This is a genomic window from Caulobacter sp. UNC279MFTsu5.1, assembly GCF_900114015.1.
In the GTDB taxonomy this organism is placed as follows: Bacteria; Pseudomonadota; Alphaproteobacteria; order Caulobacterales; family Caulobacteraceae; genus Caulobacter.
Genome location: NZ_FORN01000041.1, coordinates 1 through 53,829, shown reverse-complemented (window position 1 = coordinate 53,829; position 53,829 = coordinate 1). Strand labels below are relative to the sequence as shown.

The 53,829-nt window shown below is 69.9% G+C and carries 60 protein-coding genes and 1 tRNA gene; 29 read left to right on the top strand and 32 right to left on the bottom strand.

Going from position 1 to position 53,829, the window contains the following annotated elements; all coding sequences use genetic code 11:
- Positions 1-317 precede the first annotated feature (317 nt).
- Both BM066_RS19755 and BM066_RS26100 read right to left on the bottom strand, forming a co-directional pair.
- On the bottom strand, positions 318-1,769 hold the full coding sequence (locus BM066_RS19755) for an alpha/beta hydrolase (RefSeq protein ID WP_089930044.1): 1,452 nt from the start codon (positions 1,767-1,769) through the stop codon (positions 318-320).
- A 72-nt stretch (positions 1,770-1,841) separates the two neighbouring features.
- Complete coding sequence (locus BM066_RS26100; protein ID WP_143093770.1) at positions 1,842-2,114, bottom strand: hypothetical protein; 273 nt, start codon at positions 2,112-2,114, stop codon at positions 1,842-1,844.
- Here BM066_RS26100 and BM066_RS19750 point away from each other — a divergent pair.
- Genes BM066_RS19750 through BM066_RS19740 form a run of 3 tightly spaced genes read left to right on the top strand, consistent with a single transcriptional unit; the run spans position 2,113 to position 4,317 of the window.
- A complete protein-coding gene (locus BM066_RS19750) occupies positions 2,113-3,327 on the top strand; it encodes an acyltransferase family protein (protein WP_089930043.1) in 1,215 nt (404 codons plus the stop codon). The genes BM066_RS26100 and BM066_RS19750 overlap by 2 nt on opposite strands.
- A gap of 35 nt (positions 3,328-3,362) precedes the next feature.
- Positions 3,363-3,995 carry a hypothetical protein gene (locus tag BM066_RS19745; RefSeq protein WP_089930042.1) on the top strand — a complete coding sequence of 211 codons (633 nt, stop codon included), beginning with the start codon at positions 3,363-3,365 and terminating at the stop codon, positions 3,993-3,995.
- A gap of 7 nt (positions 3,996-4,002) precedes the next feature.
- Positions 4,003-4,317 (top strand): winged helix-turn-helix domain-containing protein, encoded by a 315-nt coding sequence (locus tag BM066_RS19740; RefSeq protein WP_089930041.1) that lies wholly within the window; start codon positions 4,003-4,005, stop codon positions 4,315-4,317.
- On the opposite strand, the gene gluQRS is transcribed toward BM066_RS19740, so the two are convergent.
- Together gluQRS and BM066_RS19730 are read right to left on the bottom strand one after the other, a co-directional pair.
- Entirely contained in the window at positions 4,314-5,153 is an 840-nt protein-coding gene (gluQRS, locus tag BM066_RS19735) for a tRNA glutamyl-Q(34) synthetase GluQRS (RefSeq protein WP_089930040.1), read from the bottom strand. The two genes, BM066_RS19740 and gluQRS, sit on opposite strands and share 4 nt — an antisense overlap.
- 6 nt (positions 5,154-5,159) lie before the next feature.
- Complete coding sequence (locus tag BM066_RS19730) at positions 5,160-5,783, bottom strand: TetR/AcrR family transcriptional regulator (protein WP_089930039.1); 624 nt, start codon at positions 5,781-5,783, stop codon at positions 5,160-5,162.
- Between the two features lie 169 nt (positions 5,784-5,952).
- On the opposite strand from BM066_RS19730, the gene BM066_RS27120 reads away from it, so the two are divergent.
- The gene (locus BM066_RS27120) at positions 5,953-6,075 is read left to right on the top strand and encodes a hypothetical protein (protein WP_255367661.1); all 123 of its coding nucleotides are present in this window, start codon (positions 5,953-5,955) and stop codon (positions 6,073-6,075) included.
- 237 nt (positions 6,076-6,312) lie between these two features.
- Positions 6,313-6,792 (top strand): transcription elongation factor GreA, encoded by a 480-nt coding sequence (greA, locus tag BM066_RS19725; RefSeq protein ID WP_089930038.1) that lies wholly within the window; start codon positions 6,313-6,315, stop codon positions 6,790-6,792.
- Here the strand turns inward: greA and BM066_RS19720 are convergent.
- Positions 6,789-7,634 carry a TolB family protein gene (locus BM066_RS19720; RefSeq protein WP_177218509.1) on the bottom strand — a complete coding sequence of 282 codons (846 nt, stop codon included), beginning with the start codon at positions 7,632-7,634 and terminating at the stop codon, positions 6,789-6,791. The genes greA and BM066_RS19720 overlap by 4 nt on opposite strands.
- Before the next feature lie 240 nt (positions 7,635-7,874).
- Between BM066_RS19720 and BM066_RS19715 the strand changes: the two genes are divergently transcribed.
- The 3 genes from BM066_RS19715 to BM066_RS19710 all read left to right on the top strand — a co-directional run bounded on the left by BM066_RS19715 (position 7,875) and on the right by BM066_RS19710 (position 9,051).
- A complete protein-coding gene (locus BM066_RS19715; protein WP_089930049.1) occupies positions 7,875-8,438 on the top strand; it encodes an HNH endonuclease in 564 nt (187 codons plus the stop codon).
- Between the two features lie 113 nt (positions 8,439-8,551).
- Complete coding sequence (locus BM066_RS26555) at positions 8,552-8,707, top strand: hypothetical protein (protein ID WP_177218508.1); 156 nt, start codon at positions 8,552-8,554, stop codon at positions 8,705-8,707.
- Positions 8,708-8,766: 59 nt separating this feature from the next.
- Positions 8,767-9,051 (top strand): hypothetical protein, encoded by a 285-nt coding sequence (locus BM066_RS19710; RefSeq protein ID WP_255367660.1) that lies wholly within the window; start codon positions 8,767-8,769, stop codon positions 9,049-9,051.
- Between the two features lie 10 nt (positions 9,052-9,061).
- Here BM066_RS19710 and BM066_RS19705 read toward each other — a convergent pair whose 3' ends face one another.
- The 5 genes from BM066_RS19705 to BM066_RS19685 form a co-directional block, all read right to left on the bottom strand.
- Positions 9,062-9,595 carry a VanZ family protein gene (locus tag BM066_RS19705; protein WP_089930036.1) on the bottom strand — a complete coding sequence of 178 codons (534 nt, stop codon included), beginning with the start codon at positions 9,593-9,595 and terminating at the stop codon, positions 9,062-9,064.
- Between the two features lie 332 nt (positions 9,596-9,927).
- Entirely contained in the window at positions 9,928-11,706 is a 1,779-nt protein-coding gene (locus BM066_RS19700) for a M1 family metallopeptidase (protein WP_089930035.1), read from the bottom strand.
- A gap of 113 nt (positions 11,707-11,819) precedes the next feature.
- Entirely contained in the window at positions 11,820-12,380 is a 561-nt protein-coding gene (locus BM066_RS19695; RefSeq protein WP_089930034.1) for a demethoxyubiquinone hydroxylase family protein, read from the bottom strand.
- Between the two features lies 1 nt (position 12,381).
- On the bottom strand, positions 12,382-12,969 hold the full coding sequence (locus BM066_RS19690) for a disulfide bond formation protein B (protein ID WP_369823255.1): 588 nt from the start codon (positions 12,967-12,969) through the stop codon (positions 12,382-12,384).
- On the bottom strand, positions 12,966-13,571 hold the full coding sequence (locus tag BM066_RS19685; RefSeq protein WP_089930033.1) for a YqaA family protein: 606 nt from the start codon (positions 13,569-13,571) through the stop codon (positions 12,966-12,968). Before BM066_RS19685 ends, BM066_RS19690 begins: the two co-directional genes overlap by 4 nt.
- 161 nt (positions 13,572-13,732) lie before the next feature.
- Here BM066_RS19685 and BM066_RS19680 point away from each other — a divergent pair, with 161 nt between their 5' ends.
- Both BM066_RS19680 and BM066_RS19675 read left to right on the top strand, forming a co-directional pair.
- Complete coding sequence (locus BM066_RS19680) at positions 13,733-13,984, top strand: DUF3297 family protein (RefSeq protein WP_018112969.1); 252 nt, start codon at positions 13,733-13,735, stop codon at positions 13,982-13,984.
- A 5-nt stretch (positions 13,985-13,989) separates the two neighbouring features.
- Positions 13,990-14,412, top strand: a complete 423-nt coding sequence (locus BM066_RS19675; RefSeq protein ID WP_018112968.1) for a hypothetical protein — start codon at positions 13,990-13,992, stop codon at positions 14,410-14,412.
- Here the strand turns inward: BM066_RS19675 and BM066_RS19670 are convergent.
- Positions 14,409-14,591, bottom strand: coding sequence for a DUF3606 domain-containing protein (locus BM066_RS19670; protein ID WP_018112967.1), 183 nt, complete (start codon positions 14,589-14,591; stop codon positions 14,409-14,411). The two genes, BM066_RS19675 and BM066_RS19670, sit on opposite strands and share 4 nt — an antisense overlap.
- Positions 14,592-14,698: 107 nt before the next feature.
- Between BM066_RS19670 and BM066_RS19665 the strand changes: the two genes are divergently transcribed.
- From BM066_RS19665 to BM066_RS19655, 3 genes are all read left to right on the top strand, one after another.
- Positions 14,699-14,950 carry a hypothetical protein gene (locus BM066_RS19665; protein WP_089930046.1) on the top strand — a complete coding sequence of 84 codons (252 nt, stop codon included), beginning with the start codon at positions 14,699-14,701 and terminating at the stop codon, positions 14,948-14,950.
- A 67-nt stretch (positions 14,951-15,017) separates the two neighbouring features.
- A complete protein-coding gene (locus BM066_RS19660) occupies positions 15,018-15,782 on the top strand; it encodes a hypothetical protein (RefSeq protein ID WP_018112963.1) in 765 nt (254 codons plus the stop codon).
- A gap of 199 nt (positions 15,783-15,981) precedes the next feature.
- Positions 15,982-16,491, top strand: a complete 510-nt coding sequence (locus BM066_RS19655; RefSeq protein ID WP_018112964.1) for a MarR family winged helix-turn-helix transcriptional regulator — start codon at positions 15,982-15,984, stop codon at positions 16,489-16,491.
- Here BM066_RS19655 and BM066_RS19650 read toward each other — a convergent pair.
- Positions 16,488-17,486 carry a P1 family peptidase gene (locus tag BM066_RS19650; protein ID WP_089930032.1) on the bottom strand — a complete coding sequence of 333 codons (999 nt, stop codon included), beginning with the start codon at positions 17,484-17,486 and terminating at the stop codon, positions 16,488-16,490. The genes BM066_RS19655 and BM066_RS19650 overlap by 4 nt on opposite strands.
- 148 nt (positions 17,487-17,634) lie before the next feature.
- Here BM066_RS19650 and BM066_RS19645 point away from each other — a divergent pair.
- Positions 17,635-17,719, top strand: a tRNA-Leu gene (locus BM066_RS19645).
- A 246-nt stretch (positions 17,720-17,965) separates the two neighbouring features.
- Here the strand turns inward: BM066_RS19645 and BM066_RS19640 are convergent.
- From BM066_RS19640 to kduI, 4 genes are read right to left on the bottom strand one after another with little or no spacing between them, the layout of a single operon-like run.
- Positions 17,966-18,910 carry a DUF4861 family protein gene (locus BM066_RS19640; protein WP_089930031.1) on the bottom strand — a complete coding sequence of 315 codons (945 nt, stop codon included), beginning with the start codon at positions 18,908-18,910 and terminating at the stop codon, positions 17,966-17,968.
- Between the two features lie 28 nt (positions 18,911-18,938).
- The gene (locus BM066_RS19635) at positions 18,939-19,700 is read right to left on the bottom strand and encodes a FadR/GntR family transcriptional regulator (protein ID WP_089930030.1); all 762 of its coding nucleotides are present in this window, start codon (positions 19,698-19,700) and stop codon (positions 18,939-18,941) included.
- 40 nt (positions 19,701-19,740) lie between these two features.
- Positions 19,741-20,928: a glycoside hydrolase family 88/105 protein gene (locus BM066_RS19630; protein ID WP_089930029.1), complete on the bottom strand. Its 1,188-nt coding sequence runs from the start codon at positions 20,926-20,928 to the stop codon at positions 19,741-19,743.
- Positions 20,929-20,975: 47 nt separating this feature from the next.
- Entirely contained in the window at positions 20,976-21,830 is an 855-nt protein-coding gene (kduI, locus tag BM066_RS19625) for a 5-dehydro-4-deoxy-D-glucuronate isomerase (RefSeq protein WP_255367659.1), read from the bottom strand.
- 286 nt (positions 21,831-22,116) lie between these two features.
- Between kduI and BM066_RS19620 the strand changes: the two genes are divergently transcribed.
- Positions 22,117-24,510 (top strand): TonB-dependent receptor, encoded by a 2,394-nt coding sequence (locus tag BM066_RS19620; RefSeq protein WP_255367658.1) that lies wholly within the window; start codon positions 22,117-22,119, stop codon positions 24,508-24,510.
- A 156-nt stretch (positions 24,511-24,666) separates the two neighbouring features.
- On the top strand, positions 24,667-26,904 hold the full coding sequence (locus tag BM066_RS19615; protein ID WP_089930027.1) for a transglycosylase domain-containing protein: 2,238 nt from the start codon (positions 24,667-24,669) through the stop codon (positions 26,902-26,904).
- Between the two features lie 152 nt (positions 26,905-27,056).
- Here the strand turns inward: BM066_RS19615 and BM066_RS19610 are convergent, their stop codons facing one another.
- The 4 genes from BM066_RS19610 to BM066_RS19595 form a co-directional block, all read right to left on the bottom strand.
- Positions 27,057-27,830 (bottom strand): FadR/GntR family transcriptional regulator, encoded by a 774-nt coding sequence (locus tag BM066_RS19610; protein ID WP_089930026.1) that lies wholly within the window; start codon positions 27,828-27,830, stop codon positions 27,057-27,059.
- A gap of 68 nt (positions 27,831-27,898) precedes the next feature.
- Complete coding sequence (locus tag BM066_RS19605) at positions 27,899-29,473, bottom strand: DHA2 family efflux MFS transporter permease subunit (protein ID WP_089930025.1); 1,575 nt, start codon at positions 29,471-29,473, stop codon at positions 27,899-27,901.
- Between the two features lie 30 nt (positions 29,474-29,503).
- On the bottom strand, positions 29,504-30,634 hold the full coding sequence (locus tag BM066_RS19600; protein ID WP_089930024.1) for an HlyD/EmrA/EmrK family protein: 1,131 nt from the start codon (positions 30,632-30,634) through the stop codon (positions 29,504-29,506).
- A gap of 59 nt (positions 30,635-30,693) precedes the next feature.
- Positions 30,694-32,163 carry an efflux transporter outer membrane subunit gene (locus BM066_RS19595; RefSeq protein ID WP_177218506.1) on the bottom strand — a complete coding sequence of 490 codons (1,470 nt, stop codon included), beginning with the start codon at positions 32,161-32,163 and terminating at the stop codon, positions 30,694-30,696.
- Positions 32,164-32,265: 102 nt separating this feature from the next.
- Between BM066_RS19595 and BM066_RS19590 the strand changes: the two genes are divergently transcribed.
- The 3 genes from BM066_RS19590 to BM066_RS19580 all read left to right on the top strand — a co-directional run bounded on the left by BM066_RS19590 (position 32,266) and on the right by BM066_RS19580 (position 34,046).
- A complete protein-coding gene (locus tag BM066_RS19590; protein ID WP_255367657.1) occupies positions 32,266-32,889 on the top strand; it encodes a TetR/AcrR family transcriptional regulator in 624 nt (207 codons plus the stop codon).
- A 92-nt stretch (positions 32,890-32,981) separates the two neighbouring features.
- Positions 32,982-33,611, top strand: coding sequence for a uracil phosphoribosyltransferase (upp, locus tag BM066_RS19585; protein WP_089930022.1), 630 nt, complete (start codon positions 32,982-32,984; stop codon positions 33,609-33,611).
- A 54-nt stretch (positions 33,612-33,665) separates the two neighbouring features.
- Positions 33,666-34,046: a response regulator transcription factor gene (locus BM066_RS19580; protein ID WP_089930021.1), complete on the top strand. Its 381-nt coding sequence runs from the start codon at positions 33,666-33,668 to the stop codon at positions 34,044-34,046.
- A gap of 13 nt (positions 34,047-34,059) precedes the next feature.
- Here the strand turns inward: BM066_RS19580 and BM066_RS19575 are convergent, their stop codons facing one another.
- Both BM066_RS19575 and BM066_RS19570 read right to left on the bottom strand, forming a co-directional pair.
- Positions 34,060-34,419, bottom strand: a complete 360-nt coding sequence (locus BM066_RS19575; protein ID WP_089930020.1) for a DUF2200 domain-containing protein — start codon at positions 34,417-34,419, stop codon at positions 34,060-34,062.
- Positions 34,416-35,060: a glutathione S-transferase family protein gene (locus BM066_RS19570; protein WP_089930019.1), complete on the bottom strand. Its 645-nt coding sequence runs from the start codon at positions 35,058-35,060 to the stop codon at positions 34,416-34,418. Before BM066_RS19570 ends, BM066_RS19575 begins: the two co-directional genes overlap by 4 nt.
- A gap of 204 nt (positions 35,061-35,264) precedes the next feature.
- Here BM066_RS19570 and BM066_RS19565 point away from each other — a divergent pair, with 204 nt between their 5' ends.
- A complete protein-coding gene (locus tag BM066_RS19565; protein WP_089930018.1) occupies positions 35,265-36,119 on the top strand; it encodes an alpha/beta fold hydrolase in 855 nt (284 codons plus the stop codon).
- On the opposite strand, the gene BM066_RS19560 is transcribed toward BM066_RS19565, so the two are convergent.
- From BM066_RS19560 to BM066_RS19550, 3 genes are all read right to left on the bottom strand, one after another.
- A complete protein-coding gene (locus BM066_RS19560) occupies positions 36,116-37,246 on the bottom strand; it encodes an HPP family protein (protein WP_089930017.1) in 1,131 nt (376 codons plus the stop codon). The genes BM066_RS19565 and BM066_RS19560 overlap by 4 nt on opposite strands.
- A 951-nt stretch (positions 37,247-38,197) precedes the next feature.
- Positions 38,198-39,154, bottom strand: a complete 957-nt coding sequence (locus tag BM066_RS19555; protein ID WP_089930045.1) for a KpsF/GutQ family sugar-phosphate isomerase — start codon at positions 39,152-39,154, stop codon at positions 38,198-38,200.
- Between the two features lie 8 nt (positions 39,155-39,162).
- On the bottom strand, positions 39,163-39,405 hold the full coding sequence (locus BM066_RS19550; protein ID WP_089930016.1) for a hypothetical protein: 243 nt from the start codon (positions 39,403-39,405) through the stop codon (positions 39,163-39,165).
- A 122-nt stretch (positions 39,406-39,527) separates the two neighbouring features.
- Here BM066_RS19550 and gpmA point away from each other — a divergent pair, with 122 nt between their 5' ends.
- The 3 genes from gpmA (at position 39,528) to BM066_RS19535 (ending at position 43,030) form a co-directional block, all read left to right on the top strand.
- A complete protein-coding gene (gpmA, locus tag BM066_RS19545) occupies positions 39,528-40,241 on the top strand; it encodes a 2,3-diphosphoglycerate-dependent phosphoglycerate mutase (RefSeq protein WP_089930015.1) in 714 nt (237 codons plus the stop codon).
- Positions 40,242-40,363: 122 nt separating this feature from the next.
- Positions 40,364-41,623 carry a pentapeptide repeat-containing protein gene (locus BM066_RS19540; protein WP_089930014.1) on the top strand — a complete coding sequence of 420 codons (1,260 nt, stop codon included), beginning with the start codon at positions 40,364-40,366 and terminating at the stop codon, positions 41,621-41,623.
- A gap of 144 nt (positions 41,624-41,767) precedes the next feature.
- Complete coding sequence (locus tag BM066_RS19535; RefSeq protein ID WP_089930013.1) at positions 41,768-43,030, top strand: pentapeptide repeat-containing protein; 1,263 nt, start codon at positions 41,768-41,770, stop codon at positions 43,028-43,030.
- Between the two features lie 90 nt (positions 43,031-43,120).
- On the opposite strand, the gene BM066_RS19530 is transcribed toward BM066_RS19535, so the two are convergent.
- Positions 43,121-43,585 (bottom strand): Hsp20 family protein, encoded by a 465-nt coding sequence (locus tag BM066_RS19530; protein WP_089930012.1) that lies wholly within the window; start codon positions 43,583-43,585, stop codon positions 43,121-43,123.
- Between the two features lie 241 nt (positions 43,586-43,826).
- Here BM066_RS19530 and BM066_RS19525 point away from each other — a divergent pair, with 241 nt between their 5' ends.
- The 5 genes from BM066_RS19525 (at position 43,827) to BM066_RS19505 (ending at position 47,664) form a co-directional block, all read left to right on the top strand.
- Complete coding sequence (locus BM066_RS19525) at positions 43,827-44,672, top strand: class I SAM-dependent methyltransferase (RefSeq protein ID WP_089930011.1); 846 nt, start codon at positions 43,827-43,829, stop codon at positions 44,670-44,672.
- 89 nt (positions 44,673-44,761) lie between these two features.
- The gene (locus BM066_RS19520; protein ID WP_089930010.1) at positions 44,762-45,652 is read left to right on the top strand and encodes a class I SAM-dependent methyltransferase; all 891 of its coding nucleotides are present in this window, start codon (positions 44,762-44,764) and stop codon (positions 45,650-45,652) included.
- An 8-nt stretch (positions 45,653-45,660) separates the two neighbouring features.
- Positions 45,661-46,317 (top strand): DUF2987 domain-containing protein, encoded by a 657-nt coding sequence (locus BM066_RS19515; RefSeq protein ID WP_089930009.1) that lies wholly within the window; start codon positions 45,661-45,663, stop codon positions 46,315-46,317.
- Positions 46,318-46,407: 90 nt separating this feature from the next.
- Positions 46,408-46,716, top strand: coding sequence for an SCP2 sterol-binding domain-containing protein (locus tag BM066_RS19510; RefSeq protein WP_089930008.1), 309 nt, complete (start codon positions 46,408-46,410; stop codon positions 46,714-46,716).
- Between the two features lie 3 nt (positions 46,717-46,719).
- Positions 46,720-47,664 carry an alpha/beta fold hydrolase gene (locus BM066_RS19505; protein ID WP_089930007.1) on the top strand — a complete coding sequence of 315 codons (945 nt, stop codon included), beginning with the start codon at positions 46,720-46,722 and terminating at the stop codon, positions 47,662-47,664.
- A gap of 4 nt (positions 47,665-47,668) precedes the next feature.
- Here the strand turns inward: BM066_RS19505 and hisN are convergent, their stop codons facing one another.
- Positions 47,669-48,505: a histidinol-phosphatase gene (hisN, locus tag BM066_RS19500; protein ID WP_018061377.1), complete on the bottom strand. Its 837-nt coding sequence runs from the start codon at positions 48,503-48,505 to the stop codon at positions 47,669-47,671.
- A 54-nt stretch (positions 48,506-48,559) separates the two neighbouring features.
- Positions 48,560-48,943 carry a helix-turn-helix domain-containing protein gene (locus BM066_RS19495; protein ID WP_018061378.1) on the bottom strand — a complete coding sequence of 128 codons (384 nt, stop codon included), beginning with the start codon at positions 48,941-48,943 and terminating at the stop codon, positions 48,560-48,562.
- A gap of 138 nt (positions 48,944-49,081) precedes the next feature.
- Here BM066_RS19495 and BM066_RS19490 point away from each other — a divergent pair, with 138 nt between their 5' ends.
- Positions 49,082-50,008 (top strand): lysophospholipid acyltransferase family protein, encoded by a 927-nt coding sequence (locus tag BM066_RS19490; RefSeq protein ID WP_026176445.1) that lies wholly within the window; start codon positions 49,082-49,084, stop codon positions 50,006-50,008.
- Here the strand turns inward: BM066_RS19490 and BM066_RS19485 are convergent.
- The 4 genes from BM066_RS19485 to xseA all read right to left on the bottom strand — a co-directional run bounded on the left by BM066_RS19485 (position 50,005) and on the right by xseA (position 53,376).
- Entirely contained in the window at positions 50,005-50,508 is a 504-nt protein-coding gene (locus BM066_RS19485; protein ID WP_018061380.1) for a response regulator, read from the bottom strand. The genes BM066_RS19490 and BM066_RS19485 overlap by 4 nt on opposite strands.
- Positions 50,509-50,609: 101 nt before the next feature.
- Positions 50,610-51,362: a M23 family metallopeptidase gene (locus BM066_RS19480; protein ID WP_018061381.1), complete on the bottom strand. Its 753-nt coding sequence runs from the start codon at positions 51,360-51,362 to the stop codon at positions 50,610-50,612.
- A gap of 95 nt (positions 51,363-51,457) precedes the next feature.
- The gene (locus tag BM066_RS19475; RefSeq protein ID WP_018061382.1) at positions 51,458-51,679 is read right to left on the bottom strand and encodes a DUF2093 domain-containing protein; all 222 of its coding nucleotides are present in this window, start codon (positions 51,677-51,679) and stop codon (positions 51,458-51,460) included.
- A gap of 110 nt (positions 51,680-51,789) precedes the next feature.
- Entirely contained in the window at positions 51,790-53,376 is a 1,587-nt protein-coding gene (gene xseA, locus BM066_RS19470) for an exodeoxyribonuclease VII large subunit (RefSeq protein WP_018061383.1), read from the bottom strand.
- Between the last annotated feature and the right edge of the window lie 453 nt (positions 53,377-53,829).

Here is a 53,829-nt window from a genome sequence, read left to right as displayed (position 1 = left end):
GCGGCGAGGCTCGAACAGGGCTCAGCGTCGCGGGCTTCCGGATAACGACCGCGCGGAGCGATCGGGCTTCGTCGAAACGGTATTCTTTTTCCAAACTTCGGACGTCGTCCGGCGCTCCGCGACCCTTTCCATACGCTCAGCGGGTTTCCGCGTGAGGATGAGAAGCCGTGCCGGTGAACACTTGCCCCCACCTGACCGCTTCGCGGTCTGTCCGCCCCCAGAGGGGGCGGAGCCTCGGCGCTCTTTCCCCTCCGGGGGAAGACGACCGCGAAGCGGTCCGTAGGGGCCAAGCGGGCGGTGCGCCGACTACGAGTTCCCTAATCGAGGTCAAACACGAACTGGTCGTGCTCGGGATGCAGGCAGCTCTGGTCGATTGGGGCTGTCGGGTCGGCCAGGAAGCCGCGGATCATCCTGCGGGCGCAGGCGCTGCCGCGCGACACGCCGTGGGTGGTGTTGGGGATGATGGTCAGCTGGCCCTTGGGGAAGCGGCCGACCGCCGCCTTGGCCACGGCCGGCGGGCAGCCGGGGTCGATCTCGGCGGCCAGGAACAGGGTGGGGATCGGGCTGGAGACCGGCTGGGCCTCGACCGGGTCGGGCCGGCCGACGTCATAGGCCTTGCAGACCTGGAAGTAGCGGCCGAACGAGTTTTCCAGCAGGCGCGTGACCGGATCGCGCTGGGCGCCCTTGCGCATGGCCGCCTCGCTCTCGAACGGGAACTCCTCCTTGCACAGATGGGTCAGGTGCTGGGCCTCGTTGTAGCCGCTGCGGCCCTGCATCTGCTCGGCCAGGGCGGTCATGTCGCCGGCCGCGAACCTGGCGACCGTGGCGGGCAGCGCCCGGGCGTCGGGGCCGCTATAGGCCGCGTCCATCAGGAAGCCGCCCAGGTCGTCGGCGCTATAGACCTTGCCGCCGATCGTCTGCGGGCCGCTCAGCAGCCTGGTCGCCACCGCGTCGAGGTCGGCGCCCGGATGCGGATACTTGGCGTTGCAGGCGGCGTCCTCGGCGCAGCGCTTGAAGATCACCTTGACCGCGTCCGACACCATTTCCGGCCCGCCCTCGGCCCACTTGGCCTCCGGGGTCCAGGGCGAGTCGAGCACCACGGCCCGTACGCCGGACGGGTCGTGCTTGACGACGGCCAGGGCGATGCGCGTGCCGTACGAGACGCCGAACAGGTCGACCTGCTTCAGGCCCAGGGTCTTGCGCAGGTCCTGGAGGTCCTTGACCACCTCCTCGGCGTTGTAGCGCGACAGGTCGACGCCAGAGGCCTTCAGGCGTTGGGCGCAGGCGATCAGCTGCTGGGCGGCCGCGTCGTTCAGCGGCCCGGCGTCGTTGAGGGCCACCTCGCCGCAGTCGAGGATCGGCGAGGCCACCCCGCCGCCGCGCTGGTCGAAATAGATCCAGTCCTGGTCGACGGCGATCAGCTCTCGGCCGGACACGCCGCGCAGGGAACGGCCGATGTTCTCGACCACCCCGCCGCCGGGGCCGCCGTGCAGGAAGATCACCGGAACCGCGCCGGGCTTGGGGGCGCTGGCCTTGACGATGGTCACCGGCAGGGCGACGCGCCGCGTGCTCGGCCCGCCCCGGGTCTCGTCGACGACCAGGGTCCCGCACTGGATCTTGTTGGCCACGCCCGAATAGTCGCCGGCGCACGGGCCAGGCGTGAACTTCGGCTCGGCCGCGTGGGCGGCGCCGGCGGACAGGGCGCCGGCGGACAGGGCGAAGGCGGCGAACGCGCCGGAAAGGGCGGCGCCCCAGATCATCTTGCGCATGTGAGTCCCGTGGTGCTGAGGCCCCGCAGTGAGCATGGCGGCGGGGAGGGGGCAAGGGGACGATCGGGGATCCTAGGTCACGACGACATACTGCTCGATCGCGATGGACAGGATCGCGGACGGCGCGGCGGGCCGGCGTTCGCCTCGCCCGACGATGGTCAATCGCGTCGATCCGGCAAGATCGATGACATAGCAGAGCGAGCCTTCCGTCGCCGGACAAGCTTCGACGTTGCTTATCCCGGAGAGATCGCCGCCTTGGTTCACCGTCAGGCGTCTTCTCATCAACAAGTTTACAAAACAAACAAGTTGATACATGGTCCGTCCGTCGCAACGGAGCCCGGCCATGCACGCGCCTCTGAAACCCGTCGAAACCACCCCGGCGGACGCCTCGGCCCGGAACGCGCCGGTCGGCGCCCTGCGCGCCTTCCTGACCCTGCTGGTCGTCGCCCACCACGCGGCGCTGACCTACCACCCCTACGCGCCGCCGCCGAAGGCCTTCGCCGCCCCGCCGATCCTGTGGACGGCCTTTCCGGTCGTGGACCCGCAGAGGTTCGGGGGCTTTGGCCTGCTGACCCTGGTCAACGACCTGTTCTTCATGTCGCTGATGTTCCTGGTCTCGGGCCTGTTCGTCGCCGAAAGCCTGAAGGCCAAGGGGCCGGGCGGCTACCTGAAGGGCCGGGCGTTGCGGCTGGGCGTTCCGTTCGTGATCGGGGCCGGGCTGCTGGCGCCGCTGGCCTACTTTCCCGCCTGGTTGCAGTCGGGCGGCGCGCCGTCGTTGCCGGCCTATGCTCAAGCCTGGACCCGCCTGCCGTTCTGGCCCAGCGGCCCGGCCTGGTTCCTGTGGGTGCTGCTGGCCTTCGGCGCGATCGCCGGGGCGCTGGACAAGCTGTTTCCCCGTCTGATCCCGACGCTGGGCCGCTGGACGCAGGGCGCGGCCCGACGGCCCGGCCGCGCCCTCCTGGTCCTCGTCGCGGCCAGCGCCCTGGCCTATGTGCCGCTGAACGTGGTCTTGCCCTTCGGCCACTGGACCACGGCGGGGCCGTTCCTGGTCCAGACCGGCCGTATCGGCCACTACCTGGTCTATTTCCTGGCCGGCCTGGCGTTCGGGGCGGCGGGCGTGGGCCGGGGCCTGACCGACCCGCAGGGCGCGTTGTCGCGCCGCTGGTGGGCCTGGCAGATCCCGCCCGTTCCGGCGGTGATCGCGGCGGTCGCCGTCTTCATCGTCGCCTTCTCGCCCAACCCGCCGCCCAAGCCGGTGCTGGACCTGGTCGGCGGCCTGGCCTTCGTTCTGGCCTGCGCGGCCCTGTCGTTCGCGGTGCTGGCGGTCTTCCTGCGCTTCGTCCGGAGGACAGGCCCGGTCGGAGCCAGCCTGCAGGCCAACGCCTACGGCATGTACCTGACCCATTACGTCTTCACCGCCTGGCTCTCCTGGCTGCTGCTGCCGCAGGCCTGGGGTGGGCTGGCCAAGGGGCTGGCGGTGTTCGCCGGGGCGGTGGCGCTCAGCTGGCTGACGACCATGGCGCTGCGCCGTACGCCGCTGTTGGGGCGAATCCTGTGACCGGCCATGATGCGATGCTGAAGGGGGCCTTGCCCATGAACGACGAGATCAAGTCGGTCCAGGACGACCTGGCGTTCCTGAGGACCGTGGCCGAGGGCCGGCCGGGCGGCGGGATGGGCGTCGCCGGCAGCGCGCTCTACGGCTCGGCCGGGGTGCTCTACGGGATCCAGTGCTTGAGCTACTACCTGCAGGAGGCCGGGATCGTCCGCCTATCGCCGACCGCCAACATCATCATGGCCTGGGCGCCGACCTTGATATTCCTGGTGCTGATGACGATCGTGATCATCATCGACCGCAAACGGCCGGCGGTCGGGGTGACCAGCCGAGCCGTCAATTCCGCCTTCGCGGGAGCGGGGATCGCGAACCTGGCCCTGGTCCTGGTCTTCGCCAGCGCCGCCGAGCGCCACCATGACTTCCACTACTGGCTGTTCCACCCGGCTGTGGTCTTCGTGCTGCAGGGCGCGGTCTGGTACGTAATCTTCATGCTGCGCCAGCGGCTGTGGACGGCGCTGGTGGCCTCTGGCTGGCTTGTTTCGGGCGTGGCGTTGGGCATGCTGATCGAGCGCGCGGACCTGTATCTGCTGATCGCCACCGCCAGTCTCTTCCTGCTGATGGCGGTCCCGGGCTTCGGGATGATGCGCCAGGCCCTGCGGGTCCGGCCGGCCTGAGGCGAGCGTGACCGGCAAGTTCGACATCAGCGGATTGGACGACGTCATCCACGGCCGCGTGCGGCTGGGGATCGTCGCCTACCTGGCCAGCGCCGAGGTGGCGGACTTCACTGAGCTGAAGGACCTGCTGGAGGTGACCCAGGGCAACCTGTCGGTCCATCTGCGCAAGCTGGAGGACGCCGGCTATGTGGCGATCGACAAGAGCTTCGTCGGCCGCAAGCCCCTGACCCGCGTCCGCCTGACCGAGGAGGGCCGCGCGGCGTTCGGGGCCTATCTGAAGGCGATGGGGCGGTTGGTGGAGCAGGCCGGCGGTGGCGGCTAGAGCCCCATCTCCGCCCGCAGCTGGGCCGGCGTCACGCCCGCCGCCCGCAGCTCGCGCAAGGTCTGGGCCTTGTCGCGCTTAGCGTAGCGCTTGCCGTCGGGGCCGACCAGCAGGCGATGGTGGCGGTAGGTCGGGGTGGGCAGGTCCAGCAGGGCCTGCAGCAGGCGCTGGATGTGGGCGGCCTCGAACAGATCCCGGCCGCGGACCACGTGGGTGATCCCCTGCAGGGCGTCGTCCAGCACCACCGCCAGGTGATAGGCCACCCCGACGTCCTTGCGGGCCAGGACGATGTCGCCGGCGGTCTCGGGGCGGGCGGGGATCAGGCCGGTCTCGCCCTCGGGGCCGGCGCCCTCCTCGACGAAGGCCAGGCGGTCGAAGCCGCCCAGCGCCCCGCGGGCCGCGTCCAGCGACAGCCGCCAGGCGAAGGCCTCGCCCCGCCCCAGCCGCGCGGCCTCCTCGTCGGGCGACAGGGGGCCGCCGACGAAGGGCCGGGCCGGCTCGTGCGGCGCGCGGCCGATGTCCAGCTCCTTGCGGGTGCGGAAGCAGCGATAGACCAGGCCCTTGTCGCGCAAGGCGTCGATGGCCCGGTGATAGTCGGCCAGGTGCTCGGACTGACGGCGCACGGGCTGTTCCCAGGAAAGGCCCAGCCAGGCCAGGTCCTCCAGGATCGAGGCCTCGAACTCGGGACGGCTGCGGGTGGCGTCGATGTCCTCGATCCGCAGCACGAACCGGCCGCCGGCGGCCTGGGCGGCGTCGAAGGCGGTCAGGGCCGAGAACGCGTGGCCGCGATGCAGATGGCCGGTCGGGGAGGGGGCGAAGCGGGTGGCGAAGCGCAAGCGGACCTAGGCCTGATCGAGCTTGGCGAACATGCCCAGGTGTTCGAACACGCCGCGCAGGAAGGCCTCCTCGCCGCCCAGGGCTTCCTTCAGCGGGTCGAACTGCTTGAAGCTGATCATCTCGGCAAGGCCGTGGCCCGCGCACCAGGCGGCGATGGTCGCCAGCTCCAGGTCGATCGGCGAGGCCGTCCCGCCGCTGCGCTCGTCGATGGTGTTGCGCACCTGGCAGTAGGCGCCTTCTTCCTTCATCTGTTCGGGCAGGGCGTCCTTGTCGCGCGAGCAGTCGTACATCACCCGATAGAGGGCGGGATTGTCGCGGGCGAAACGGACATAGGCCACGCCCAGGCCGGTCATCCGCTCCTGGCTGTCGGCCGCTTTCAGGCGCGCCTCGGTCAGGGCCGCGTCCAGGGCCGCCCAGCCCTCGTGGGCGACGGCGTCCAGCAGTTCGCCCTTGTCCTTGAAGTGGTGGTAGGGCGCGGCCGGGCTGACGCCCGCCTCCCGCGCCACCGCCCGCAGCGAAAGCGCCGACGGACCCTCGGTCTCGAGGATGCGTCTAGCGGCCTCGACCAGGGCGCGGCTGAGGTCGCCGTGGTGATACGGGCGGGCTTCGGAGGTGGCGGTCTGTGTCATCCAGGGCACTGTAGCGGCTCCTGTTCAAAAATCCATCCTAACGGCGTCAAGATTATCTTGACGCCGTTAGGATGCGTGCTATCTAAGCAATGTCTAGATCGGTCTCGATCGAGACCGGGGCGGCCTCCTCGAACGTCGCGCCCGCAGCCGAAACTCAAGGATGTGTGTGATGACCCATACCCTCTACGTCCTGGAAACCGCCTTCGAGACCACGCTCGACCGCATGGCCCTGGGCTTCTTCCTGGCCGCCACCCTCGTTGTCGCGACCGCCCTGGTCGGCGTGGCGATCTAGGCCTCGGCAGCATTCGTGGCTGGCGGGACCCGCGGATTCCCACGCCGTCCCGCCGACACGATCGCCGCCGAGACTCTCCGTTCAAGGTGTCCGAAGCCGCCCGCGCTTTTCGCCGGCGGCTTTTGCATGTCTTGATCCCGAGGACGCCCGCGCCTAGGTCGGATGCTCCCCAGGCGGAACATCCCGCGTCGGGCCGGATTTTCCAGACATGACCTTTTCGTCCTTCGAGATGCGCGGATGAGCGTGGCCTTCACCAAGGAAGGCGACAGCGAGGCGTTCGCCGCCGACCTGCTGGACCGCCCGATCTCGCCGCACCCGAACCTGGTGACGCCCGAGGGGCTGGTTCAGATCGAGGCGGCCCTGGCCGCCGCCCGCGCCGCCTACAGCGCCGCCCAGGCCGGCGGCGACGTCGCCCAGGACCGAACCGCCATGGCCCGCGCCACCCGCGACCTGCGCTACTGGTCGGCCCGCCGGGCCAGCGCCCAGCTGCGCGAACGCGACCCGGCCGTCGAGGGCCTGCAGTTTGGCGGGACCGTCACCTTCGACCGCGAGGACGGCCGTCGCCAGACCTTCCGCATCGTCGGCGAGGACGAGGCCGATCCGGCCCAGGGCTCGGTGTCCTACGTCTCGCCGGTGGCCCGCGCCCTGCTGGGCAAGGCCGTGGGCGACACCGCCATGGTGGCCGGCGGCGAGGTCGAGATCGTGGCGATCAGCTAGGGCGTCGGAATAGAAACCTCGAAGATGTCCATCCGCCCCGGGCCCAGGGCCGGGCAGTAGGCCGAGTAGAACAGGACGCCCGGCCGCCTGGGATCGACGGCGGGGCCGTTGTTGATCGCTTCCGAACAGTTGACCGGCGCGGCCAGGGGCGTGCGCGGTCCGAAGCGCCCATCGGCGCCGCGCCGGGCGGCGTGCAGGGTCACGCGGGTCTCGGCCTTCAGGTCGCCCGAGGCGAACACCAGGGTGCGGCCGTCGGCCAGCAGGGTCGCGTCGAAGTCGTCCAGCGGACCGTTGACACCGGGGCCGAGACCGCGCACCGGAGCCTCGCCCGTCAGCTCGCCCTCGAACAGGTCCTGCCTGCCCAGGCCGCCATGGCCGTCGGACGAGAAGATCAGCTTGCCGTCGGCGGTCGGCGAGGGCGCCCACTCGTCGCCGGACGTGTTGAAGCGGGGCCCCAGGTTGCGCGGCGCGCCGAACGCCCCGGTCGCCGGGTCGCGGTCCACCGCGTAGAGGTCGTCGCCGCCCTGGCCGCCCGGGCGGTTGGAGAAGAAATAGACCGTGCGGCCGTCGGGCGAGAAGGCCGGGTCGAAGTCGTTGTCCGGGCCATCGAACGACACCGCCTCGGGCCTGGACCAGCCCGCGCCGTCGCGGCAGGTCTGCAGGATGCGCCAGGCCGTCTTCGGCGCGCCGATCGACCCCCACAGCACGCAGCGGCCGTCGGGACTGAAGGCGGGCCGGACCTCGGTGTCGGGCGAATCGACGATCCCCGGCAGCAGCGGCGCCGGCGATCCGGCGGCCAGGAAACCGGCCAGGGCGATCAGGGCGAGGGCGGAGGTCGGCATGGCGAAGGGTTCCCGGATGTCCGCCGCCGACCATAGCCGCGATCGTTCACGCGCCAAGCGCAAGGATGTCTTGGTTCTGTCGCCAAGTTGGCTCATCCTTTCCCCGCGTTCGGGAATGAATGGCGATTCCTGAGAATGCGTAGGAAGGAGGCCCGTCTTCAGTCCGACCGCGTACCCGCTTCATCGGAGCCCGTCCGGCTCCCAAATGCGTTGGAGCCCTTCCGGCTCCAGGGGGAGGCCCTGATGCAGGTGCTGTCCCGCCCCCCGTCCGGCATGCCGGCGCTCGTTCTCAACGCCGACTATCGGCCCCTGAGCTACTATCCGCTGTCCCTCTGGCCCTGGCAGGAGGTGATCAAGGCGGTGTTCCTGGAACGGGTCGACGTGGTCTCGACCTACGACCACGTGGTGCATTCGCCCTCGTTCGAGATGAAGCTGCCCAGCGTGGTGTCGCTGAAGCAGTACGTGCCGCAGGACCGGCCGCCGGCCTTCACCCGCTTCAACCTGTTTTTGCGCGACGGGTTCAGCTGCCAGTACTGCGGTTCGCCCGACGAGCTGACCTTCGACCACGTGATCCCCCGCTCGCGCGGCGGCCGGACCACCTGGGAGAACATCGTCACCGCCTGCGCGCCCTGCAACCTGCACAAGGGCGGGCGCACGCCGCGCGAGGCGGGCATGCATCCCTTCCACACCGCGCGCCGCCCCAGCATGCACGAACTGCAGGACCGCGGCCGCCGGTTCCCGCCGGGACACCTGCACGCCAGCTGGCTGGACTATCTGTACTGGGACATCGAGCTGGAAGCCTAGGGCGCGACGCCGAGTCGCGAAAATGTCTAGGAAACAATGCTTTCCAGCTCCGCTTGCATCGACTCGCCGTCGGACGGACCCAAAGGACAGGGGGCGCTCGACGGGAGGGTTCGATGCTTGGCAGTCCTTCGGCGCCGTCCGGCCCGACGCTTCACGAGCACGGGCGGGCGCTGTGCGTCAAACGTCGGCTGCGGTGGCTGCTGGCCGCCATGGCGGTGGCCAATCTCGTGCTGTGGTCCGTGGTGTTCGGGCTGTCGGGCGCAACCTAGGCGCCGCGTTGCGGGTTCTCTTCCCGACTCCTTCGGGCGAGGACTCGGGAGAGGACCCCATGATGTTTGGCCAGAAAAAAGAAGAAGCCGGCCGCCACTTCACGCACGGCACCAGCGCCTCGACGGCCGACATGGCCAGCGACGGCAAGGTCCGGCACGAGGACAAGCACTTCGACGCCCCGCATTCCCGCGAGGCGGAGACCCCGCTGACCGAGGGCGAAAAGCACGATCAGCTGGCCGAGAAGGTCGAGTGCTCGGAAAGCCGTCAGGAGGCCTTGCTGGACGAGGGGCTGGAGGAAAGCTTCCCGGGCAGCGACCCGGTCAGCGTCAAGCGCATCACCTGACGGACAGGGTTCAGGCCCGTCGCGGGAAGCGTCGGGCCGCCCGGCCGGCGAAGCTGGCCGGGTGATCGGCCGTCGCGCTGTCGGCCAAGGGCGGGGAGGCCGCCTTGATCACCGGCGCCAGGCGACGCCCGCCGCGCCGGCGGTCCTGGGCGGCGATGTCCGCGAAGCTCGCCGCGCCGCGCTGGCGGGCCAGGGCGCGGAGATTCTCGATATGGCTGGCCAGATAGACGACGCCCACCCCGACGGTGTCGGCCAGCAGGTCGCTGATCGAGGCGCTGCGGTCGGAGGTGAACATCTGGGCCACCTCGACGCTGGCCCCCAGCAGGACGGCCGCGATGGCCAGGTCGTTGCGGCGCATGCGGGGGAAGGCCAGGAACGAGACGGCGACCAGGCCGCCGAAGGCGATGGCGTGGGCCGCCTTGTCGTTCAGCCCGAACACCTGCTCCAGGCCCGGCCAGGGACCCAGCATCAGCGCCGCGGCGGTCAGGGCGCCGGCGACGAGGACGGCGCGGGCGGTGGTCACGACATGGTTGGGCGTCAGCATCGGCTTCCTGGCTCGCTGTGAGCCCAAAGCCTTACGGCGCCTTGGCCTACAAGCCGTGAAGGAACAGGGTCAACGGAAGATGACCGCGCGTTGATGCGCCCTAAACTTCGTCGTCCCTCATGCTCCGTGCCAGGGCTATCGCCTACGGCCAAAAAGCGGTTGTCATCTCGGAAGAGCGCGTAGCGCGAAGATCCGGGATCGACGCCTGAGCGCAGGCGCTTCCGGCGGTCCCGGATCTGCGCCCGGCTTTCGCCGGGCTTGTCCGGGATGACGGCCCTTTTGGCAGCCAATCCATAGCGATGGCTCCGCCGACAGAGGAACGCTGGAGGCGTCTAGGGCTTTTGGGCCGACGCCTTCTTGGCGTCTTCGGCCTTCTTGGCGTCGTCCGCCTTCTTCCAGGCCGCGTAGTCCTCGAGATACGGCTGGCGGCGCAGGATCTTGGACGCCGGGTCGACGATCACCGGCACGGTGTCGCCCACCTTGATGCGGCCGGTGTCGTCGGTCATCGGCGCGGTGACGATTTTGTCGCCGACCTTGACCTCGACCGGCATCGGGAAGGCCTTGCCCGACGGCGTCCTCCAGCTCAGCACCAGGTCGTCGCCGTCCCGGGTCTGCAGCAGTTCCGGCAGCTTGGCCTGGTAGAAATAGGCGTCGAAGAACCACTGGTAGTCCTTGCCCGTCACGTCGTTGACGATTCGGATGAAGTCCTTGGTCGTGGCGTAGCGCGGCGCGAAATTGCCGGGCTTGGGATCAGGGCGGCCATAGACCAGGATACGCACGGCCTTGAAGAACGCCGCATCGCCGATCGTGGCGCGCAGGGTGTGCATGACGTTGGAGCCCTTGGCGTAGATGTCGTTCGCCGGGCCGCCCTCGGGCTTGTAGACCTGATCCTCGGTCATCACCTTGTCGGAGACGATCGGGAACAGGTTCTTGCCGCTCACCCGCTGGGCGTTCAGGCGGGTCATGTATTCCATGTCGCCGTGCAGCCATTGCGAATAGAGCGGCTGCATGTAGCTGCCCAGGCCCTCGTGGATCCACATGTCGTCCCAGTCGACATTGGTCACCTGGTTGCCGAACCATTCGTGCGACAGTTCGTGCTGGAACAGCCAGTCGTAGCCGTAGACGTCCTTTTTGTACTCGTTGCCGTAGGCGTTCATGGTCTGGTGTTCCATGCCCAGGTGCGGCGTCTCGACGACGCCCAGCTTCTCGGAGCGGAACGGGTAGGGGCCGATCATCTGCTCGAAGAAGTCCAGCGTGGTCGGGAACTCGGCGAACAGGGCCCGGGCCTTGGCCGGGTCGTCGCTCTTCAGGTACCAGTATTCGATCGGGAAGCTGTCGCCGAACCGGCTCTTGTAGACAGCCTCCAGCTTGTCATAAGGCCCGACATTGACCGCGATGGCGTAGGTGTCAGGCTGCTTCTGCCGCCAATGGAAGGTGCGCCAGCCGTCCTTCTCCGTGACGCCCATCAGCACGCCGCCGGCCGGAGCCGACAGCGGGGCGGGCACGGTGATGAAGAAGTCGACCAGCAGCGGCTCGCCGGTCGGGAAGTCGATGCACGGCCAGAACAGGTCGCAGCCGTCGCCCTGCACGGCGCTGGCGATCCAGGGCTCGCCGGTCGGGGCGGTCTTCCAGACGAAGCCGCCGTCCCAGGGGGCTTTTTCGGCTTCGTGCGGCTGGCCGGCGTAGCGGATCTGGACCACGGTCCTGGCCCCGGCGGCGATCGGGGCGGGCGGGGTGATGGTCAGGCGGCCTTCGGGATTGGTCCAGGCCGAGGCGGGCAGGGTCTTGCCGTCGACGATCAGGGCGCTGACCGCGAAGTTCCTGTCGAAGTCCAGGACGATGCGGGGCAGGGCGCTCTTGGTCGCCAAGGTCAGGGTGGCGTCGCCCTCGATCGCCTTGCGCTGCGGGATGATCTTCAGCTTCAGGTCGACATGCTCGATCGTCACCGCCGCTTCCTCGGTCGGCATCTGGCCGCCGGTGCCCAGGGTCAGGGCGGTGGTCGGCGCCGGCTTGGGCGGATTGACCGGGGTTGCGGCATGGGCGGCGCCGGCCAGCGCCAGCAGCGAAACGGCGCACAGGGCCGCGGCCCGGCGGTGAAACGGGATAGGCAAAGCGGAACTCCCCTCGCGACGCGATCTTTCGGCGACATGGGTAAGCGCGACCGCGCACGCCGCCAAGCGGGAAGTTTCAGGGACGGTTTTTCCGGCGTTCCGGCGAACGCCGGTCAGATTTTCTCGCTGATCTTGATCGCCGCGCGGCAGCCGGCGCGGATCACCGCCGACAGCAGCGGATAGGCCGGAGCCTCCAGGGCGCCTTCGCCGATGGCGATGTCCTTGTGGTGCAACTCGTCGTCGCGGAACTGGCTCAGCTCGGCCGCCAGCGACGGATCGCGCGCCTCCAGTTCGGCGATCTGGCCGGCATAGTGCTGCTCGATCACCGTCTCCACGGCCTCGGTGCAGGCGTGGGCGGCCTTTTCGCCCAGCAGGGCCGTGCCCGCGCCCAGGGCGAAGGCGGCGGCGCGCCAGACCGGCGACATCAGGGTGGGCCGCACCTGGCGCTCGCCCAGCAGCTCGTTGAAGCGGGTCAGGTGGACCTGCTCGTGGCCCTCCATCGCCTGGAGCTGGTCGGCGATCCGCTCGCGGCCCGGCGCCTGGCGCATCACCGCCTGCTGGCCGCGATAGATGTGCACGGCCGCCAGCTCGCCGGCCTGGTCGACCCGCAGGATCTCGGCCAGGCGGGCCTTCTGGGCGCCGAGACCGGGACGGGGAGGGACGGGCTGGCTCATCTCAGGCGGCCTTGGGCGAGGTCTGGGGGCGCAGGCCTGCGAAGAACGAGGCGATCGCCAGGCCCAGCGAGATCACAGCGTTCCAGCCGGCCATGGACAGGCCCAGGAAGATCCACACGGCCTTGTCGCAGGACGGGGCGGCGATCTTGGCCCCCTTCAGCATGGCCACCAGGTCGTCGGCCGAGGCCGCGCCGCCGGCCGCACAGGCGGCCGGGCCGGGCCACCACTTCCACTCGGCGCCGGCGTGATAGGTCGCCAGGCCCGCGCCATAGAGGAAGCCCAGGCCGATCAGCAGGATCAGCGGCCGGCGCACCCGGTCGGCCCAGGCGGTGCGCGTCAGCACGGCGGCGGCCAGCGCCACCGCGCCGGTGACCCAGTAGACCTCGCGCTGCTTCAGGCACAGCAGGCACGGCGCCAGCTTGCCGAAGGTCTCGAAGGCGTGGGCCGCGCCCAGCATGGCGGCGCAGGCGAGGAAGGCCAGGACGGGCCATTGGTCGGCGATCCGGTCCAGCGGACCGCGCGCCGCTGGCGGCGCGGACCCGGCGGGGCGGGCTTCAGCAACCTTGTCCTCGACGTTCTCGATCGTCATGCCGCGCATGCTCCGCCACCGCTTCCCCCCAAGAAGTGGCTCGCCGTGAGGCCGATGACAAGCAGGGCGATCAGGATGCCCGCGAACAGGGCCAGGCGCCTCTCGATCACCGGCATCATGGCCGGGCCGAACTTCTTGACCACCAGGGCCACCAGGAAGAAGCGCGCGGCGCGGGTGGCGGTCGAGGCGATGATGAACATCGGGAAGCTGAAGGCCGCCAGGCCCGAGGCGATGGTCACCAGCTTGTAGGGGATCGGGGTCAGGCCCTTGGCCAGGATCACCCAGACGCCGTACTGGTCGTACCAGCACTTGAACTCGGTCATGCCGCCGGCGTGGCCGGTGACGGTCATCAGCCACACGCCCAGCGGCTTGAGGAAGAAGCCGATCGCATAGCCCAGGATCCCGCCCAGCACCGAGGCCAGGGTGCAGATCGCCGCGTAGCGCCAGGCGCGGTCCGGCCGCGCCAGCACCATCGGAGCCAGCATCACGTCGGGCGGCACGGGAAAGAACGAGCTTTCGGCGAAAGAGACGGCGAACAGGCTGGCCGGGGCATGGCGGGAGGCGGCCAGGCCCATGACCCAGTCGTAGAGGCGACGCAGCATGCGGACTCCGAAAATGAGGACGGCCGTAGCTAGCAGGCGGTCATGACGTTGTCGCGGCGCTTCGCGCGATCGCGCGCAATCCTATTGGAATTGCGGGCTTGGGTGGCTATCACGCCCGTTCGAGGGCTTCAGCCGTCCCAAATTCTTCGAAAGACCATCCCATGAGCGATACGCCTCCCGACCGCCTGGCCTCCAACCCCTCGAGCCCGCACTATGACGCCGAGATCCTCGAGCGCGGCGTGGGCATCGTGTTCAACGGCGTCGAGAAGACCAATGTCGACGAGTACTGTGTCAGCGAGGGCTGGATCCGCGTCACCGCCGGCAAGGCCGTCGACCGCAAGGGCAACCCGATGACCATCAAGCTGCAGGGCGAGGTCAAGCCCTACTTCCGCAACGACAACGCCGAGGGCTGAAGCCGATGGCCCCGCGCCGCCTGATCGACCTGCCCGGCTTCGCCGACCTGGAGACCCGGGCGCTGATGAAGCCGTCGTTCGCCGATCCGGAGGCGCGGGCCCAGTTCCCGGAGATCGACCAGCTGGCGCGCGACACCTTCGGCCTGACCGCCGACGAGGCGGCGCTGATTCCCGACCCGCCCGGCTGGGACGGCATCGACGTCAAGTCGATGCGCGAGCAGGCCGACGCGTTCGAACGGGAAGGCTGGGACGTCACCGACGATAAGCGCCGGCCGTTGCGGATCCTGGGCCACTTCAGCCATCCGCTGTGGCTGGCCCTGCGCGGCGTGGCCGGCCACCTGCCGTTCGCGCCCGAGCCGGAGGATTTCGATCCCTCGACCTCGTCCCTGGCGGCCGAGGCGGCGAAGTTCCGGCGGGACAAGCGTTAGCGCTTCTTGCCCAGCTCGGCGCCGATGTCCTTGATCGAATTGCCGACCTTGCGGTGGGCGGCGACCAGCTGGTCCTTGGTCACGCCCCAGCGCTTCATCCAGTATTCGACCTGATGGCGTTCGCGCGGATCCAGGCGATCCTCGTCGCGGAAGTCCCGCTTGCCCTTGGGAGCACCCATCGTCGCCTCCTTCGTTCTCCTGGCGGGCCTATCCCGCGCGGCGGACATTGTCGAGGCGGACGGCAGACACCGGAAAGGCGCCCATGAGCGATCCCGATCTCGAATCCATGGCCCAGGACGAGCTGGCGCGCGCCATGACCCTGACCTGGCGCGACCTGAACAAGGTGATTCCCTGGGGCGACACCTTCGAGGGCGTTTCGCCGGCCGGGCGCAATGTCGAGGTCGAGCGCAATTACCTGTGGGCCGAGCAGCCTGGCGGCGACATCCTGTGTGAAGTGGCCGTCTATGGCGGCCCCAGCCGCTACGACCAGGGCGCCCGGGCGCGCGGCGTGATTTCCCGGCCTTCCAGACAAGCTTGATCGTGCAAGCTGGGCCGTCATGCGTTAACCCTGGACTCCTGCTTGTCTGAATGCTGGAGGGGGTCCGGTGTACCAGTCAGAGTTTCCCGTCGACGCGCCGGTTCCGATCTTCGATCCCACCTTGCTGGCCGGCATCGCCCTGGTGGTCCTGGCCGTCGCCATCCTGACCTTCTATCTCGGCAGGCACGTGGGCGGGCGCGGCCGTGACGAGCGCTGGCGCGAGGTCCCCAAGACCGTTCACGAGGCGATCAAGGCCAAGTGCGTGGCGGCGACCAGCGCGCCGTCGGGCCAGCTGCTGCACAAGGCCCAGGACCTGGTCGAGGAAGTGCAGCGCCGGATCGGGCCGGTGCTGGCGTTCGGCGGTCCCTGCGCCAAGGCCCTGAAAGGCGTGACCGAAGCCCTCAAGGGCGAACCGGTCGAGAGCAAGCCCACGGACAAGCCCAAGGCCGGGCATTGGGGCGCCGAAGGGGGCAAGAAGGACGACAAGCCCGGCCTCGACGACGGTCATGCCGGCCATGGGGGCGGCCACAAGCCGGAGGCCGAGCTGGAGCTGGCCGCGGCCAATGTCACGATCCTGGGCGGCCAGACCCTGGTCCTGACCGGCCCCCGCCCGGGGCATGAATCCGGCCACGGGCACGACGCGCCCAAGGAAGACGCGCCGAAGGTTCTTGACCACAAGGACTATTCTCGCCAAGTCCGCATGGCTGTTGTGGAATTTTCCGATTTCTGGAGCCGGGGCGATTGTCTCAACGAACTTCAACGCTGCCAGGCGGTGCTGACCCGCACCGAGCCCTTGCACAAGGCCGGTCACAGGGGCGCGGAGGAACACTGATCAGGCGGTCGCGTTTTGGGGCGGCGCCCCTTCGCTGGGCGTCCGAAGGATCGAATGCACAACCACCAGGCGAAATGTCCGCTTTCCTGTCCCCAGGCTTGGCCGTGATTGAGCGGGGCCGGCGCGCCGCGCCAGATCGGGCCTTGTCGACGCGAGCGACCGCCAGAGTCGCGGGCGTAAGGAGGACGAAAGGAAGGCCATGGCCGCGACGGTCTCACCCATGACGCAGTTCCCCCCCGAAGGCGCCCCCGAGCATGTCTCGCTGGCCGACTATCTGCCCTACCAGCTGGTGATCGCCGCCAATGCGGTGACCCGGCTGATCTCCCGGGCCTACGAGGACCGGTTCGGCCTGACCATCCCGCAGTGGCGGCTGATGTCGGTGCTGGCCGAGGGGCCGCTGACCCAGCAGGCCGCCGTCGTGCGCACGGCCATGGACAAGGTGCGCGTCAGCCGCGCCGCCCAGGACCTGGTCGAGCGCCGCCTGGCCGTGCGGCTGAGCAACCGGGTCGACCGCCGCTCGCACAGCCTGGAGCTCACCGCCGCCGGCCGTCGCCTGTTCGCCGAGATCGTGCCCCTGGCCCGCGCCTACGAGGCGGCTCTGCTGGCCGGCCTGGCGCCCAGTGAGGTGGCGACGCTCAAGCGCTTGCTGGGCCAGCTGGAGACCGCCGCCGGCACGCTCTACGGGGCCGACACCGCGCCGGGATCTTAAGTCGCCTCGAACACCCCTCGAGCGATGGCCCGGGCCAGGGTGTCGGCGGCCGCCGAGCCCAGACGGGCGATCGTCAGCGACCGCGCCGGGCCTTCGCCGATCCCGATCGCTTCGGACGACAGGGCGAAGACCACGTCGCCGTCGAACGGGGTGTGGGCCGGCCGGATGGCGCGGGCCAGGCCGTCCTGGGCCATCATCGCCAGGCGCGTGGCCTCGGCCGTGGTCAGGGCGGCGGTGGTCGCCACCACGGCCAGGGTGGTGTTGGCGCCGGCCGCGAACCGACCCAGGGCCGCCAGCTTGCTGTCGTCGGGCACGGGATCGACCGCGCGGGCCGAGGGATCGGGGACGCGCCCGCCGAACTCGCCGTCGATCTCGAACGGCCAGGCCCAGAACGCCTCGCCGTCGGGCATATGGACCGACCCCACCGGATTGACCGCCGCCAGGGCCCCGACCACCAGGCCGTCGCCCAGGTCCAGCGAGGCCGAGCCGACGCCGCCCTTGCGCACCCCCGCCATGGCCCCGCGACCGGCCCCGACCGAGCCCAGCGGAAAGGCCTCGCCGGCCGCCGCGACGGCGGCCAGGCCCAGGGCGCGATAGGGCGGCTCCAGGCCCCAGGCCTTGTCGCCGCCGTTGCCCAGGTCGTGCAGCACCGCCCCGGGCACGATCGGAATGGCCGGCGAGCCCGCCGCCAGCCGGACGCCATGCCCCGCCGCCGACAGGGCCGCGACCACGCCGTCGGCCGCGGCCAAGCCGAACACCGAGCCGCCCGACAGGACGATGGCGTGGGCCCGGCTGAAAGTGTTCTCCGGCCGCAGCACGTCGCTCTCGCGAATCCCCGGCCCGCCGCCGCGCACGTCCACCGCCCCGACCCAGCCCCCGGGGCAGAGCAGGGCGGTCACTCCGCTGCGCACGGCCTCGTCGGTGGCGTGGCCGACCGTCAGGCCGGGCACGTCGGTGATCAGGTTGCGCGGACCGGGACGGGGAGGATGGGGCAAGGCTCGAGGTCTCCTGCGGGCGCGCGGAGCATCGGCCAGCCGCATCGCGAAGGAAAGCCGGCGCGTCGCGCTGAAAAGCGACGCTGGAACTTCCCGCGGGGCTTTGCTAGACAACCCCTCCTTCGCCGACCTTGCGTCGCCGCGAAGCGCGGGCGTGGTGAAACTGGTAGACGCGCCGGACTCAAAATCCGGTTCCGAAAGGAGTGTCGGTTCGACCCCGACCGCCCGCACCAACCTCTTCTGAAATCACGACCCCTTCCCACCCCGCGGCCGCCAAGTGGCGACCATCAGGGCGAGGGTGGCGGCGCCAAGGGCGGCCAGGGTGGCCCAGTCGACCACAAGGGCGGCCGTCGATGCGGAGACGCGCACCGGCCGTTTGGTCGCCGCCGCTATCGCTCGTGATCGCTTGCCCACGGTGAACTCGTCCGTTCGCGCCTCTCCGGGGAGCGCGCTCGAACGGCCTGCGGTTCCGCCAAGTCTCAGTGCGTCGGGTCGAAGTCCGCCTTCGCCGATCGGACATAGGCTTCCCAGCTGGCCCGGTCGTGGAAGTCCAGGCCTTTGTCCCAGGCCGCGCCCATGTAGTAGACGAACGGCTTGCCGGGCTCGACCTTGACCAGGACCAGGTAGTTGTCGGCGTCCTGGCGTACCTCGACCAGGGCCTTGGGGTCGACCATCAGGGCGACGCCCATCGTGCCCTTCACCGGATCCGTCGGCTCCCAGTACGACACGCGGCCCGCGCCCAGATCCTTGGTGAACACCCCGCCCGCGCCGTTGTGGGTCGCTTTGCGCTTGCTGACGCCGATGCCGACCACCAGCGGGCCGGGCTTGTCGGAGCCGATCGTCGAGACCATCCGCGTGAAGTTGGTCCCCAGCGGCAGGGTGAAGGTGCGGGTTTCCCAGACCTTGCGGTCCACGTCGACCGGCCAGGGGGCGTAGGTGACCTCGAACTGGGCGACGTCGTCGCCGGTCTGGAGGATCTGGTAGGTCTTCCAGTTGCGCGAGGTCCACAGCTTGTTGTCCTGCCACACGCCCAGGCCGCCGGCCCCGCGGAAGGTGTTGACGTCGTAGAAGTCCAGGCCCTCGCCATGGAAGGTGTGCTGGTCGCCGGTGCGCAGCTGGCGGTCCATGAACGGCCAGCGGACGCTCTTGCCCCAGGCGTCGATCCCCGAGCTCGAGGGCGGCTCGGCCGCCTCCAGCGCCGGGCCGTAGATGCGGTGGGCGGTGCGGTCGTTCTCCCACAGGATGTCGTCGTAGCGGTAGTCGGCGTGGACCACCACGGCGCGCGGCTTGCGGCCCTCGGCGTCGGGCCGGGGCAGCGGCTTGACGATCGGCGGCATCACCGGCGGGCCGCCGGCCTGGGCCGCGGCCAGGGCGGGCGCGGCGAGCGCGACGGCCAGGGCGAGGCGAAACAGCGGCTGGGTCATCGGGCGGCCTCGTGACGGCGGGAGGGGGTCAGATCTCGGTGCGGCGGGCCAGTTCGCGGCGCTGCTCGGCCATTTTCTGGCGGGTCTGCTGCAGGGCGTCGAGCTCGGCCACGGCCAACAGGTCGTCGATCACCTGGGCCAGGTGGGTGTGGATCGCCTGGCGGGCGGCTCTGGGGTCGCGCTCGCACAGGGCGGCGACGATCCGGCGGTGCTCCTCGACGACGTCGCCGCCACCGTGGGCGCGGGCCCGCCGCAGCATGGCCACGCAGGCCGGCGACTGCTGGCGCAGGGTCCACAGGTCCTCGACTCCGGCCTCGATGGCGGCGTTGCCGGTGGCGCGGGCGACCGCCAGGTGGAAGTCCTGCTCCAGCCGCTCGACCTCGTCGGGGGCGAGGCCGCGGGCCATCTGGCCGACGATCTGCTCCAGCAGGGCCAGGTGCTCATCGGTGGCGGTGGCGGCCGACAGGGCGCAGGCCTCGCCCTCGAACAGCCGCCGCGCCTCGGTCAGCTCCAGGGCGCCGACCTCGACCTCGGCCGGATCGTCGCCCTCCGGTGCGGTCAGGGCGGTGACATAGACGCCCGAGCCCTGGCGCGCCTCGACCAGGCCTTGGAACTCCAGGGCGATCATGGCGTCGCGGACGGTCGGACGACTGACGCCGAAGTCGTCGGCCAGTTCGCGCTCGGACGGCAGCTTGTCGCCGGGGCCGTAGCGGCCGTCGTTGATCGCCGTGGCGATGGCCCGGGCGATCTGCTGGTAAAGCTTCTGGGGATCCGAGGCGCCGGTGGTCATGTCGGTGATCCTAGCGGGCGCTGGCGGCGGGGCAACAGCGTCACCGTTGGGCGGCGGCCGGCAGCCTGGACACCTCGCTGGCGGCCAGCAGGAAGGCGCCCACGCCGTACAGCTGGGTGTCGTCCGGCCCCACCTGGTCGGGCGCGGCGCCCACCCGCTGCACCCAACCCAGCTTGCCGTCCGGCTCGACCGCGGCGACCAGGGCGGCCCAACCCTTGTCGATCGCCGGGCGATATCGAGCGGCCGGCAGCAGGCCGTGGTTCACGCCCCAGGCCAGGCCGTAGACGAAGAAGCCCGTGCCGCTGGTCTCGGGGGTCTTCTGCGGCTCCAGCAGCGACACCGGCCAATAGCCCTGCTCGCCCTGCAGGGCGACGATCCTGGCCGCCATCTCCCTGAACAGCGCCTCGTAGCGCGGCCGGCTGGGATGGTCGCTGGGCAGATCCTGCAGGATGCGGGCGATGCCGGCGAAGGCCCAGCCGTTGCCTCGGCCCCAGAAGATCTTGGCGCCGGCGTCGCTGCGCTTCGCGATGAATCGGCTGTCGCGGAAATAAAGATGGTCGGCCTTGTCGTAGAGCAGATCGGTGGTCGCCCAGAACTCGCTGTCGGCATGGGCCAGATAGCGCGGGTCGCGGGTCGCCTGGCTCAGCGCCGCCCAGGCCGGCGGGGCCATGAAGATGGCGTCGCTCCAGCACCAGCGCGCCTGGCAGTAGGGATCCCCGCCCTCGGGCGGCTTGGCCTCGAAGCCCAGGTCGACGGTCGAGGGATCGGCCAGCACCGCGTCGAAGCGGGCGCGGGTCGGGGCCAGTTTGGCCGGGTCGCGCGTGCGGGCCGCCGACCAGATCCACACCGCGCCGGTGGCGTCGGAATCGGCGTGGCGCGGTCGATGGTCGAAGCCCCAGCCCTCGGCCTGGCCGTGGGCGAGGATGGCGTCGGCGTACCGGGGATCCTTCGAGGTGTCGGCGAAGGCCGCCAGGCCGATATAGAACGCCGCCTGGATCCAGTTGCGGCGGGCCTCGGCGTCGCGCCGGAACTGCGAGGCCGGGATATAGTCGAAATTGTCCATGTGCCCCAGCTGCCAGTCGGCCACGCGGACGCCGATCGCCAGGACGGCGGGGGCGGCCGGGGCCGGGGCGCTGGCCGCCGGCCTGGCGGGCGTCGCCGCGCAGGCCTGCAGCGGGCCCAGCAGGGCGGCCGTCGCCAGGAGCGTTCCGGTCAGGCGTCGCAACATCGTCTGGTCTCCCTAAGTGATCTTGTTCCTGTCTGTCCGTCCGAGCTCTAGCGGAGGTCGGCCAGGGTCAGGTGGTCCATGTCGTCGAAGTCCAGGTTCTCGCCGCCCATCGACCAGACGAAGCGGTAGTCCGCCGTGCCGACCCCGCTATGCATCGACCAGCTGGGCGAGAACACCGCCTCGCCGTCGTCCATGAACACCGTCCGGGGATCGGACGGCTCGCCCATGATGTGCATCACCCGGGCCGGGGCGACGTCGAAATACATGTAGATCTCGCTGCGCCGCCCGTGGGTGTGGGGCGGCATGGTGTTCCAGACGCTGCCGGTCTCCAGCTCGGTGAAGCCCATGACCAGCTGGCAGGTCTCGACGAGGCCGGGGCGGATGCTCTGGCGGATGACCCGGCGGTTGGCGGTCTTCGGGGCGCCGGCCTGGATCGCCCGCGCCTCGGCCTTGCGCACCCGTCGGCTGGGATGGGCGGCGTGGGCCGGGTAGCTGACGAAGTAGAACCTGGCCGGCGCGTCGATCGCGGCGCTGGCGAAGGTCACGGCCCGGACGCCGCGACCGACATAGAGGCTGTCCAGGTTGTCCAGGTCGTGGCGAGCGCCGTCCAGCTCGACCCAGCCGGGGCCGCCGATATTGATCACGCCCAGTTCGCGACGCTCGCAGAAATAGGCCGAGGCCAGGCGGCGGTCGGCGGGCAGGGGCAGGGGGACGGCCAGGGGCGCGGCCGAGCCGACCACGGCGCGGTCGACCTCGACATAGGTCATCGCGACCTCGCCGGGCTGGAACAGGTCGTCGATCACAAAGGCGTCGCGGATGTCCTGGGCGGTCATCCGGCGCAGGCCGGCGCGATCGGTGCTCGGGCGGATCGCCATCTTGGTCCGTGATGATGTGCGGATCATTCGCCCCTCGTTCTTGCGGCCAATTTGGCATTACCAATTTGTCGTTCAGTCGCAAGGCTAAATGACCATATTTCGGCGTCCTGCGTAAAGGTGTCATCGTCGCCGCGTTGCTGCACGCGTTGAAAGTTTTATTATTTCAGTATGTTAGATAGAAATCACGCCGATATCTCTACCTACTTGACAATTTATCATGCCGCTGGCCAATTTTGGTCTTACCAGATCGGGCGCTGATAATTGACCGGACTAACCGGCTGGCGCTGCGCGAGAAGCGAGGGGAGGGAAGACCATGAGAGCCATTCAACGCACCTTGTTGGCGTCCACGGCCATGCTGGCGGCCGTCGCCGCGTCCAGCGCCGCCCACGCCCAGGCGGCCAGTTCGGACCCGTCGGTCCAGCTGGAGGAAATCATCGTCACTTCGACCAAGCGGGCCGAGCGCCTGCAGGACGTGCCGGTGTCGGTGACCGCCCTGACCCAGGACGTGATCGAGCGCAACAATGTCCGCGAGCTGGGCGACGTGGTGAAGCTGTCGCCGGCGATATCGATCGACTACGGCAGCCAGCCGGGCAATTTCAGCATCAAGATGCGCGGCATCGGCACCTTCTCGAACGGCATCGCCGTGGAGTCGGATGTCGCGGTGGTCATCGACGACGTGCCGATCGGCTTCCAGGCCGCCGCCTTCAAGGACCTGATCGACGTCGAGCGGGTGGAGGTGCTGCGCGGCCCGCAATCGACCCTGTTCGGCAAGAGCGCCATCGCCGGCGTGCTGAACATCGTCACCGCTGCGCCCTCCAACACCTTCGGCGGCAAGGCCATGGCCCTGACCACCGACGACGGCGAGAAGCGCGCCGGCTTCACCGTCACCGGCCCGGTCAACGACACGGTGCGCATGCGCCTGACGGTCGCCAAGAGCGACTACGACGGCAACCTCAAGAACCTCACCACGGGCAAGAACGTCAACGGCAGCTCGGGCCTGACCGCCACCGCCAAGATCGAATGGACGCCGACCCAGAGCCTCAAGCTCAGCCTGGCGCCGCGGTTCAACCACAACGTCTCCAGCTGCTGCGCCAGCGCGATCACCGAGCTGACGCCGGGCCTCAACTACCAGGGCGAACCGGCCTTCCCGGCGACCCTGACGCTGCGCGGCATAACCTTCGACAAGAACAACCACTTCGTCCGGGCCGACGACCGCATCGGCGGCGGCAATTCCGAGGTGTTCGGCGGCACGGCCCGCCTGGACTACGACTTCGGCGAAGGCTCGATCCTGAAGGGCCACACCGTCTCGTCGATCACCTCGCGCGACCGCTGGAAGATGCGCGACTTCCAGGACATCGACGGCACCGACCAGCCGTTCCTGCTGGGCTTCCCGGTCGCCAGCCCGTCGGGCGTCAACAGCGGCGCGGTGATCAACGGCTATTTCCACGCCCGGTCGACGACCCAGGAGTTCCGCCTGACCTCGCCGGGCGCAGGCCGCCTGCGCTACGTGGCCGGTCTGTGGTACGCCAAGAACGACCTGGACCGTTACCTGAACCGCGGTCCGGTGCTGCAGCTGGCCCGCTACCTGGCGCAGAGCACCAACGAGAACTATTCGGCCTACGCCAACGCCACCCTCGACCTGACCGACAAGCTCAGCCTGACCGGCGGCGCGCGGATCAATCGGCAGAAGATCCGCTACACCTTCGACAAGACGATCTTCGCCAGCACCGCGCCGGGCGCGGCCACGACCCACCAACTGTTCGGCCGGTCCGACCAGGACGACGCCGTGACCGGCAAGATCGGCGTCCAGTACAGGTGGACGCCCGACATCATGACCTTCGCCACCTATTCGACCGGCTACAAGGGCCAGGCCTACGACCTGGTCAGCACCTTCGACGCCCGCATCGCCGCCCAGATGCCGGTGCCCCCCGAAACGGCCAAGAACTACGAGCTGGGCATCAAGAGCAGCCTGCTGGATCGCCGGATCTATTTCAACGCCACCCTGTTCCGGGCCGACTATCACGGCTTCCAGACCTCGGTGACGTCGTTCCTACCCGACGGCACCTTTCTGACCTTCCTCAACAGCGTCGGCCACCTGCGCACCCAGGGCCTGGAGCTGGACGCCGTGGCGCGGATCACCTCGAACTTCCGGCTGAACGGCGCTTTCGCCTATACCGACGCCACCGTGGTCGATTTCCCGAACGGCCCCTGCTACAGCGGTCAGCCGACCACGGTCAGCGCCGACCCGGCCTTCGTGGGCGCGCCCGGCGTCTGCTACAACACCCCCCGCACCAACGGCCGGGTGCAGAACCTGCACGGCAAGCGCCTGAACAACACCCCCAGGTACAAGTTCAGCCTGGGCGGCCAGTACGATATCGACCTGCCCGACGATGTGCCGTTCAAGGCCTTCGTCGGGGCCACGGTCCGCTGGCAGGACGACATCAACTTCGCGCTCAGCCAGGACCCGCGCACGGTCCAGAAGGCCTACGGCGTCACCGACCTGACCGTCGGGATCGCCGACCGGGACGGCAAGTACAAGCTGACCGCCTTCGCCAACAACCTGTTCGACAAACGCTACGCCCAGGGCCTGGGCAACGGCACGTCGGGCTACAGCAATCCGGCCATCCCGACGGCCCAGGGCAAGACCTGGTTCCCGGGCCGCGACGCGTTCCGCTACTTCGGCGCGCGCCTGGACGTGAATTTCTAGATCTCCCGAACCGGTCCCTCCGCTGTCGGCCGGCCCTGTCCCCGGGGCCGGCCAATTTTTTGCGCCATGGGACGCGGGGGCATCCGCTGGACGGATCGCCTGTGCTATGTGCCGCGCTCTTCCTGACGAACTTTCGCCCGAACGAGTGCGACCCGAATGTCCGACGCCGCCGACGACCGCGAACCCATCGATCCGCCGACCAAGGTCGAGGACGAGGCCGCCGAAGCGATCGAGGCGGTGACGCCCAAGCGAAAGGCCCGCAGGACCAGGGCCTCCCTCGCCACCGGTCAACCGGCTGGGCGGATCGCGGCCGACGCAGAGATCCCCGATCCGATCGCGCCAGAACGTCCGGAAGCGGCTTCACCCGCCGCCGAACCGGCCGAGGCCGCCGACCCGCCCGCCGCGGAAACCGCCGAACCGCCGTCCGCGCCGCCGCCGACCAAGCGGCCGATCTGGAAGCGCCGGCCCTGGCAGATCGGCGCGGTTGCGACCGTGGCGGTGGTGATCGCGATCATCGCCTCGCTGCTGTGGTCCCTGCCGCTGGGCCGGGCGCTGGAGCCCCTGGCCAACCCGACCCTGGTGATCGTGGCCGCCGACGGCTCGCCGATCGCCCGTCGCGGGTCCTACAAGGAAGCGCCGGTCGACGTCGCCAAGCTGCCCGCCTACGTCCCCGGGGCCTTCATCGCCATCGAGGACCGGCGGTTCTACAAGCATGTCGGCGTGGATCCGAAGGCGATCCTGCGGGCCGTGGGCGCCAACGCCAAGGCGGGCGGGGTGTCCGAGGGCGGCTCGACCATCACCCAGCAGCTGGCCAAGAACGCCTTCCTGTCCAACAAACGCACCTTCCGGCGCAAGATCCAGGAGGTGCTGATCGCTCTTTATCTGGACGCCCGCCTGTCCAAGGACGAGATCCTGTCGCGCTACCTGTCGTCGGTCTATTTCGGCGACGGCACGTTCGGCCTGGGCGCGGCCTCGCGGCACTATTTCGACAAGGCTCCCGAGCAGCTGACGGTCGGCGAGGCGGCGATGCTGGCGGGCCTGGTCAAGGCCCCGTCCCGCTGGGCGCCCACCGAGAACTTCGACGGCGCCAAGACGCGGATGAAGACCGTGCTGGGCGCGATGGTCGACACCGGGGTGATCACCCAGGCCCAGGCGACCCGCGCGGTCCAGGAGGTCCATGTCCAGGCGGGGCGCTCGAAGCTGCCCACGGGCTCCTACTTCGCCGACTGGGTGTTCCCCCAGGCCAAGGCGGTGTTCGAGAACACCTATGGCGAGACGGTGGTGCGCACGACGCTGGACCCCCGCCTGCAGGCCCAGGCCGAGAAGATCCTCGACCAGGCCATCGCCCGCGACGGCAAGGCGCTGAACGTCACCCAGGGCGCGATCGTGGCCATGCGCACCGACGGCCGGATCGTCGCCATGGTCGGCGGCCGCGACTACAAGGTCAGCCAGTTCAACCGCGCCGACGCCCAGCGCCCGCCGGGCTCGGCCTTCAAGCTGTTCGTGTATCTGGCGGCTATCCGCCAGGGCATGACCCCGACCAGCCCGATCCTCGACGCGCCGGTCCAGGTCAGCGGCTGGACGCCCAAGAACCACGAGGGCAAGTACGCCGGCCGCGAGGTGCCGCTGATCACCGCCTTCGCCGCTTCGTCCAACGTGGCGGCCGTGCGCCTGGCCCACGACATCGGGCGCGACCCGATCGTCAAGACGGCGCGCGACCTGGGGATCACCGACCCGATTCCGGACGACCTGACCCTGGCCCTGGGCACGGGTCCGATGAGCCTGGTGCGGCTGACGGCGGCCTATGCGGCCATTGACGCCGGCGAGGCGCCGATCATCCCGCACGGCCTGGCCGACTGGAAGAAGCCCGCCAACGTCCACCCACTGACCAAGGCTGAACTGGCCAGCATGCGCGACCTGCTGCGCTCGGCCACTCAGCGCGGCACCGGGATCGAGGCGGCGATCCCCGGCGCGTTCGGCAAGACCGGCACCAGCCAGGATTCCCGCGACGCCCTGTTCGTCGGCTATGTCGGCGACCTAGTGATCGGGGTCTGGGTGGGCAACGACGACAACAGCCCCATGAACGGCGTGGTCGGCGGCGGGTTGCCCGCCAAGATCTGGAAGAGCGTGGCCACCTACGCCGTGAACCGTGACGCCCCCAGGGCGGCCGAACCCGAAGGCGACGACGCCGTTTCGGCGGCCGAGGACCCGACGCTGTTGCTGAACCCCGACGGAACGCCGGTGGAGGGCGCGGTTCCGCCCAACGGCGAGGTCCCGTCGCCGGCCGACGCCGCGGCGCCGGCTTCCGACGCCCCGCCCGCCGCTCCGGTCATCGCGGTCCCTGCCGCGCCCGCCGCGCCGGCGGCCCCCGCGGCGGATCGGCCGGCAGGCTAAGGCCAGAACAGGTTGTCATCCCGGAAGCCTCGCAGAGGCTGTCCGGGAACCAGGGGACTAGGCTGACGCGGTGCGGTTCACCTGGATCCCGGACAAGCGCGACGCGCTTTCCGGGAGGACAATGATGGACGCGGTTTCGGTAGGGACGCGCGTTACTTCGCCGCGCTGGCCGCCCGCAGCGCGATTTCTTCGCGCTTGATGGCCAGGCGTTCGCGGGTCTGCTCCATGGCCTCCAGCTCGGCGGTCAGTAGCAGGTTCTCGATCAGCCCGCCCAGATGGGTCTGCATGGCGGCGCGGGCGGCCTTGGGGTCGCGGGTGCGCAGGGACTCGATGATGTCCTGGTGCTCGTCGTTCAGCGGCCGCTTGCGCACGTGCCGGGCTTTTTCCAGCATCTGCATGCACAGGCGCGACTTGTAGCGCAGGTCCCAGGTGTTCTCGACCACGCGGACGATGGCGCTGTTGCGGGTGGCCTGGGCGATGGTGATGTGGAACTGGCGGTCGGCCAGTTCGGACTGTTCCTTGGTCGACTTCTCGCTGTTCATCTCGGCGACCAGGGTCTCGAGATAGGCCAGCTCCTCGTCGGTGATCAGGGTGGCGGCCAGGGCGGCGGCCTCGCCCTCGAACAGGCGGCGGGCCTCGGCCTGGTCGAAGGCCCCGATGTCCAGGTCGCGCGGCGGTGGGGCGGCTTGGCCTCCGGCGCGGACATAGACGCCCGAGCCCTGGCGGGCTTCCAGCAGGCCGCGCATCTCCAGGGCGATGACGGCCCGGCGGATGGTCGGGCGGCTGACGCCGAACGCCTCGGCCAAGTCGCGCTCGGAAGCCAGGCGCTGGCCCGGCTGGTGGCGGCCGTCGGCGATGGCCTGGCCGATGTCCGCGGCCACCCGCTGGTAGAGGCGCAGGGGATTGGCGGCCGCCGTCGTCGTCATCTTCGTCTCAACCCTTTCGACGGCGCCATCCTAAGCGCCGTCGTGCCGGAAAGGTAGGGCTCCGCCGGCTAGTCCGCCGCCGGAGGCGCGCCGCCGCCGCTCATCGCCTTGTTGGTCAGCCAGATGCAGGGGATCAGCAGCACCGTCAGCCAGGCCGAGGCGCGGAAGAAGTCAACGGTGGCCAGCAAATAGGCCTGGTTGACGACCTGGCCGGTGGCCGCGCCGACCGCCTGGGCGTGGCTCAGACCCGCCGCCTGCATGCGCTCCACCGCCTGCAGCCAGGCTGGGTCGTTGGAGGCCATGGTCTCGGCCAGCCGGGTCTGGTGCAGGGCCTCGCTGCGGTCCCAGATCGTGGTGGTCAGGGAGGCGGCGAAGCTGCCGGCGGTGATCCGCGAGAAGTTCGACAGGCCCGAGGCCGACGGCAGTTGGTGAGGCGGCACGCCGTTCAGCGAAATGGTCACCATCGAGATGAAGAAGGTGCTCATCGCCACGCCCTGCACCAGCATCGGCCAGACCAGGGCCTTGAAGTCGACGTCCGGGGTGAAGCCCGAGCGCATGTAGAACGACAGCGCGAAGGCGGCCATCGACAGGGTGGCGGTCCAGCGGGCGTCGACCTTCTGCATCAGGCGGGCGGCGAACGGGGTCAGGATCACGGCGACCACGCCGCTCGGCGCCGCCACCAGCCCAGCCCAGGTGGCGATGTAGCCCATCCGGGTCTGCAGCCACAGCGGCTGCAGCAGGTTGCTGCCGAAGAACACCGCATAGCCCAGGCACAGGGCCACGGTGCCCAGGGCGAAGTTTCGCGACTTGAACAGCGACAGGTCGACGATCGGGTGCTTTTCGTTCAGCTCCCAGATCAGCCAGGCGATGAAGCCGACGATAGCCACCAGGGTTTCGACGACAATGGCCGGCGAATTGAACCAGTCGACGTCCTTGCCGGTGTCGAGCATCACCTGCAGGGCTCCCACCCAGACCAGCAGCAGCATGAAGCCGGTGGTGTCGATCGGGACCTTGCGCGTCGGGGTCTCGCGGTTGCTCATGCCGCGCCAACACAGGAAGGCGCAGATCAGGCCGACCGGCACGTTGATCAGGAAGATCCAGGGCCAGGCCAGGTTGTCGGAGATGTAGCCGCCCAGGATCGGCCCGCAGATCGGCGCCACCAGGGTGGTCATCGACCAAATGGCTAGGGCCGTGCCCCGCTTATTGGGCGGGAAGATCATGATCAGCAGGGCCTGCGAACCCGGGATCATCGGACCCGAGACCAGGCCCTGCAGGATGCGGAAGCCGATCAGCGACGGCAGGTTCCAGGAAATCCCGCACAGGAACGAGGCCAGGGTGAACAACAGCACCGAGACGATGAAGGTCTTGACCACGCCGTAGCGGCCCATCAGCCAGCCGGTCAGCGGCACCGAGACGCCGTTGGCCACGGCGAACGAGGTGATCACCCAGGTGCCCTGGCTGGTGCTGACGCCCAGATTGCCGGCGATGGTCGGGATCGAGACGTTGGCGATGGTGCTGTCGAGCACCTGCATGAAGGTGCCCAGCGCCAGGGCGATCGAGGTGACCGCCAGCATCGTGCCGGTCAGCGGCGCTGGCCCGGCTGGAGCGGCGCCATCGGCGGCGGGGGAGTCCTGGGCGGCCATGCGGCGCTCCTTGGGATCAGACGAAAACGCTTACTTGGAGATGTCGATGGCGGCCTTCATCGACAGGCCTACGCGTAGCGGATGGTCCTTCAGCTCGGCCGGATCCAGGGCGATGCGGACGGGCAGGCGCTGGACCACCTTGATCCAGTTGCCCGAGGCGTTCTGGGCCGGGATCAGCGAGAAGGCCGAGCCGGTGCCGCCCGACAGGCCCTTCACCCGGCCGTGGAACTTCACGCCGCCGCCGTAGAGGTCGGAGGTCAGGACCACCGGCTGGCCGATGCGGACCTTGTCCAGCTGCACTTCCTTGAAGTTGGCGTCGACGAAGGCGTCGGTGGTCGGGACGACGGCCATCAGCGGCGCGCCGACCTGCACCTGTTGGCCGACCTGGACGTTCTTCTTGGACACGACGCCGGCCAGGGGCGCGCGCAGCACCGTGCGGTCCAGGGCCAGCTGGGCGCTGGCCAGGCGGGCCTCGGCGGCGGCGATCTCCGGGTTCTTGCTGGCCGGCAGGCCCGAGATCAGGGCGGTGTTGACCTCGCGGCTGCCCTCGGCGGCGGCGCGGGTGGCCTTGGCCTGGGCGAGGGCCGCACGGGCCTCGACGAGGGCCGACTGGGCGTTGGTGAACTGGCTCTGGGCGGTGGTCAGCTCCTCGCCGGAGACCGCGCCGGAGTCCGCCAAGGCCTTGCGGCGCGAGAGCTCGACCCGGGCCTGTTCGAGGCTGGCCTGGGCGCCGGTCACGGCGGCGGCGGCGCGGGCGATGTCGGCGTCGCGGGCCGCCACCTGGCCGGCCAGGGCGTCGTCGCTGGCGAAATAGCCCTGCACCTTGCGCTGGGCCTGGCCGAGAGCGGCCTGGGCGGCGAGCACGGCGATCTTGGCGTCGGCGTCGTCGAGCACCACCAGCGGCTGGCCGGCGGTCACGGTCTGGGTCTCGGAGACCAGCACCTTGGCGACCGGTCCGCTGACCAACGGCGTCACCTGGGCGACCTCGGCCCCGACATAGGCGTTGTCGGTCTCGACGTGATGCGAGCCCACGAGGACCTGGTAGAGGCCCCAAGCGGCGACGCCGACCACGACCACGCCGGCCAGGCCGGTCAGCAGTTGGCGGCGACTGGCCTTGGGCTTGGCGGCGAATTGGGCGGGGGAGGCGGTGGTGTCGGCCATGGGAGAGGTCCTGAAGGCGCGAAAAGCGAAAGGGCGAAGAAAGGGGGAGCGGGCTGGGGTCAGGCGGGGGTGAAGCCGCCGCCCAGGGCGCGCACCAGGGCGACGTCCAGGGTCAGGGCGCGGCTTTCCAGGTCGGCGACGATCCGCCGCTGGGACAGCACCGCCTGTTCGGCGATCAGCACGTTCTGGTAGGTCGACAGGCCGCCCTGGTAGCGCAGCTTGGCGATGCGGAAGCCGTCCTCGCTGGCGGCCAGGGCGGCGCGGCTTTCGGTCAGCCGGGTGCTCAGGGCCCGCTCGCTGGCGGCCACGTCGGCGACGTCGCGCAGGGCCTGGGTGACGGCCGAGTCGTAGGCGGCCACGGCGCCGTCGCGATCGGCCTCGGCGGCGCGCAGATTGGCCTTCAGCCGCCCGCCCTCGAAGATCGGCAGGCTGACGGCGGGGCCGACGCTGCCGACGTCCGAGCCGCTGTCGAACAGCTTGTCCAGGTGCAGCGACTGCACGCCGATGGCGGCGGCCAGGTTGACGTTCGGATAGAAGGCGGCCTTGGCCTGGCCGATCCTCTTGCTGGCGGCCTCGGCCCGCCACTTGGCGGCGACCACGTCGGGGCGGCGGCCGATCAGGTCGGCGGCGAGGTTGGCGGGCAGGCCGAACGGCTTGAGGGCGGCGGCCGAGGGGCGGGCGATGGCCAGGCCGCGGTCGGGACCCGCGCCCAGCAGGGCGGCCAGGCCGTTGCGGGCCTGGGCGATCTGCTCGTCGATGGCGGCCAGCTCGGCGCGGGCGTTGGGCGGACCGGCCTCGGCCTGGCGCAGCTCGCCGCGGGTGTCGAGGCCGTTGGTCACCCGGTCGCTGACCAGGGTCAGGGTCTCCTGCCGCAGGGCCACCGACCGTTCGGCCACGTCGCGCTCGGCGTAGAGGCGGGCCAGATCCGCGTAGCCGGCGGCGACCGACGTGGCCAGCATCAGCCGGGCCTGGGCGGCGTCGGCCTGGGCGGCCTTGGCCTCGGAAGTCGCGGCGGCGACGGCGGCGCGATTCTTGCCCCAGAAGTCCAGTTCCCAGCTGAAGTCCAGGCTCAGCCGGCCGTAGTCGTTGTAGCCCTGGGGCACGAAGTCGGCGGGGATGCCGTTGTTGTAGCTCTGCTTGGATCGTTCGACGCCGCCGTTGGCGCCGACGCTGGGCAGTTGGGCGGCCTTGGCCTGGTTGGCCAGGGCCTGGGCGCGGCGCAGGCGGGCCTCGGCCTGGGCCAGGGTGGGCGAGCCGGCCAGGGCCTCGTCGACCAGGGCGTCCAGCTGGGCGTCGCCATAGGCCTTCCACCAGGCGTCGGCCGGCCAGGCGGCGATGTCGGAAGCGGCCAGGGTTTGGGCCGTGGCGTAGGCCTCGGGGGCCTTGGCGACCCGGGCCGGCGTCGCGGCCGGCATGGTCGCGCAGGCGCTGGTCAGCAGGGCGGCCAGCAGGATCGAAACCGTGGTCCCGATCGCGCGCGATCCCGGCGACTTGGAGGCGGGGGGCTTGTCCAGGGCGTTGGGCGTCATCGGCGACTGACCTTGAATTGACCGTACTGTACGGTCATATGGAGGCGCTGATATAACTGCGAGCTTGACGGGATCAAGGGGGGTCCCGAAGGAAAAGAAATGATGCAGGACGTGAAACCGCGTCTCGACCGAGACGCCCGCCGCGAAGCCATCCTCGACGTCGCCAGCGACGTGTTCCTGGAGGAGGGCTACGCCAACGCGTCCATGTCGACGATCGCCGCCCGGCTCGGCGGGTCCAAGGGCACGCTCTACAACTACTTCAAGAACAAGGAGCAGCTGTTCGCCGCCTATGTGGTGCGCCACTGCGCCTGGCAGCGCGACGCCATGTTCGAGATCGAGGGCGAACTGGGCGACATCCGCGAGGCGCTGATCAAGACGGGGCGGATCTACCTGTCCATCGTGCTGAGCGATTTCAGCATGGCCAATTTCCGGGTGATCGTGGCCGAGGCCCAGCGCACGCCCGAGATCGGCCAGGCGTTTTTCGAGGCGGGCCCCAGGAGCGGGGCGAAACTGCTGGGCGCGACCCTGCAGAAGGCGGTCGACAGCGGGCAGCTGGAGATCGACGACCCGGTCCACGCCGCGCAGCAGTTCATCGGTCTTTGCCAGAACCGCATGCTGAAGGCGCGGCTGTGCAACGCCATGGCCGAGCCGACGCCGGAGGAAATCGACCGCGAGGTGCTGCCGGCCGTCAAGGTGTTCCTCGCCGCCTACGGCGCGAAGGGCTGACGATTTCCGCTTGGCGCGAAGGGCTCGACGCGGCACTTGGTGCGGCGGGACGGGCGCGGGTGTGCGGCCTCCCGTGAGAGGAAGATCTGGCCATGCAAGGCGTCACCATCGTCGACCACCCTCTGGTCCGGCACAAGCTGACCCGGATGCGCGACCGGGAGACCTCGACCAAGACCTTCCGCGCCCTGATGCGCGAGACGGCGACCCTGCTGTGCTACGAGGTCACCCGCGCCCTGCCGACCCACACGGTCGAGATCCAGACCCCGGTGGCGCCGACCACGGCCGAGGAGATCGCCGGCAAGAAGCTGGTCTTCGCCCCCATCCTGCGGGCCGGCCTGGGCATGGCCGAGGGCATGCTGGACCTGGTGCCCTCGGCCCGGGTGGCGCACATCGGCCTGTTCCGCGACCCGGAGTCGCTGGAGGCTGTGGAGTACTACTACAAGACCCCCGAGGACATCGCCGACCGGCTGGTCATCGTGGTCGACCCGATGCTGGCCACCGGCCACACGGCGGTGGCGGCCCTGAACCTGCTCAAGCGCTCGGGCGTGACCGACCTGCGCTTCGTCTGCCTGGTGGCCTCGGTCCAGGGCGTGGAGACCCTGCGCGCCGCCCATCCCGACGTGCCGATTTGGACGGCGGCGGTGGACGCCGAGCTGAACGACCATGGCTATATCGTGCCGGGCCTGGGCGACGCCGGCGACCGGACGTTCGGCACGCGCTGACGAAAGTCGGGCGGCGGTCTTCCGCTGGCCAAGCTTGGACGTTAAGGCTTTTCCATGCCGTTCGCGCCGCCCCTGATCTTTGTCGCCGACGACGACGCCGCCACGCTGGAGCTGATCCAGATCGCGCTGGAGCGCGAGGGCTTCGCCGTGCGCGCCTTCGGGTCGGTGGAGGGGGTCCTAGCGGCCCTGGCGCGCGAGACGCCGGTCCTGGCGCTGCTGGACGTGCGCATGCCCGGGCAGAGCGGCCTGGACGGCCTCAGGGCGATCAAGGACTCCCCGAACGGCGCGGCGCTGCCCGTCCTGATGCTGACCGGCGACGGCCGCCTGGACCGCATCGTCCAGGCCATGCAGCTGGGCGCGGCCGGCTACGGGATGAAGCCGTTCGAGCCGCGGCAGCTGGCGGCCAAGGTGCGCGAGACGCTGGCCGGGATGTAGGGGCCGGCGACGCTCAGGCCTCCGCGCGGCGCAGGATCTTGTCCATCGCCTTGCCCTTGGCCAGTTCGTCGACGAGCTTGTCCAGGTAGCGGATCTCGCGCATCAACGGCTCGGCGATCTCTTCGACGCGCACGCCGCAGATCATGCCCTTGATGCCGGTCCGTGCGGGGTTGAGGCCAGGAGCCTGGGCGAAGAAGGTCTCGAAGTCCGTCTTCGCCGCGAGCTGGGCGTCGAACGCCTCCTGGCTGAAGCCCGTCAGCCAGAGGATGATCGCGTCGACCTCGGCCTTGGTGCGCCCCTTTCTCTCCGCCTTGGCGACGTAGAGCGGATAAACGCTGGCGAAGCTGGTGGTGTAGATTCGGTGCTTGGTCATCGAGCGGCGGCCTCTGCGGCCCAGGCCTTGGTGGCCTGGCAGGTGTCCATGGCGCGTCTGTAGGCGTCGCGTCCGGTGGTGCGGGCGACATAGGCCTTCTCGGCCTCGCCGAGGGTGAAGCAGCCGGTCCGCTGGGCGAACTCCAGGGCGTAGGTCACCGAAATGTCGGCCGCCGTGAACGCCTCGCCCGCGAGGTAGGGCGAGCGCGCCAACTGCCGGGTCACCAGGCCCAGCCGGCTCTCGAAGACTTCCAGCGCCTTGCCGGCGCCCCAGTTTCGCCGCTCGGCCTCGGGCGCGAAGTGGCGGCTGACGACGACGAAGTACATGGGCGTGGCCAGGCCGGCCTCGCCGAGGTGCAGGAACTGCTGGTAGGCGGGGAAGGCGGGATCGCGAGGGTCCGGCGCAAGCGGCGCCGGTCCATAGCGGGCCAGCAGGTATTCCATGATCGCGATCGACTCGACCATCGTCGCGTCGCCGTCCTGGATCGCCGGGATGAACCCGGCCGGGTTGACCGCCAGATAGTCCGGGTCGTTCTCGACGCCGGCCAGCATGTCCACCGGCCTCAGCCGGTAGGGAAGCCCCATCTCCTCCAGCAGCCAGACGACGCGGAATCCCCGCCCTTCGCCGAAAACCGTGATCATGGTCGAGATCCTCCCGCGCGGCGCGATTCCATCACCCGACGGCCGCGCGAGCGCAACCGGCTTGATGCGCCGAGGCAGCCTCGGCCGCGGCCGCCAAGGGCATGTCCGGCGACGGCCCTGGAACGAACCCGTCCAAATTTTCGCAGGCGGTTGTCGGATCGCGTCCCGCCCGGCCGTCCTGGCAAGGCGAACGGCGGAGGACCGATGATGAACCAGATCCAGCAGGGCCATGTCGAGGCGGGTGGCGTCCGCTACGGCTATGAGATCCACGGCCCCCAAGACCCGGGAACGGGCGCGCCGCTGCTCCTGCTGCATGGCGGGTTCGGCACGATCGAGATGTTCGGCCCCGTTCTGGGAAGGCTGACGACGGGGCGGCGGGTGATCGCCGTCGACCTCTACGGCCACGGTCGCACCGCGCTCACCAACCGGCCGATCGACGCCGTCGCCATGGGCGACGACATGGCCGCCGTGGTGCGCGCCCTCGGCTTCGAGCGGGTGGACGTCCTGGGCTTCTCATTCGGCGGCATGGTCGCCTTCCGCCTGGCGGTCCAGCATCCCGACGTGGTGAACCGGCTGGTCCTGGCCTCCGCGCCCTATGCCAATACCGGTTTCTACGCGGACATTCGCGAGCAGCAGAAGGCCGTCACCCGCGACAGCGCGGCCAGTTTCATGCAGACCCCGATGTACGCGGCCTACAAGGCCGTGGCGCCGCGGGTGGAGGACTTTCCCGAATTCGTCGCGCGCATGGGCGAGGCCATCCGCCGACCCTACGACTGGTCGGAGGACGCCAAGGCTCTGAAGCCGACCACGCTGCTGGTCTATGGCGACAGCGACATGTTCGAGCCCGAACACATCGTCCGCTTCTACCAGCTGCTCGGCGGGGGCCTGCGCGACGCGGGCTGGGACGGGGCCGGCATGGCCCGCCACCGGCTGGCGATCCTGCCGGGCGTCACCCACTACGAGATGTCCGATGCGCCAGGTCTCGTCGACACGGCGTTGGCCTTCCTCGACGGCGAGGGGAAGGGCGCAGACCCGGACCTGGGGCCGCGCGGTCCCTAGATCGCCGGGTCGATCGCGCTGGACGCCTCGGCCCGCTGCAGCGCCACCGCCTCGACGATATGGGCCCGGTAGAGCACGCCCAAGAGGTCGGTCTGGGTGATGATCCCCAGCAGGACGCGGTTCTCGTCGACCACCATGGCCTCGTGCGCCGTTCCGCTGGACAGGATCGGCAGCAGGGCCTCGATCGCCGTGCCCGGCCGCACCTTGTGCACGAACGGGTCCAGCACGGCCTCGACCGGGCCCTCCCGGCCGGTCTGCAGTTCGGCGCGGCGCACCATGCCGACCACCTTGCGGTCGGCGTCGACCACCGGGGCGCTGCGCAGGTCGTGGGCGCGCATGTAGGCCAGGGCGCTTTCGGCGGTCTGGTGCAGGTCCACGCTCAGCACGTCGCGGGACATGATGTCGCTGCACAGGATGTGGGCGTGGATCCGCCGGTGGGCCTGCAGCTCGACCTCGCGGAACAGGGCGTCCAGGTCTTGGCGATCGACGTCCAGCAGGTCGCCATAGTGGGCCAGGGCGTTGTCGATGTCGGCCTGGGTGAAGCCCACGCGCCGCAGGGGTGGGGCGTCCTTGGTGTCGTGGGCGTTGGCGGGCGGCGGGACGCGGTGCGGATAGGATCGCCCGACGCCGCGCGCATAGGCCATGGCGCACAGCACCAGCAGGACCGAGCACAGCCCCACCGGCACGAAGACGTAGCCGTACGCGGCGGGGCCGACCGGGCCGGCGACCAGGGCCGCGCCCAGGGCGACGGCCCCGCCGGGCGGGTGCAGGCAGCCCAGCAGGCCCATGGCGACGATCGCGCTGGCCACGGCGGCGGCGGCGGCCAGGGCCGGATGCGGATGGAAGGCCAGGGCGCAGGTGACACCGGCCAGGGCCGAGATCATGTTGCCGCCGATGACGGCGCGCGGCTGGGCCAGGGGGCTGGCCGGCACCGCGAAGGCCAGCACCGCCGAGGCGCCGATCGGCGGGATCAGCAGGGGAACCGCCGACGGCTGGCCGCTGGCGATCAGGTGGGCCAGCAGGCCGGTGGCGGGAATGCCGACCAGAGCCCCCAGGCCCGAGCGCAGGATGTCCTGGGGGCGGATCGGCTGGCGGCCGCGCAGGGCCTGGACGAGGGTGTGTCGCATGATCTCGGGGCCGTAGGGTTCGAGGGCTATTGCATATGGCCAAAAACGGCTGTCATCCCGGATCTTCGCGCTGCGCGCCACCCGCCGTTAGGCGGGCCGCTTGCGCGTCCCGAGGCCGGATGACGGTTGCCTTCTCAGCAAATCCATAGGCGATAGCCCTGCTTAAGCTTCGTACGACATATGGGCGCTTCCACAAGCGCCGAGGGGGACCGGCGGGCCTGTTTCCCCGCTGGACGGCGAGGATAGGAGTGGTTCGAGGTCAACGAAATCAAAGTCTTGCGCTCGACATCGAAGAGCGTTCGCGAATTCGGCGCATCGCGCTTCAAACCGCCCGCATACTGGTCCTCGCCCTGTCGCAGGGGAGGACGTCCGGCCGGCGACCTCGACGTGCGGCGGGGGCGGTCGAGCGGGAAGCGTCCGTCGGCCGGCGTCGCGGGCTCCATCGAGCCGGTCGGCGGGACGTGGGGGTCCTTGGATTGGGACTTCGGGCGGCCCGGACCGGACGGCGGGATCAAGTCTTCGGCGTCGAAGGTCGGGCGCGCCAGGCGCGGGCTGAAATCGCCCGCGCGGTCCGGACGGGGTTTCGTCGCCCCTCCGCCCGCCGGGGGCCTCCATCGGAGCGGGTTAAAAATCCGCGATCCGAAGGCTTTCGTCCGAAGGCCGCGCGGAGCGTTCGGATCCTGTCGAAACGGTACTCTCCAAAAACAATCATCCGGGCATGGCCCGGACGCTCCGCCGCCTCCCCAAGCCTGTCGGCTTCCACCGACGGAAGGGCGCCGGCGCGCGCCTCCAAGCCCCGCTCATCCCGGCGAACGCCGGGACCCAGATGGAATGGCTTCGAGGCCGACGCCGTCCACTCAGCGCCTTTCCAGTCAACCACACCACTCTAGGATCTGGGTCCCGGCATTCGCCGGGATGAGCGGATCAAGGGGGCGCAGATGTCCCCGGCGATCAGATCACCCCGGCCCGCAGCAGGTCGTGGACGTGCAGGATGCCGACCGGGCGGTCCTGGTCGACGACGAACAGCACGGTGATCCGCCGCTCGTTCATCAGCTTCAGCGCCTCGGCCGCCAGGGCCCCGGGCGTGATGGTCAGGGGGGCGCGGGTCATGACCTCGCCGGCCACATGGTCCATCAGCCCGTTCATGTGACGGCGCAGGTCGCCGTCGGTGATCAGGCCGCTGAGCGCGCCGTCCGGGGCGACCACCCCGACCGCGCCGAACCGCTTTTCGCTCATCACCAGCAGCGCCTCGGACATCGAGGCGTCCTCGCGGGTCAGGGGCAGCTCGCCCTCGCCATGCATCAGGTCGCCGACCGTGCGCAGCATGGCGCCCAGCTTGCCGCCCGGATGGAAGACGCGGAAGTCGGTGGCCGTGAAGCCGCGCCGCTCCAGCAGCGCCACGGCCAGGGCGTCGCCCAGGGCCATCTGCAGGGTGGTCGAGGTGGTCGGGGCGCTGACCTCCGACGTCGCCTCGGGCGCGTCGGGCAGCAGGAGCAGGACGTCGCCCGCCCGGCCCAGCTGGCTGTCGGCCACGGCGGTGACGGCGATGATCGGGATCGAGAACCGCTTGGCATAGGCCAGGGTGTCTGACAGCTCGCGGGCCTCGCCCGACTTCGACAGGGCCAGCACCACGTCGCCCTGGCCGATCATGCCCAGGTCGCCATGACTGGCCTCGGCGGCGTGCACGAACATGGCCGGCGAGCCGGTCGAGGCCAGGGTGGCGGCGATCTTGCGGGCCACGTGGCCGGACTTGCCGACCCCGGTGCAGACCACTCGGCCCCGGGCGTCGAACAGGGTTTCGACGGCGCGGACGAACGATTCGTCCAGCGACGCCGACAGCAGCGCCAGGGCCTGGGCCTCGGCGTTCAGGACCCGCTGGCCGACGGCTATGGCGTCGAAGGCGTTGATGGAGGCGCTCACGGGGCGATCGTCGCCGCTTCGCGGGCGTCGCCCACCTGCTGGCGAGCTTGCTGGTCGCGGTGGGCCGCGGCGTCCTTCTCGCGTTGGATCTTGGCCTGCATTTCCGGCGTCTGCTGGATCGGGACCGAGCCGAACGGATCCGGCGAGCGGGCGCCATAACCCTGCGGCCAGACGAGCGAGAACGCGACAAGGGCCAGGCCGATGAGCGCCAGGAAGGGCATGAGGATGCGATCGGGCATGGCCTGCCTATAGCATGCCGCCCGGAGGAGAGAAGGGCGAGAGAGGGGCGAGGAAAGGGCGGGGCGCTTGACGTGGAGCCGGCCGGGGCTTAGCCCGCCCTGCGTCATATCCTGGAGGTCCGATGCCCGTTCTCGTCCTGCTGCGCCACGGCCAGAGCCAATGGAATCTCGAAAACCGTTTCACCGGCTGGGTGGACGTCGACCTGACCGCCGAGGGCGAGGCCCAGGCCCGCAAGGGCGGCGAGCTGATCAAGGCCGCCGGCATCGATCTCGACGAGGCCTTCACCTCGGTCCAGACCCGCGCCATCCGCACCTGCAACCTGGCGCTGGACGCCGCTGGTCAGAGCTTCGTGCCGGTGACCAAGGACTGGCGGCTGAACGAGCGCCACTACGGCGGCCTGACCGGGCTGAACAAGGCTGAGACCGCGCAGAAGCACGGCGAGGAGCAAGTGACCATCTGGCGCCGGTCCTATGACATCCCGCCGCCGGAATTGGCGCCGGGCGGCGAATACGACTTCGCCAAGGACCGCCGCTATGCCGGCAAGGACCTGCCCAGCACCGAAAGCCTGAAGACCACCCTGGTCCGCGTGCTGCCCTATTGGGAAGCGGCCATCGCCCCCAAGCTGGCGGCCGGCGAGACGATCCTGGTGGCCGCGCACGGCAATTCGCTGCGGGCCATCGTCAAGCATCTGTTCGACGTGCCCGACGCCGACATCGTCCATGTCGAGATCCCAACCGGCAATCCGCTGGTCATCGACCTGGACGGCGGCCTGCGCCCGACCGGCGCCCGCTACCTCGACGAAAGCCGGGCCCAGCCGCTGCCGGCGGCGCGCTGATCCGACGTTCGGGACATTCGGGCAAACCGCGTCAAAATGTCCCGAAATGCTTGGAAACGCAGCGTTAATGCGGCGCGCGCATGGTATGGGTCCAGCCCTTCGGGGAGTCGATACGAGCCATCATGAGCGCCCCTCCCGCGGCAGGCCAAGAGCACAAGCGCCTGACGCAGCACGACGTCGACGTGATCTGCGCCAGGCATGACCGTCTGTGGTCGGCCCGGATGGGCGGGGCGCGCGCCGTCTTCGCCTTCTGCGATCTGTCGGGCCTGTCGGTCACCGGGCGCAACCTGTGCGACGCCGATTTCACCGGCGCCTTGATGGTCGGCTGCGACCTGCGGAAGACCAAGCTCGACAACGCCAACATGTACGGCGCGGACATGCAAGGCTCGGACCTGACCGACGCCTCGATGCGCCGCGCCGACCTGCGCGGCTCCAGCCTGCGCGGCGCCAACCTGACCGGCGCCGATCTGTTCGAGGCCGACCTGCGCGAAGGTCAAATCGCCGCCGCCGACCGCAAGGAAGGCTACCGCATCATCGAGCCCGTCCAGCGCGAGGCGCAGGCGACCGGCGCGATCCTGGCCGGCGCCAACCTGGAGCGCTCGCGGCTGTCGGGCATCATCGCCACCAAGGCCGACTTCAGCGACGCGATCCTCAAGGACGCCAAGCTGGTGCGGGCCAATCTCAAGCAGGCCAATTTCAACGGGGCGAACCTGGCCGGGGCCGACCTGTCGGGCGCCAACCTGGTTGGGGCCGACCTGCGCAACGCGGTCCTGGTCGGCGCCAAGACCATGTCCTGGAACATCAACGACACCAACATGGACGGCGCCCTGACCGACAAGGCGGCGGGCAAGGACGTGTCCGACATGCCCTACGAGCAGATGATCGCCGACCATGCCCGCTGGTGCGAGACCGGCGGGGCGGAGGGCGCGCCCTCGGTGTTCGACAAGGCCGACCTGCGCAATTTGAAGTCCGTGCGGGGCTTCAACCTGACGGCCCTGTCGGCCAAGGGCGCGGTGTTCTACGGCCTGGACATGGAAAGCGTGCAGATGCAAGGCGCGCAGCTGGAAGGCGCCGACCTGCGCTCGTGCAACCTGCGCCGGGCCGACCTGCGGGGCGCGCGTCTCAAGGGCGCCAAGCTGGCCGGGTCGGACCTGCGCGAGGCCCAGCTGGGTCCGTTGCTGATCGGCCGCGACCGCCTGCTGCCCAGCGACCTGACCGGCGCCTTGCTGACCAACGCCGACTTCGCCCGGGCCGACCTGCGCCAGGCCTGCCTGAGCGGCGCCGACCTGTCGCGCGCCAACTTCACCAACGCCCTGCTCAAGGACGTCGACGTCACCGGCGCGATCCGCATGGGCGCTCGCGGCCTGGACGACGTGATCTAGCGGGCTGTTATCGCTGACAGCGAATTTTCCACATCTTGTTTCGCGAAAGTTGCGGCAAAAGCGCGCGACCTTAACGCTTCGCTCGTCGATCGCCGGTATTTTCCCAAGCCGATCAACGGGTTTCTCGGGGGAGAAGCGTAAGACATGAGCGCGGCGCAGAGCATCGCGGGGCGGCGGCGTCTGAGCCAGGCCGAGCTCGACATGATCGTCTCGGCGCACGAGAAGTTCGTCACGGGCAAGCAGGGCGGCAAGCGCGCTTCGCTGCGCTTCATGACCCTGTCGGGCCTGGACCTGTCGTTCCGCAACCTGGCCGACGCCGACTTTTCCGCCTCCATCCTCGACGGTTGCCGCATGGTCCGTACGCGGCTGGAGCGGGCCAACCTGTTCGGCGCCGACCTGCGCCAGGCCGACCTGCGCCAGGCGGTGCTGGTCCGCGCCGACCTGCGAGGGGCCTGCCTGCGGGGCGCCAACCTGTCCCAGGCCGACCTGACCCAGGCCGATTTCCGGGAAGGTCAGGTGGCCATCCCGCATCCCCGGAAGGGGTTCGAGACCGTCCGCCACGAAACTCGCAACGGCGAGGCCGACGAGGTCAATTTCTCGGGCGCCACCCTGGACGGCTCGCAGTTCGCGGGCGTTTCGGCGTTCAAGGCCGATTTCAGCGACTGCTCGCTGCGCGGGGCCAAGCTGTCGGGGGCCAACCTCAAGGAAGCCAATCTGAGCGGCGCCATCCTGGACGGGGCGGACGTCAAGGGCGCCAATCTTGAAGGCGCAAATCTCACGGGCGCCGTCATGACCGGAGTCGATACCTCCACCGCCCGCCTCAGCGGCGCGGCGATGCAAGGCTGCCTGGCGGCCTCGACCGAACAGGCCTTGTCGCGCGCCGAGGAGATCCACCAGCGCTGCCTGGCCAACCAGGCCTGGTGTCGGACCGGCGGCAAGGAAGGCCAGCCCGCCCGGCTGGACGGCGAGGACCTGCGCCCGCTGGGCGACCGTCTCAAGGGCCTGCGCCTGACGGCGATGAGCGCGGCGGGGGCCTGCATGGTCGGGATCGACCTGTCGGGAACCCAGTTGCAGGGCGCGGACCTGCGCAACGCCGACCTGCGCGCGGCCAACCTGCGCGGCGCGGACCTGCGCGGCGCCAAGCTGGCGGGCGCCAACCTGACCAAGGCCGATCTGCGCCAGGCGCTCCTTTCGCCCCTGCCTCTGGGGCCCGAGCGCAAGACCCTGGCCGATCTGAAGGCCGCCCGCCTACGCTACGCCCTGATGCAGGCCGCCGACCTCAGCGAGGCGGTGCTCGACGGCGCCGACCTGCGCGGCGCCGACCTCACCGGCGCGCGCCTGATCCGTGTAAGCCTGCGCGACTGCGATCTCGGCCAGGTGCAGGGCCTGGACCTGACGCCGGCCTGAACCGTCGCGCCGCGACCAGAAAAAAGGGCGGCGCCGAGGCGCCGCCCTGAAAGTCTGGAGGGGGAAATACGATAACGCGCGAAGGTGGTGTTAGGCTGCCTTCTCGCCTTCGACTTTGTCGCCCTCGATCAGGGGAGCCGCCGACTTGATCTCGATCGTGCGGGGCTTCAACGCCTCGGGCAGTTCGCGCTTCAGCGAGATCGACAGCAGGCCGTCCGAGAGCGCGGCGTCGGTCACGATCACATAGTCGGCCAGCTGGAAGCGGCGCTCGAAGTTGCGCTCGGCCAGGCCGCGATGGAGGTAGCGCTTGGCCTCGTCATTGGCCGGTTTGCGGCCGGTGACGGTGAGAAGGTTTTCCTTCACCTCGATGCCGAGTTCTTCCGGCTTGAAGCCGGCGACAGCGATCTCGATGCGGTACGCGTTCTCGGCGGTGCGCTCGATATTGTACGGGGGGTAGCCGGAGGCGGCTTCGCTCGAGGCGGCGTCCAGCAGGGCGGCCAGCCGGTCGAAACCGACGACGGAGCGATACAGGGGGGACAGGTCGATCGTACGCATGGTGACAATCCTTCTCTTCAAGCAAGGTTGTTCAATCTGTTCAGACCCTTGACGACCCGGATTGGCGTCGTCGGCGGTCCGGAAGGCCCGGGTTTCCAGCGCCTTCGAGACCAAGGTGGTGAGCCGTTTTTCGACTTCAAGGGGTTGAATGAACGGCCTGGTGGTGAATCGCTTGATCGCCGTTCGGTCGCCGCTAAGGTCGGCTCGCCCGGCCCTGGGCCCGCCTTGGAGAGCTCCGACGATGACCTGCCGCCGCCAGCTCCTGCTGTTCGCCGCCGCGACCCTTTGCCTCGCCGCCTCGCCGGTGTTCGCCGCCGAGGACGCGGCGCTGCGGGCGGCCATCGCCTCGCCCGATCGCACGCCGGCCAGCGTCGCCCGCGACGGCGCCCGCCATCCCTATGAGAGCCTGGTCTTCTGGGGGCTGAAGCCCAGGCAGACGGTGATCGAGGTGTCGCCCGGCGGCGGCTACTGGACCGAGATCCTGGCGCCCTACGCCAAGGCCACCGGCGGGACCTACGCCGCCGGCCTCGCCGACCTGGCCAATCCGAAGATCTCGGACGGTGCGCGCAAGGGCCGGGCGAATTTCGAAACCCGCTTCACGAACCCCGACAAGTACGGGACCGTGCAGTTCGTGAACTTCGGGCCGGTGGCCGCTCCCCTGGGGGCACCCGGTTCGGCCGACCTGGTGCTGACCGCGCGCAACGTCCACAACTGGACCGTCCAGCCGGGCGTGGCCGACAAGATCTTCGCCGACTTTTTCGCGGTGCTGAAGCCGGGCGGGATCCTGGCGGTCGAGGACCATCGCGCCGATCCCAAATCGGAGACCGACAAGGGGGCGGACGGCTACCTGGCTACGGCCACGGTGGTGGCCCTGGCGGAGAAGGCCGGCTTCAAGTTGGACGCCAAGTCCGAGATCAACGCCAACCCCAAGGACACCAAGGACCACCCGTTCGGCGTCTGGACCCTGCCGCCGACCCGGCAAAGCGCGTCCGACGGCCAGCCGGCCGATCCGGCCTTCGATCGCGCGAAGTACGACGCCATCGGCGAGAGCGACCGCATGACGCTGCGGTTCCGCAAGCCGGGCTGAGAAGGCCGAGCCGAAAACCTGGCCGCCTCGGCGCCGTTTCGCCAAGGTCGGGTGCATGATCGGGTTCCGCGTTGATGGTAGGGGGAGGCATGGTCTCAGGACTTCGATGGTCGCGGCGGGGCCTGCTGGCGGGGGCGGCCGCGCTGGGCCTGGCGGGATGCGGCCGCAAGGCGGCCAAGCCGGACGCCGCCAGGTCGACGACCAAGGCGGCCCCCATGACCCTGGCGGCGGCCGCGCAGGGCGATTGGCGCTCGCCCGCCGACAAGGCCCGCGACGTCTGGCGCCACCCCGTCGAGAGCCTGCAGTTCTGGGGGCTCGAGCCGGGTCAGACCGTGGTCGAATTCTGGCCCGGCGCCGGCTGGTACACCGACATCCTGGCCCCGTACCTGGCCGCCACGGGCGGCAAGCTCTACGCCGCCTCGCTGCAGACCGATCTGCCGGACGACCCCGCCGCCAAGGCGGCGGTCGAGGAATACCGGCGCAAGCTGGCCGACAAGAAGAAGCTATATGGCGAGGTCATCGTCACGGCCTTTGGGCCGACTAGCGGCCCGGTGGCGCCAGCGGGATCGGCCGACCTGGTCCTGTTCCTGCGCAACCTGCATAACTGGATGGCGGCGGGCCTGGCCGAGAAGGCCTTCCGCGAAGCCCTGACCGCCCTGAAGCCCGGCGGGGTGCTGGGGATCGAGGAGCACCGCGGCGAACCCGGACGCGTGCAGGACGTCCTGGCCGCCGACGGCTATGTCCAGCAGGCCTATGTGATCGAAATGGCCCGGGAGGCCGGCTTCGTCCTGGCCGGCGAGAGCGAGATCAACGCCAATCCCAAGGACACCAAGGACCATCCGTTCGGCGTCTGGACCTTGCCGCCGACCCGGCTGTCGGCCCCGCGCGGCGAGCCCGCCGAACCCGGCTTCGACCACGCCAAGTACGACGCGATCGGCGAGAGCGACCGCATGACCCTGAAGTTCATCAAACCGAAATGAGACCGTTCTTGAAACGACGCGCCGCCCTCGCGGGCCTGATGATCCTGGTCCTGGCGCCGCCGGCCCACGCCGACGCCGGCAAGACCGTTCCGGCGACCAAGGTTTTTCCGTTCCTGGAGTCGATGCTGAAGCTGCAGCCGGCCGAACGGGCCCGGATCAAGGTCACCTACGCCCTGCGCCGCGACGGCAAGCCGGCCGCGGGCGTCAAGGCCGCGCTGATCGAGGCGAGCGGCGCGCGCACCCCCTTGCCGATCGATGATCAGGGGCGGTTCGAGCGCCTGCCGACCCTGGCCCAGCTGCAGGCCAAGGCCCAGCTGCACCTCGACGTCCCGGCCGACGCCAAGTTCGGAACGGCGATGCTGCTCGATCCCGTGCTCAAGCCCGCGACGGAATACGATTCCCGCGAGTTGGCGGCGACGGTCGAGGAGTCCAACAGCGCGATCCGCAAGGCCGCCGGCGCCATGGCTCTGATGGCGCCGCAGATGGAAGGACTGGCCTTCAAGAAGGCCGAATCCGGAGTGGCCGTGTTCCCCGACGGAAGCGCTCGGCCGCTGCCGTCGGACGCTGGGACGGTCGTCTTCGAGCCAGGCCAGTTCAAGGGCGCGGCCCGAGTCCGCTTGGCCAAAATCCCGGCGGCGGTGGATTATTACGACAAGAAGAAATAGCCGCCGGCGCGTCTGAACAGTGTTTACTCGCTGCGATCCAGCGGCCAGTCTGCCGCCCAGAATCCACGCGCCACAGAGGGAGATGCGCTTATGGCTACGTTGCAGGAAATCACCGATCGCATGAAGGCCGCCGTCGGCGAGGACAGCGGCCTGGGCAAGAGCCTGAAGTTCGACCTGAAGGACGCCGGCGTCATCCACATCGATGGCGGCTCGGTGACCAACGAGGACAAGCCGGCCGACCTGACCATGACCCTGTCGATGGACGACCTGCTGGCCATCGGCGCTGGCGCGTTGGACCCGACCATGGCGGTGATGACCGGCAAGCTGAAGCTGTCGGACATGGGCGCGGCCATGGCCCTGCAGTCGAAGATGGCGGCCCTGTTCGCGAAGATGCGCTGATCCATGGGGGACGCGGCGCCGCTGGTCTCGATTCCCGAGGCGCCCGTTCCTGACCATGGAAAGGCCGAGTGGTTCAGCGGTGCGGACGGGGCGACCCTCCGCGCCGCCCTGTTTTCGCCGGAAGGTCCGCCCCGGGGCTCGGTCGTGGTCAGTCCCGGCCGCAGCGAACCGATCGAGAAATATTTCGAGGTCGTCCAGGACCTGCTGGATCGGGGCTTCGTCGTGCTGGTCCACGACTGGCGCGGGCAGGGGCTGTCGCATCGCGCGTTGCCGGACCGGCTGAAGGGCCACGCGGCCGGTTTCAAGGACTTCCTGGGCGACTATCAGGCGCTGCTGGCCGTGTTCGGGACGCGCCTGCCCAAGCCCTGGATCGCCCTGGGACACTCGATGGGCGGGTGCCTGACCATGCTGGCCCTGGCCACCGGCGAGAAGCGTCTCGCGGCCGCGGTGCTGTCGGCGCCGATGCTGGGCCTCAACACCGGCGGCAAGCCCGCCGGTGGTGCCCGCGCCCTGGCCTGGCTGATGAGCCGCTCGCGATACAGGAGCGAGTATGTGCTGGGCGACGTCGGCGACCCGTTCGTCCAGAGCTTTCCCAAGGACGCGCTGACCCACGACGCGGCTCGCTACGCCCGCCACCGGGCCCAGATCCACGCCAATCCCGATATCGCCCTGGGCGGCATCACCTGGGGCTGGACCGATTTCGCCTTCGCCGCCTGCGCCTTCCTGCGCCGGACCAAGGGGGTCGAGGCCGTGTCGATCCCGGTGACCATCGTCGCCGCGGGCCAGGACAGCCGGGTGCTGATCGCCGACGAGAAGTCGATCGCCGGCCGCATCCCGCAAGGCCGCTATGTCGAGATCCCCGACGCCTTCCACGAAATCCTGATCGAGACGGACGATCGCCGGGCGGTGTTCTGGAAGGCGTTCGATGAGACGGTGGACGGGCTCTAGCCCGTCATTTCGCCGACCGTCGCAGCGACACCAGCGCCTCGTCCAGGCAACGGCGGTCGCCGGAGATCACCATCTGGCCGCCGTCCTGGCCGATCGGCTCGCCGCGCCAGTCGGTGACGATCCCGCCGGCGCCCTCGATCAGGGGGATGGCCGCCTCGATGTCCCAGGACTTCAGCCCGGCCTCGATGACCATGTCCATCTTGCCCATGGCGACCATGGCGTAGGCGTAGGCGTCGCAGCCCAGGCGGCCCAGCTTGGCGGCGGCGCGCACCTGCAGCCAAGCCCCGCGCTCGGCCCCGTCGAAACAGGCGTCGGGGTCGGTGGTGGCGATGATCGCATCGGTCAGCCTAGGGCACTCGCGTACCCGGATCGCGCGCTCCGAATCCCGCGAGAGCAGGCGCGAGCCCGAGGCCGAGCCGATGAAGATCTCGCCCGTATAGGGCTGGCCGATCGAGCCCAGCACCGAACGCCCCTGATGGCGCAAGCCGATCAGGGTGGTCCACAATGGCAGGCCCGAGATGAAGGCGCGGGTGCCGTCGATCGGATCCAGCACCCAGACGAACTCGGCGTCGGGGCGATCCTCGCCGTACTCTTCGCCGATGACGCCATGTTCGGGATAGTGCTCGGCGATCAGCTTGCGGATCGCGGCCTCGGCGCCGCGGTCGGCTTCCGTCACCGGATCGAACGCCGCGTGGCTGTCGCGCGGCAGGTTCTTGCCCGCGCCCTTGTCCTCCAACCCGTGGTCGGCCCGGAACAGCGGCAGGATCGCCGCCGCCGAAGCGCGGTTGAGGTCGATGACGAAGGCGTCGAGCTGGGCGAGATGATCGGCGGCGAGGGTCATGGGCGAGGCTTTATCCCGCCCTTCGACTCGACGCCACCGTTCGCGGACCCGAACCTATGCTTCCAGCATCTCACCGCCGTTCAGCGACTTGGCCAGGTCCAGCAGGCGACGGCGCGGGCGCTCGCCCAGCAGGTAGTAGGCGCGGACCAGATCCAGCGTCTCCTTGCGGGCGAACATCTCGCCGCCTTCGGCCTCGAGGTTGGTTTCCTTCGCCACCCGGTCCGACAGGCCGTCGTAGAAATAGCCGACCGGGACCTCCAGGGCCTCGGAAAGCTGCCACAGCCGCGCGGCCGAGATGCGGTTGGCGCCGCACTCGTATTTCTGAATCTGCTGGAACCGCACCCCGACGGCGCCGGCCAGCTGCTGTTGAGTCAGGCCCAGCAGGCGGCGACGGCGCCGCAATCGCTTGCCCAGATACACATCAATGTCGTTGCCCATGATGACGCCCCGATTTCATGCTCCGTCCCGAAACGGAACGGTCTGGGTCGACGGCCGCAAGTCGCGTGCCGGGCGAACCGCGCGGATCGCCACACGCCGCGAGTCCCACTCGTCCACGAAGCAGGCTACTAAGGGTTCATGTCGGATAAGCGTCGGCCTTGGGCCCAGGACCTTCTATGGCGCGCGGAAGCGCTGGGTTTTGACCTCTTCATAGGCGTCGTGCGCCTGCTCGGCGTCGACGCCGCCTCGGCGTTCGGCGGCTGGCTGGGCCGCACGGTCGGGCCCTTGAGCGGCGCGCACAAGGTGGCGGTCCGCAATCTCAAGCTGGCCTTTCCGGACAAGGACGATGCCTGGCGGGCGGCCATGCTCGAGGCGCAATGGGACGGCCTGGGGCGGACCTTCGCCGAGTTTCCGCTGATGGACAAAATCCTGCCGTCCACCGGGCGGGTCGAGGTGGTCAACCAGGAGCGCCTGTTCCAGATCGCCGCCGACAAGGTTCCGGTGGTCTTCGTTTCGGGACACCTGTCGAACTGGGAGGTGATGCCCGCGGCCATCGTCGATTCCGGGGTCGTCTGCGAGATGACCTACCGGGCGGCCAACAATCCGTATGTCGACGAGCGGATCAAGGCCAGCCGCTTCCGCTACGGCGTGCGGCTGTTCGCCCCCAAGGGCGGGGACGGCGCGCGCGAACTGCTGGAGGGCATGAAGCAGGGCAAGTCGGTGGCGCTGATGAACGACCAGAAGTTCAACACCGGGGTCGAGGGCCTGTTCTTCGGTCATCCGGTGCGCACGGCTCCGGGGCCTTCGCGCCTGGCCATCCGCTTCGGCACGGTTCTGCAGCCGATGTCGGTGCAGCGCACCAAGGGCGCGCGTTTCCGGGCTGTGGTCCACGATCCGATCCACCTGCCGAACACCGGCGACCGCACCGCCGACATCGAGGCCGGGGTGAGGCTGGTCAACGCGTTCATGGAGGAACGCATCCGCGAGCGGCCCGAGGAATGGTTCTGGGTTCATCGGCGCTGGCCGAACGAAGTCTATGCCGCCTTGGCGGCGTCGGGGCGTTAGAGCTCCAGCGCCCGCTCGAGGGCCCGGCGGCGCGGGCCGTCGTAGCGGGGGTCGTCGCGGCGGCGGCGGCAGGGCCCGAAATAGTCCTCGGTGCGGATGAACGGCCGGGGCTTGAAGATCACCGTGTTGATGCGGTCCAGCAGCGAGCGGGCGGTGACCGGCTTGACGACGATCTCGGTGACCCCGGCGTCGCGGGCCTCGAACACCCGGTGCCGCTCGGCGAAGCCGGTCAGCATGATGATCGGCAGGAACGGGTCGGGGCTGTCGGGCGAGCGGCGGACCAGCTGGGTGAACTGCACCCCGTCCAGGGGCGACATGCGGAAGTCGACGATGGCGATGTCGATCTGGCGGTCGCGGACCACCTGCAGGGCCTCGGCCCCGTCCATGGCCTCCAGAATATGCCGCACGCCCACGCCCTTCAGGATCGTCGAGACGATCGCCCGCATGTGATGGTTGTCGTCCACCAGCAGAAAGCGCAGCTGCTCGAGCGTCGCAGACATGCGGGGCGGGCCTCCATCGCAAAAAGGGGATGGCGGGGGATACTGTACAGTTAACGGCCTGTCGATCCCCTGATGGGCGAATTTGCGGCCAAAGACTCTCCCTAAGCGTGTGGTTGCGGGGCTCCACCCACCAGGCCGACCATCAGCGACGGGTCGAGGTTCTGGTCGCGCCACTTCATCCGCCAGCACAGGTGCGGACCCGTGGCGCGGCCTTCCTGGCCGACCGCGCCGATCCGCTGGCCCTGGGCCACCGCCTGGCCCGCCGCCACGTCGATGCGCGACAGGTGCAGATAGGCGGTGATCAGGCCCTGGCCGTGGTCGATCAGGACCAGCCCGCCCTCGAAGTGCAGGCCGGTCTCGGCGAAGCTGACCACGCCGGCGGCCGGGGCCACGACCGGCGTCCCGACCGGGGCGGCCAGGTCGACGCCGTAGTGCGGACGCTTGGGCTGGCCGTTCAGGATCCGCTGGCCGCCGAAGCTGGATGAGCGCCGCTTGGCCTGGACGGGCCAGATGAAGCCGGTGCGGAAGAAGTCGCCGTCGATCCGGCTGGCGAAGCCGACGCTCTTGCGCGCGCCCTCGGCGGCGATGCGGGCCAGCAGGGCCGGGTCGCTGGGCGAGACCTGGTCGTCGGCCAGGCCGTCGATGCGCTGGATGTCGAAGGTTCCCGGCGCGATGGTCGCCTGGTGGCTGGCCGAGCCGTCGGCGGTCTCGACGGTGATCAGGGCCGGCGGCGGGGCGTCGCGATCGAAACCGATCACGAACCAGCCATCGGCCGAGGCCTGGGTTATCGGCGCGCCGTTCAGCAGCACCGCGGCGCGCGGCGCGGTGCGGCCGACGATCGCGCCGCCCTGCACGAAACGGCCGAAGAGGGTCAGGCCCGGCGCGGCGGCGCGGGCGAGGGTCGGAAAGCCCAGGGCTGCGGTCAGGCCGGCGAGCGCCCCTCGACGATTCAGCCCCGGCTCTCCCGCCAGCGCTTCAGGGCCTCGGTCGGGCCGGCATAGGCTTCCTGCAGCTCGGGGCTCCAGTAGCGCAGGGCCTCCAGCGCGACCTTCGCGCCGGTGACCGCGCACAGCACGTACTGGCCGGGGCTCATGACGGCGAACTCGCCGTCGCCATAGTGCAGGACGGCCGGGCCGCCGGACTTGCCGAGATTGGGATCGAACGCGTTCATGGGAGTCTTTTACGCCAGTTGGGGGTGTCGGAACAGGTGGGGCGCCGTTGTCCTTTCTCATTCAACATCGTCGGCCCGGGCCCGGGATGACGGCTGAGAGGGGAGGGCCATCAAAATAGGCTCCCCTGATCGGATGGGGGCGGCGGAGCCTTGGGTTTCGGCGCGGGGCGAGCCGGGGCCACGGGGGGCGGCGGAACCCCTGGGCCCTCACCGTCGATCACCGCGTCGCGGTCGCCCAGCTTGAACTTCAGGTTCACGCGCTCGCCGCCGGCCAGTTCGGCGGCCGAGCGGGCGATCGTGCCGTCGGCCTTGCGGACCAGGGCGAAGCCCAGCTCCAGCGGCCGTTCGGGGTTGAGCGACAGCCGCAGCTTGTCCAGGGCGACCAGGCGATCGGTCTCGCGCTCCAGCCGTCGCCGGGCCACCGCGTTCAGGCGCTCCTGCAGGGCGGGCAGGCGGGCGTGCTGGGCCACGCGCTCGGGGACGCGGCGGGCCGCCAGGTCCAGCCGCCGGCCCAGGTCCTCGACCCGCCGGCCGCAATCGGCGCGCTGGCGGTGCAGGGTGTCGGGCGACAGGCGGGCGGTGACCTTCAACAGGTCGCGGGCGTGGATGTCGGTGTTGCGCTGCAGGGCCGCGTCCAGCCGGGCGGCGACCTCCTTGAACCGGCGCTCGGCCGGGGCGGTCAGGTCGTCCAGCCGCGGCAGGCCGCGCACCGCCAGGTCCAGGCGCTGCTGGGCCAGGGCCAGCAGGTCGGCGGGCCGGGGCAGGCCGCGCGCGGCGCCGACCAGGCGGGTGCGTCGCTCCTCGATCGCCCGGCCGCCGCAGGTGTTCAGGCGGCGGTCGTAGTCGCTGACCAGGGCCCGCAGCTCGGCCAGCACCGGCGTGGCCATCTCGGCGGCGGCGGTGGGGGTGGGCGCGCGGCGGTCGGAGACGAAGTCGATCAGGGTGGTGTCGGTCTCGTGGCCGACCGCCGAGATCAGCGGGATGTTTCCCTCGGCCACCGCGCGGGCCAGGCCCTCGTCGTTGAAGGCCCACAGGTCCTCGACCGAGCCGCCGCCCCGGGCGACGATCAGGATGTCCGGGCGCGGCACGGGTCCACCGGGTGCGATGGCGTTGAAGCCGCGGATCGCGGCGCCGACCTGGCCGGCGGCGGCGTCGCCCTGCACCACCACGGGCCAGACCAGCACCTGGCAGGGCCAGCGATCGCGGATGCGGTGCAGGATGTCGCGGATCACCGCCCCGGTCGGACTGGTGATCACCCCGATCACGGCCGGCATGGCGGGCAGGGGGCGCTTGCGGTCCGGGGCGAACAGGCCCTCGGCGTGAAGCTTGGCCTTCAGCCGTTCCAGCTGGGCCAGCAGGGCGCCGACGCCGGCGGCCTCCATGGTCTCGATGACGATCTGGTAGCGCGAGCCGGCCGGATAGGTGGTGATCTTGCCGGTGACGATCACCTCCAGCCCGTGCTCGGGCCGGATCTGCAGCTGGCGGACATTGCCCTTCCAGACCACGCCGTCGATGGCGGCCTTGTCGTCCTTGATGGTCAGGTAGACGTGGCCGTTGGAGTGGTGGGTGACCTTGGAAAGCTCGCCGCGCAGCCGCACGAAGCTGTACCGGTCTTCCAGCGTGCGCTTCAGGGCGAAGGCCAGTTCCGAGACGGAATAGGCCTGGGCGTTGGAATCGGGGGCGACGGTGTCGGTCATGGGGCTCTAGATAGGACGGAAGCGGGTGATGTGGGAAATGGCCGGGCGTCGTGCACCGTCCGCCTGCCCCCTACGGACCGCTTCGCGGTCGTCTTCCCCCATAGGGGGAAGAGCCTTGGGGTCGACGCCGTGCGGTTCCGCCCCCTCTGGGGGCGGACAGGCGGCGAAGCCGCCAGGTGGGGGCAAGTGTTAGCGGGCACGATCTGTCGTCCTCACGCGGCTGGCCGCTGAGCGTATGGAAAGGGTCGCGGAGCGCCGGACGACGTCCGGAGTTCTTTGATAAATACCGTTTCGACGAAGCCGATCGCTCCGCGCGGTCGTTTTCCGCCAGCGTCCGGTGGGCAGCCCTGTTGAGGCTTAGCCGGACCCGGTCTCGATCCCTTTCGGGAGAAACCAGACGCCGGGGGCGCGGGCCTATGGGCAATTCACGCGCTTTGTCCCCGGTCGACGCCG

Coding starts and splice junctions, on each gene's coding strand:
- BM066_RS19655 (WP_018112964.1), top strand. CDS start 15,982: ATGGCCGCGACGGTCTCACCCATGACGCAGTTCCCCCCCGAAGGCGCC.
- BM066_RS19755 (WP_089930044.1), bottom strand. CDS start 1,769: ATGCGCAAGATGATCTGGGGCGCCGCCCTTTCCGGCGCGTTCGCCGCC.
- BM066_RS19630 (WP_089930029.1), bottom strand. CDS start 20,928: ATGTTGCGACGCCTGACCGGAACGCTCCTGGCGACGGCCGCCCTGCTG.
- BM066_RS19750 (WP_089930043.1), top strand. CDS start 2,113: ATGCACGCGCCTCTGAAACCCGTCGAAACCACCCCGGCGGACGCCTCG.
- BM066_RS19695 (WP_089930034.1), bottom strand. CDS start 12,380: ATGAGCCAGCCCGTCCCTCCCCGTCCCGGTCTCGGCGCCCAGAAGGCC.
- BM066_RS19605 (WP_089930025.1), bottom strand. CDS start 29,473: ATGGCCGCCCAGGACTCCCCCGCCGCCGATGGCGCCGCTCCAGCCGGG.
- BM066_RS19595 (WP_177218506.1), bottom strand. CDS start 32,163: ATGACGCCCAACGCCCTGGACAAGCCCCCCGCCTCCAAGTCGCCGGGA.
- BM066_RS19690 (WP_369823255.1), bottom strand. CDS start 12,969: ATGACGATCGAGAACGTCGAGGACAAGGTTGCTGAAGCCCGCCCCGCC.
- BM066_RS19745 (WP_089930042.1), top strand. CDS start 3,363: ATGAACGACGAGATCAAGTCGGTCCAGGACGACCTGGCGTTCCTGAGG.
- BM066_RS27120 (WP_255367661.1), top strand. CDS start 5,953: ATGACCCATACCCTCTACGTCCTGGAAACCGCCTTCGAGACCACGCTC.
- kduI (WP_255367659.1), bottom strand. CDS start 21,830: ATGATCCGCACATCATCACGGACCAAGATGGCGATCCGCCCGAGCACC.
- BM066_RS19705 (WP_089930036.1), bottom strand. CDS start 9,595: ATGCTGACGCCCAACCATGTCGTGACCACCGCCCGCGCCGTCCTCGTC.
- BM066_RS19560 (WP_089930017.1), bottom strand. CDS start 37,246: ATGCGACACACCCTCGTCCAGGCCCTGCGCGGCCGCCAGCCGATCCGC.
- BM066_RS19675 (WP_018112968.1), top strand. CDS start 13,990: ATGGCCCCGCGCCGCCTGATCGACCTGCCCGGCTTCGCCGACCTGGAG.
- BM066_RS19540 (WP_089930014.1), top strand. CDS start 40,364: ATGAGCGCCCCTCCCGCGGCAGGCCAAGAGCACAAGCGCCTGACGCAG.
- BM066_RS19485 (WP_018061380.1), bottom strand. CDS start 50,508: ATGTCTGCGACGCTCGAGCAGCTGCGCTTTCTGCTGGTGGACGACAAC.
- BM066_RS19490 (WP_026176445.1), top strand. CDS start 49,082: ATGTCGGATAAGCGTCGGCCTTGGGCCCAGGACCTTCTATGGCGCGCG.
- BM066_RS19610 (WP_089930026.1), bottom strand. CDS start 27,830: ATGACGACGACGGCGGCCGCCAATCCCCTGCGCCTCTACCAGCGGGTG.
- BM066_RS19570 (WP_089930019.1), bottom strand. CDS start 35,060: ATGATCACGGTTTTCGGCGAAGGGCGGGGATTCCGCGTCGTCTGGCTG.
- BM066_RS19535 (WP_089930013.1), top strand. CDS start 41,768: ATGAGCGCGGCGCAGAGCATCGCGGGGCGGCGGCGTCTGAGCCAGGCC.
- BM066_RS19495 (WP_018061378.1), bottom strand. CDS start 48,943: ATGGGCAACGACATTGATGTGTATCTGGGCAAGCGATTGCGGCGCCGT.
- BM066_RS19505 (WP_089930007.1), top strand. CDS start 46,720: ATGGGGGACGCGGCGCCGCTGGTCTCGATTCCCGAGGCGCCCGTTCCT.
- BM066_RS19580 (WP_089930021.1), top strand. CDS start 33,666: ATGCCGTTCGCGCCGCCCCTGATCTTTGTCGCCGACGACGACGCCGCC.
- BM066_RS19685 (WP_089930033.1), bottom strand. CDS start 13,571: ATGCTGCGTCGCCTCTACGACTGGGTCATGGGCCTGGCCGCCTCCCGC.
- BM066_RS26555 (WP_177218508.1), top strand. CDS start 8,552: ATGCTTGGCAGTCCTTCGGCGCCGTCCGGCCCGACGCTTCACGAGCAC.
- BM066_RS19640 (WP_089930031.1), bottom strand. CDS start 18,910: ATGACCCAGCCGCTGTTTCGCCTCGCCCTGGCCGTCGCGCTCGCCGCG.
- BM066_RS19600 (WP_089930024.1), bottom strand. CDS start 30,634: ATGGCCGACACCACCGCCTCCCCCGCCCAATTCGCCGCCAAGCCCAAG.
- BM066_RS19730 (WP_089930039.1), bottom strand. CDS start 5,783: ATGACACAGACCGCCACCTCCGAAGCCCGCCCGTATCACCACGGCGAC.
- BM066_RS19530 (WP_089930012.1), bottom strand. CDS start 43,585: ATGCGTACGATCGACCTGTCCCCCCTGTATCGCTCCGTCGTCGGTTTC.
- BM066_RS19525 (WP_089930011.1), top strand. CDS start 43,827: ATGACCTGCCGCCGCCAGCTCCTGCTGTTCGCCGCCGCGACCCTTTGC.
- BM066_RS19665 (WP_089930046.1), top strand. CDS start 14,699: ATGGCCCAGGACGAGCTGGCGCGCGCCATGACCCTGACCTGGCGCGAC.
- BM066_RS26100 (WP_143093770.1), bottom strand. CDS start 2,114: ATGGCCGGGCTCCGTTGCGACGGACGGACCATGTATCAACTTGTTTGT.
- BM066_RS19620 (WP_255367658.1), top strand. CDS start 22,117: ATGAGAGCCATTCAACGCACCTTGTTGGCGTCCACGGCCATGCTGGCG.
- BM066_RS19565 (WP_089930018.1), top strand. CDS start 35,265: ATGATGAACCAGATCCAGCAGGGCCATGTCGAGGCGGGTGGCGTCCGC.
- BM066_RS19575 (WP_089930020.1), bottom strand. CDS start 34,419: ATGACCAAGCACCGAATCTACACCACCAGCTTCGCCAGCGTTTATCCG.
- BM066_RS19510 (WP_089930008.1), top strand. CDS start 46,408: ATGGCTACGTTGCAGGAAATCACCGATCGCATGAAGGCCGCCGTCGGC.
- BM066_RS19670 (WP_018112967.1), bottom strand. CDS start 14,591: ATGGGTGCTCCCAAGGGCAAGCGGGACTTCCGCGACGAGGATCGCCTG.
- BM066_RS19475 (WP_018061382.1), bottom strand. CDS start 51,679: ATGAACGCGTTCGATCCCAATCTCGGCAAGTCCGGCGGCCCGGCCGTC.
- BM066_RS19520 (WP_089930010.1), top strand. CDS start 44,762: ATGGTCTCAGGACTTCGATGGTCGCGGCGGGGCCTGCTGGCGGGGGCG.
- BM066_RS19710 (WP_255367660.1), top strand. CDS start 8,767: ATGATGTTTGGCCAGAAAAAAGAAGAAGCCGGCCGCCACTTCACGCAC.
- gpmA (WP_089930015.1), top strand. CDS start 39,528: ATGCCCGTTCTCGTCCTGCTGCGCCACGGCCAGAGCCAATGGAATCTC.
- BM066_RS19550 (WP_089930016.1), bottom strand. CDS start 39,405: ATGCCCGATCGCATCCTCATGCCCTTCCTGGCGCTCATCGGCCTGGCC.
- BM066_RS19635 (WP_089930030.1), bottom strand. CDS start 19,700: ATGACCACCGGCGCCTCGGATCCCCAGAAGCTTTACCAGCAGATCGCC.
- xseA (WP_018061383.1), bottom strand. CDS start 53,376: ATGACCGACACCGTCGCCCCCGATTCCAACGCCCAGGCCTATTCCGTC.
- hisN (WP_018061377.1), bottom strand. CDS start 48,505: ATGACCCTCGCCGCCGATCATCTCGCCCAGCTCGACGCCTTCGTCATC.
- BM066_RS19590 (WP_255367657.1), top strand. CDS start 32,266: ATGCAGGACGTGAAACCGCGTCTCGACCGAGACGCCCGCCGCGAAGCC.
- BM066_RS19720 (WP_177218509.1), bottom strand. CDS start 7,634: ATGCCGACCTCCGCCCTCGCCCTGATCGCCCTGGCCGGTTTCCTGGCC.
- BM066_RS19615 (WP_089930027.1), top strand. CDS start 24,667: ATGTCCGACGCCGCCGACGACCGCGAACCCATCGATCCGCCGACCAAG.
- upp (WP_089930022.1), top strand. CDS start 32,982: ATGCAAGGCGTCACCATCGTCGACCACCCTCTGGTCCGGCACAAGCTG.
- greA (WP_089930038.1), top strand. CDS start 6,313: ATGAGCGTGGCCTTCACCAAGGAAGGCGACAGCGAGGCGTTCGCCGCC.
- BM066_RS19680 (WP_018112969.1), top strand. CDS start 13,733: ATGAGCGATACGCCTCCCGACCGCCTGGCCTCCAACCCCTCGAGCCCG.